At 67.5% G+C, this 56830-nt stretch carries 51 protein-coding genes, 1 pseudogene and 2 CRISPR repeat arrays (1 of these 54 cut by a window edge); of the genes and pseudogenes, 33 read left to right on the top strand and 19 right to left on the bottom strand.

Annotated features, from left to right (window positions below; all coding sequences use genetic code 11):
- The 3 genes in view from WG924_RS26440 to WG924_RS26430 are tightly spaced (at most 41 nt apart) and all read left to right on the top strand, a layout consistent with a single transcriptional unit that may run on beyond the window.
- On the top strand, window positions 1–336 hold the 3' portion of the coding sequence (locus WG924_RS26440; protein ID WP_345936034.1) for a nucleoside deaminase. Its footprint begins 99 nt before the window's first position; the window shows 336 of its 435 coding nt (coding positions 100–435); its start codon lies beyond the left edge, outside the window; it ends in the stop codon at window positions 334–336.
- 41 nt (window positions 337–377) lie between these two features.
- Window positions 378–1241, top strand: a complete 864-nt coding sequence (motA, locus tag WG924_RS26435) for a flagellar motor stator protein MotA (protein ID WP_188579876.1) — start codon at window positions 378–380, stop codon at window positions 1239–1241.
- Between the two features lie 4 nt (window positions 1242–1245).
- Entirely contained in the window at window positions 1246–2307 is a 1062-nt protein-coding gene (locus tag WG924_RS26430) for a flagellar motor protein MotB (protein WP_345936024.1), read from the top strand.
- 22 nt (window positions 2308–2329) lie between these two features.
- On the opposite strand, the gene purD is transcribed toward WG924_RS26430, so the two are convergent.
- Window positions 2330–3598 (bottom strand): phosphoribosylamine--glycine ligase, encoded by a 1269-nt coding sequence (purD, locus tag WG924_RS26425; RefSeq protein WP_345936023.1) that lies wholly within the window; start codon window positions 3596–3598, stop codon window positions 2330–2332.
- Between the two features lie 222 nt (window positions 3599–3820).
- Here purD and xseA point away from each other — a divergent pair, with 222 nt between their 5' ends.
- Window positions 3821–5431 (top strand): exodeoxyribonuclease VII large subunit, encoded by a 1611-nt coding sequence (xseA, locus tag WG924_RS26420; RefSeq protein ID WP_372045166.1) that lies wholly within the window; start codon window positions 3821–3823, stop codon window positions 5429–5431.
- Window positions 5432–5513: 82 nt separating this feature from the next.
- Complete coding sequence (locus WG924_RS26415) at window positions 5514–6557, top strand: M23 family metallopeptidase (RefSeq protein ID WP_345936021.1); 1044 nt, start codon at window positions 5514–5516, stop codon at window positions 6555–6557.
- A 3-nt stretch (window positions 6558–6560) separates the two neighbouring features.
- Here the strand turns inward: WG924_RS26415 and WG924_RS26410 are convergent, their stop codons facing one another.
- Window positions 6561–7643 carry a TerC family protein gene (locus WG924_RS26410; protein ID WP_372044849.1) on the bottom strand — a complete coding sequence of 361 codons (1083 nt, stop codon included), beginning with the start codon at window positions 7641–7643 and terminating at the stop codon, window positions 6561–6563.
- 283 nt (window positions 7644–7926) lie between these two features.
- Here WG924_RS26410 and WG924_RS26405 point away from each other — a divergent pair, with 283 nt between their 5' ends.
- Window positions 7927–8730, top strand: coding sequence for an alpha/beta fold hydrolase (locus tag WG924_RS26405; protein ID WP_345936020.1), 804 nt, complete (start codon window positions 7927–7929; stop codon window positions 8728–8730).
- 21 nt (window positions 8731–8751) lie between these two features.
- Here WG924_RS26405 and WG924_RS26400 read toward each other — a convergent pair whose 3' ends face one another.
- Window positions 8752–9744 carry a LysR family transcriptional regulator gene (locus WG924_RS26400; protein ID WP_372044848.1) on the bottom strand — a complete coding sequence of 331 codons (993 nt, stop codon included), beginning with the start codon at window positions 9742–9744 and terminating at the stop codon, window positions 8752–8754.
- A 213-nt stretch (window positions 9745–9957) separates the two neighbouring features.
- On the opposite strand from WG924_RS26400, the gene WG924_RS26395 reads away from it, so the two are divergent.
- The 9 genes and pseudogenes from WG924_RS26395 to WG924_RS26355 all read left to right on the top strand — a co-directional run bounded on the left by WG924_RS26395 (window position 9958) and on the right by WG924_RS26355 (window position 18808).
- Window positions 9958–10737 (top strand): ABC transporter substrate-binding protein, encoded by a 780-nt coding sequence (locus tag WG924_RS26395; RefSeq protein WP_345936019.1) that lies wholly within the window; start codon window positions 9958–9960, stop codon window positions 10735–10737.
- Between the two features lie 95 nt (window positions 10738–10832).
- Complete coding sequence (locus tag WG924_RS26390; RefSeq protein WP_345936018.1) at window positions 10833–11480, top strand: amino acid ABC transporter permease; 648 nt, start codon at window positions 10833–10835, stop codon at window positions 11478–11480.
- Window positions 11481–11494: 14 nt separating this feature from the next.
- A complete protein-coding gene (locus WG924_RS26385) occupies window positions 11495–12154 on the top strand; it encodes an amino acid ABC transporter permease (protein ID WP_345936017.1) in 660 nt (219 codons plus the stop codon).
- Between the two features lie 53 nt (window positions 12155–12207).
- Window positions 12208–12954, top strand: a complete 747-nt coding sequence (locus WG924_RS26380) for an amino acid ABC transporter ATP-binding protein (protein WP_345936031.1) — start codon at window positions 12208–12210, stop codon at window positions 12952–12954.
- A gap of 76 nt (window positions 12955–13030) precedes the next feature.
- Window positions 13031–14692 carry a N,N-dimethylformamidase beta subunit family domain-containing protein gene (locus WG924_RS26375; RefSeq protein WP_345936016.1) on the top strand — a complete coding sequence of 554 codons (1662 nt, stop codon included), beginning with the start codon at window positions 13031–13033 and terminating at the stop codon, window positions 14690–14692.
- Window positions 14693–14749: 57 nt separating this feature from the next.
- Entirely contained in the window at window positions 14750–16153 is a 1404-nt protein-coding gene (locus WG924_RS26370; RefSeq protein WP_372044847.1) for an aminotransferase family protein, read from the top strand.
- A 55-nt stretch (window positions 16154–16208) separates the two neighbouring features.
- Complete coding sequence (kce, locus tag WG924_RS26365; protein ID WP_345936015.1) at window positions 16209–17141, top strand: 3,5-dioxohexanoate:acetyl-CoA acetone transferase; 933 nt, start codon at window positions 16209–16211, stop codon at window positions 17139–17141.
- A gap of 356 nt (window positions 17142–17497) precedes the next feature.
- Window positions 17498–17990: a CRISPR direct-repeat array (repeat unit 32 nt; unit sequence GTCGCTCCCTTCGCGGGGGCGTGAATTGAAAC).
- Between the two features lie 286 nt (window positions 17991–18276).
- On the top strand, window positions 18277–18540 hold the full coding sequence (locus WG924_RS26360; protein WP_345936014.1) for a type II toxin-antitoxin system RelB/DinJ family antitoxin: 264 nt from the start codon (window positions 18277–18279) through the stop codon (window positions 18538–18540).
- Window positions 18527–18808, top strand: a pseudogene (locus WG924_RS26355) (type II toxin-antitoxin system YafQ family toxin). Before WG924_RS26360 ends, WG924_RS26355 begins: the two are co-directional and overlap by 14 nt.
- A 1284-nt stretch (window positions 18809–20092) precedes the next feature.
- Window positions 20093–20646: a CRISPR direct-repeat array (repeat unit 32 nt).
- A gap of 27 nt (window positions 20647–20673) precedes the next feature.
- On the opposite strand, the gene WG924_RS26350 reads toward WG924_RS26355, so the two are convergent.
- The 13 genes from WG924_RS26350 to WG924_RS26290 form a co-directional block, all read right to left on the bottom strand.
- Window positions 20674–21051, bottom strand: coding sequence for a hypothetical protein (locus WG924_RS26350; protein WP_345936013.1), 378 nt, complete (start codon window positions 21049–21051; stop codon window positions 20674–20676).
- 214 nt (window positions 21052–21265) lie between these two features.
- Entirely contained in the window at window positions 21266–22288 is a 1023-nt protein-coding gene (locus WG924_RS26345) for a lysophospholipid acyltransferase family protein (protein ID WP_345936012.1), read from the bottom strand.
- The gene (lpxK, locus tag WG924_RS26340; RefSeq protein ID WP_372044845.1) at window positions 22285–23355 is read right to left on the bottom strand and encodes a tetraacyldisaccharide 4'-kinase; all 1071 of its coding nucleotides are present in this window, start codon (window positions 23353–23355) and stop codon (window positions 22285–22287) included. Before lpxK ends, WG924_RS26345 begins: the two co-directional genes overlap by 4 nt.
- Entirely contained in the window at window positions 23352–24698 is a 1347-nt protein-coding gene (locus WG924_RS26335) for a 3-deoxy-D-manno-octulosonic acid transferase (protein ID WP_345936011.1), read from the bottom strand. Before WG924_RS26335 ends, lpxK begins: the two co-directional genes overlap by 4 nt.
- Window positions 24695–25441 (bottom strand): lysophospholipid acyltransferase family protein, encoded by a 747-nt coding sequence (locus WG924_RS26330; protein WP_345936010.1) that lies wholly within the window; start codon window positions 25439–25441, stop codon window positions 24695–24697. Before WG924_RS26330 ends, WG924_RS26335 begins: the two co-directional genes overlap by 4 nt.
- 4 nt (window positions 25442–25445) lie before the next feature.
- Entirely contained in the window at window positions 25446–27317 is a 1872-nt protein-coding gene (gene msbA / locus WG924_RS26325; protein ID WP_345936009.1) for a lipid A export permease/ATP-binding protein MsbA, read from the bottom strand.
- A gap of 69 nt (window positions 27318–27386) precedes the next feature.
- Window positions 27387–28253: a 3'(2'),5'-bisphosphate nucleotidase CysQ gene (locus WG924_RS26320; RefSeq protein WP_345936008.1), complete on the bottom strand. Its 867-nt coding sequence runs from the start codon at window positions 28251–28253 to the stop codon at window positions 27387–27389.
- A gap of 53 nt (window positions 28254–28306) precedes the next feature.
- Window positions 28307–29656: a TldD/PmbA family protein gene (locus tag WG924_RS26315; protein ID WP_345936007.1), complete on the bottom strand. Its 1350-nt coding sequence runs from the start codon at window positions 29654–29656 to the stop codon at window positions 28307–28309.
- Window positions 29657–29825: 169 nt separating this feature from the next.
- The gene (locus tag WG924_RS26310) at window positions 29826–30656 is read right to left on the bottom strand and encodes a metallophosphoesterase family protein (protein WP_345936006.1); all 831 of its coding nucleotides are present in this window, start codon (window positions 30654–30656) and stop codon (window positions 29826–29828) included.
- Window positions 30657–30747: 91 nt separating this feature from the next.
- Complete coding sequence (locus WG924_RS26305; protein WP_345936005.1) at window positions 30748–30927, bottom strand: hypothetical protein; 180 nt, start codon at window positions 30925–30927, stop codon at window positions 30748–30750.
- Between the two features lie 191 nt (window positions 30928–31118).
- Window positions 31119–32003 carry a TIR domain-containing protein gene (locus WG924_RS26300; protein ID WP_345936028.1) on the bottom strand — a complete coding sequence of 295 codons (885 nt, stop codon included), beginning with the start codon at window positions 32001–32003 and terminating at the stop codon, window positions 31119–31121.
- A complete protein-coding gene (locus WG924_RS26295; RefSeq protein WP_345936004.1) occupies window positions 32003–32290 on the bottom strand; it encodes a YuaX family protein in 288 nt (95 codons plus the stop codon). The genes WG924_RS26300 and WG924_RS26295 overlap by 1 nt, the downstream gene beginning before the upstream one ends.
- 249 nt (window positions 32291–32539) lie before the next feature.
- Window positions 32540–34054, bottom strand: a complete 1515-nt coding sequence (locus WG924_RS26290; protein WP_345936003.1) for a UbiD family decarboxylase — start codon at window positions 34052–34054, stop codon at window positions 32540–32542.
- A 119-nt stretch (window positions 34055–34173) separates the two neighbouring features.
- Here WG924_RS26290 and WG924_RS26285 point away from each other — a divergent pair, with 119 nt between their 5' ends.
- The gene (locus WG924_RS26285) at window positions 34174–34413 is read left to right on the top strand and encodes a hypothetical protein (protein WP_345936002.1); all 240 of its coding nucleotides are present in this window, start codon (window positions 34174–34176) and stop codon (window positions 34411–34413) included.
- On the opposite strand, the gene ubiA is transcribed toward WG924_RS26285, so the two are convergent.
- Window positions 34358–35335: a 4-hydroxybenzoate octaprenyltransferase gene (gene ubiA, locus WG924_RS26280; RefSeq protein ID WP_345936001.1), complete on the bottom strand. Its 978-nt coding sequence runs from the start codon at window positions 35333–35335 to the stop codon at window positions 34358–34360. The genes WG924_RS26285 and ubiA overlap by 56 nt on opposite strands.
- 176 nt (window positions 35336–35511) lie before the next feature.
- Between ubiA and WG924_RS26275 the strand changes: the two genes are divergently transcribed.
- Together WG924_RS26275 and gshA are read left to right on the top strand one after the other, a co-directional pair.
- A complete protein-coding gene (locus WG924_RS26275; protein ID WP_345936000.1) occupies window positions 35512–36303 on the top strand; it encodes a 16S rRNA (uracil(1498)-N(3))-methyltransferase in 792 nt (263 codons plus the stop codon).
- A 152-nt stretch (window positions 36304–36455) separates the two neighbouring features.
- Complete coding sequence (gshA, locus tag WG924_RS26270; protein WP_345935999.1) at window positions 36456–37697, top strand: glutamate--cysteine ligase; 1242 nt, start codon at window positions 36456–36458, stop codon at window positions 37695–37697.
- A 130-nt stretch (window positions 37698–37827) separates the two neighbouring features.
- Here gshA and WG924_RS26265 read toward each other — a convergent pair whose 3' ends face one another.
- Window positions 37828–37986 (bottom strand): hypothetical protein, encoded by a 159-nt coding sequence (locus WG924_RS26265; protein ID WP_345935998.1) that lies wholly within the window; start codon window positions 37984–37986, stop codon window positions 37828–37830.
- A 218-nt stretch (window positions 37987–38204) separates the two neighbouring features.
- Between WG924_RS26265 and WG924_RS26260 the strand changes: the two genes are divergently transcribed.
- The 5 genes from WG924_RS26260 (at window position 38205) to WG924_RS26240 (ending at window position 45018) form a co-directional block, all read left to right on the top strand.
- Window positions 38205–39617, top strand: a complete 1413-nt coding sequence (locus tag WG924_RS26260; RefSeq protein ID WP_345935997.1) for an aspartate aminotransferase family protein — start codon at window positions 38205–38207, stop codon at window positions 39615–39617.
- Window positions 39614–40609: a MurR/RpiR family transcriptional regulator gene (locus tag WG924_RS26255; RefSeq protein ID WP_345935996.1), complete on the top strand. Its 996-nt coding sequence runs from the start codon at window positions 39614–39616 to the stop codon at window positions 40607–40609. The genes WG924_RS26260 and WG924_RS26255 overlap by 4 nt, the downstream gene beginning before the upstream one ends.
- 92 nt (window positions 40610–40701) lie before the next feature.
- On the top strand, window positions 40702–41640 hold the full coding sequence (locus tag WG924_RS26250; RefSeq protein WP_345935995.1) for a beta-keto acid cleavage family enzyme: 939 nt from the start codon (window positions 40702–40704) through the stop codon (window positions 41638–41640).
- A gap of 107 nt (window positions 41641–41747) precedes the next feature.
- Window positions 41748–42710: a TAXI family TRAP transporter solute-binding subunit gene (locus tag WG924_RS26245; protein ID WP_345935994.1), complete on the top strand. Its 963-nt coding sequence runs from the start codon at window positions 41748–41750 to the stop codon at window positions 42708–42710.
- Window positions 42711–42813: 103 nt separating this feature from the next.
- Window positions 42814–45018 (top strand): TRAP transporter permease, encoded by a 2205-nt coding sequence (locus WG924_RS26240; protein ID WP_345935993.1) that lies wholly within the window; start codon window positions 42814–42816, stop codon window positions 45016–45018.
- A 98-nt stretch (window positions 45019–45116) separates the two neighbouring features.
- Here the strand turns inward: WG924_RS26240 and tldD are convergent, their stop codons facing one another.
- Entirely contained in the window at window positions 45117–46565 is a 1449-nt protein-coding gene (gene tldD / locus WG924_RS26235; RefSeq protein WP_345935992.1) for a metalloprotease TldD, read from the bottom strand.
- 574 nt (window positions 46566–47139) lie between these two features.
- Here tldD and coxB point away from each other — a divergent pair.
- The 10 genes from coxB to WG924_RS26185 all read left to right on the top strand — a co-directional run bounded on the left by coxB (window position 47140) and on the right by WG924_RS26185 (window position 56701).
- The gene (gene coxB, locus WG924_RS26230) at window positions 47140–47940 is read left to right on the top strand and encodes a cytochrome c oxidase subunit II (protein WP_345935991.1); all 801 of its coding nucleotides are present in this window, start codon (window positions 47140–47142) and stop codon (window positions 47938–47940) included.
- A 35-nt stretch (window positions 47941–47975) separates the two neighbouring features.
- Window positions 47976–49571, top strand: a complete 1596-nt coding sequence (gene ctaD / locus WG924_RS26225; protein ID WP_345935990.1) for a cytochrome c oxidase subunit I — start codon at window positions 47976–47978, stop codon at window positions 49569–49571.
- Window positions 49572–49813: 242 nt separating this feature from the next.
- On the top strand, window positions 49814–50749 hold the full coding sequence (gene cyoE, locus WG924_RS26220; protein WP_372044844.1) for a heme o synthase: 936 nt from the start codon (window positions 49814–49816) through the stop codon (window positions 50747–50749).
- Window positions 50746–50967 (top strand): cytochrome c oxidase system small membrane protein, encoded by a 222-nt coding sequence (locus WG924_RS26215; protein ID WP_188579193.1) that lies wholly within the window; start codon window positions 50746–50748, stop codon window positions 50965–50967. Before cyoE ends, WG924_RS26215 begins: the two co-directional genes overlap by 4 nt.
- Window positions 50968–50986: 19 nt before the next feature.
- Window positions 50987–51691: a cytochrome c oxidase assembly protein gene (locus WG924_RS26210; protein WP_345935989.1), complete on the top strand. Its 705-nt coding sequence runs from the start codon at window positions 50987–50989 to the stop codon at window positions 51689–51691.
- A gap of 202 nt (window positions 51692–51893) precedes the next feature.
- Window positions 51894–52703, top strand: coding sequence for a cytochrome c oxidase subunit 3 (locus WG924_RS26205; protein WP_345935988.1), 810 nt, complete (start codon window positions 51894–51896; stop codon window positions 52701–52703).
- A complete protein-coding gene (locus WG924_RS26200; RefSeq protein WP_345935987.1) occupies window positions 52703–53104 on the top strand; it encodes a DUF983 domain-containing protein in 402 nt (133 codons plus the stop codon). Before WG924_RS26205 ends, WG924_RS26200 begins: the two co-directional genes overlap by 1 nt.
- A 9-nt stretch (window positions 53105–53113) precedes the next feature.
- Window positions 53114–54064 (top strand): SURF1 family protein, encoded by a 951-nt coding sequence (locus WG924_RS26195; protein ID WP_345935986.1) that lies wholly within the window; start codon window positions 53114–53116, stop codon window positions 54062–54064.
- A gap of 54 nt (window positions 54065–54118) precedes the next feature.
- Window positions 54119–55114, top strand: a complete 996-nt coding sequence (locus WG924_RS26190; protein WP_345935985.1) for a COX15/CtaA family protein — start codon at window positions 54119–54121, stop codon at window positions 55112–55114.
- 48 nt (window positions 55115–55162) lie between these two features.
- Window positions 55163–56701, top strand: coding sequence for a carboxypeptidase M32 (locus WG924_RS26185; protein ID WP_345935984.1), 1539 nt, complete (start codon window positions 55163–55165; stop codon window positions 56699–56701).
- Window positions 56702–56830 lie beyond the last annotated feature (129 nt).

Below are 56830 nucleotides of genomic sequence, written 5' to 3'. Positions count from 1 at the left end.
GCGGCATCGAACCGCACCGAGGCCGATCACGACCCCACGGCCCATGCGGAAATTCTGGCAATCCGTGCAGTCGCCCGTATGCTCGCGAGCCCGCGGCTGACCGGGCTCGACCTGTGGGTGACGCTGGAACCCTGCGCCATGTGCGCGCAGGCGATCGCGTTCGCCCGCATCCGCCGCCTGTATTACGGCGCCGCCGACCCCAAGGGCGGTGGTGTCGAGCACGGCGCCCGCGTTTTCTCGCACCCCACCTGCCACCATCGCCCTGAGGTATTCGGCGGTATCGCCGAGACCGAGGCATCGCAGCTTCTTAAGATTTTCTTCAAAAGCCTGAGATAATCTCTCAGCCTCTGAGGCAGTGCAGCAGGAGCATCCGGCCCATGGGTCCGATCATCGGCATCATCCTGACCCTTGTTATGGTGTTCGGCGGATTCATCATCGCCGGCGGCCATATCGAGGTGATTCTAGAAGCGCTGCCGATCGAGGGCATGATCATCGGCGGTATCGCGCTGGGCGCCTTCGTCACCGCCAACAGCGGCACCGCGATCAAACACACGCTGGGCGGGCTGGGCAAGGCGTTCAAGGGCGCCAAGTGGAAGAAGGCCGACTATGTCGACCTGATCGGGCTGATGTATATGGCGCTGTACAAGCGGCAGCGCGAAGGCACCAAGTTCAATGATTTCGAGGATGCGAAGAACAGCGCGCTGTTCAAGAAGTATCCAAAGATCCTGAACGACCACCTGGCGATCACCATGATCTGCGACACGCTGCGCAACATGAGCATGCGCCATGAGGATCCGCATCAGGTGGAATCTTATCTTGAGAATCTGCTTGAGAAGGTCGAGGAAGAACATATGGAGCCGTCGCATGCGCTCCAGACCATTGCCGACGGCCTGCCGGCCTATGGGATCGTGGCCGCTGTGCTGGGCGTGGTGAAGACCATGTCGTCGATCGATCAGCCGCCGGCGATTCTGGGCGGGCTGATCGCGAGCGCGCTGGTCGGCACCTTCCTCGGCATCTTCCTTGGATACGGGATGGTCGGCCCCATCGCCAGCCGCATCAAGCAGATCAATGAAAATGACGCGCGGTTCTACAAGCTGATCCGCGACGTGTTCGTCTCCACCCTGTCGAAGAACGCGCTTCAGGTGGCGATCGAGGTCGGCCGCGCCAATATTCCGACGGTGATGCAGCCGAGTTTCGCTGAGACCGAAGCCGCGATCAACAAGGCCAAGGGGAGCGCCTGATCCGATGGCAGAAAACGGCCACACGACGATCATCAAGAAGGTCAAGAAGGGCAAGGGCGGCGGTCATCACGGCGGCGCCTGGAAGGTGGCCTATGCCGACTTCGTGACCGCGATGATGGCCTTCTTCCTGCTGCTGTGGCTGCTGAACGCCTTGGATGAAAAGAAGCTGCGCGGCATCGCCGATTATTTCACGCCCACCTGGACCGTGTTTCGCGATGCCGGCGCGTCGCACACTCTGACGATGCAGTCGGGCACGCCCGATATCAATGTCGGGTCCGGTGGCGTCAGCATGCCGTCGTTCGAACGCTCCGATCTGACGCCGCCGCCATCGCCGATGGATCTGAATCCGGAGATGGCCAAGCGGCCGGCGGCCAATCCATCGGATGAGGCGCCGCCCGAGGAATTGCAGGTCAACGACCCGGCCGAGGCCATGCGGCGCGTGCTGTCGGGTGAACAGCTTGAGGCGCCGAAGCCATTCCAGAGCTATGAACAGGCGGTGCAGGACGCCGCCGAGCGAATGGTCGAGGCGCGCGATCGTGCCCGCGAGCGCGATCTGGCGGCGCAAGGGGCAGCCGAGCGGCGGTCATTCGAACAGGCGGCGGACACGCTGCTTCGGGCGGTATCCGCCGACCCGTCGACCCGCGACCTTTCCGGCAACCTGACCATGCGGGTGACGGATGAGGGGCTTGAGATCAACATCGTCGATCGCGAGGACGCGCCTGTATTTCCGTCGGATGCGGTCGAGCCCTATCCGGGGCCACGGCGGATGTTCGCGCTGGTCGCCAGCACCATCCGCATCGCCCCCAATCAGGTGGCGGTGCGGGGCTATCTGGCGGGGGCGGATGGCGCGCGCGCCGATGCCTGGTCGCTGACCGCGGAACGCGCGGTGGCGGCGCAGAGGTTGCTGGTCGAGGCGGGCGTGCCGGTGGCCCGGATCAACGAGGTGTCGGGGCGCGGCACGTCCGACATGCTGGTGCCCCAGAACCGCGACGACCCGCGCAACACCCGGATCAGCATCGTGCTGCGCCGGACGAAGCCGCTCGCCCGGCTGGCCGGGGCCGGCTGAACCCGCCAGGGCGCGTGCGATCTCAGAGCGCGCGCCACCCAATGTCGCGACGGCAGAACCCGCCCGGCCAGTCGATCGCGTCCACCGCCGCATAGGCCCGGTCGCGGGCTTGCGCCACAGTGTCGCCAAGAGCGGTCACCGCCAGCACCCGGCCGCCATTCGACAGCACCCGGCCGTCGGCATCGGCCCGGGTGCCGGCGTGGAACACGATCACCTCAGGAGCCGCGTCGGCGGCATCGTCCAGTCCGCCGACCACCTCGCCCTTGGCATAGTCGCCGGGATAGCCGCTGGCGGCCAGCACCACGGTCAGGGCGGTGCGCGGGTCCAGTTCGATCATCGACGGGTCCAGGCGGCCATCGCGTGCGGCCAGCAGGATCTGGGCCAGGTCGCCCCACAGCCGGGGCATCAGCACCTGGGTTTCGGGGTCGCCGAAGCGGACATTGTATTCCACCAGCTTCGGGCCGTCGGCGGTCAGGATCAGGCCGGCATAGAGCACGCCCACGAAGGGCCGGCCCTCGGCCGCCATGGCATCGACCGTGGGCTGCACGATCTCGCGCATCGCCCGTTCGGTGATGTCGGGCGTCATGCAGGGGGCGGGGGAATAGGCGCCCATGCCGCCGGTATTGGGGCCGGTATCGCCCTCGCCGACCCGCTTGTGGTCCTGGGCGGTGCCCAGCAGGATGGCGGTGGTGCCGTCCGACAGCGCGAACAGGCTGGCTTCCTCGCCCTCCATGAACTCTTCGATCACCAGCGAGGCGCCGGCCTCGCCGAAGCGGCCGGCCATCATCTCGTCGACGGCCTCCAGCGCCTCGGCCTCGGTCATCGCCACCACCACGCCCTTGCCGGCGGCGAGCCCGTCGGCCTTGACCACGATCGGCGCGCCCTGGGCGCGGATATAGGCCCTGGCCGCCTCGGCATCGGTGAACCGGCCATAGGCGGCGGTGGGGATGCCATAGCGCTGGCAGATATCCTTGGTGAAGCCCTTTGAGCCTTCCAGCACGGCCGCCGCCGCCGTGGGCCCGAAAGCCGGCACGCCGGATGCCTCCAGCACATCGGCGAGCCCCGCGACCAGCGGTGCTTCCGGGCCGATCACCACCAGGCCGATGCCCTCGGCCTTGGCGAAGGCGGCGATGCCGTCCATATCCGCCGGGTCCAGGTCCAGGATCTCGGCATGCTCGGCGATACCGGCATTGCCGGGGGCCGCACACAGATAAGACACGGAGGCGCTGGCTTCCAGTGCACGCGCCAGCGCATGCTCCCGACCGCCCGATCCGATCAGCAGAACCTTCATTGCGCGCTCCTGTTGGCCTGTTTCCGCCGGAATGATGCCGATCGCCCGCGACCGGTCGCATCATGACCGGCCGCCGCCCCGGCTTGCCCCTCTGCGGGCCTCATGCTTCTATCATGGCCCATACCCGTCGCGGAACCCCGTGACGACACCCTCTGATCTCCAGGAGGCCCTATCGCCGTGACGTCCCGAGACCGGTCCAGAGGCAATCCCGACCTGCTCGATGTGGCGGAGGGTGGCGGCGGCCACAACCTGCCGATCTATACCGTCACCGAGATTTCGGGCGAACTCAAGCGCACGGTGGAGGGCCGGTTTTCGGCCGTGCGGGTGCGAGGCGAGATTTCCGGCTTCAAGCGTGCGGCATCGGGGCATTGCTATCTGGCGCTGAAGGATGAGGACGCGCTGATCGATGCCGTCGTCTGGCGCGGCGCCGCCGGCCGGCTGAGCTTTCGTCCCGAAGACGGGTTGGAGGTGATCGCCACCGGCCGGCTGACGACCTATCCCGGCCGGTCGAAGTATCAACTGGTCGTCGAGCAGATGGAGCCGGCCGGCACCGGCGCGCTGATGGCGCTGATCGAGGACCGCCGCCGCCGGCTGGCTGCCGAAGGACTGTTCGACGCGGCGCGCAAGCAGGCTTTACCGTTCCTGCCCGAGGTCATCGGCGTGGTGACATCGCCGACCGGTGCGGTGATCCGCGACATCCTGCACCGGCTGGCCGAACGGTTCCCGCGCCGGGTGATCATCTGGCCGGTGCTGGTTCAGGGGCCGGGTGCGGCCGATCAGGTCGCGGCGGCGATCCGCGGTTTCGACGCGCTGATGCCGGGCGGAGCGATCCCGCGCCCCGATCTGCTGATCGTGGCGCGGGGCGGCGGCAGCATCGAAGACCTGATGGCGTTCAACGAAGAGGCGGTGGTGCGGGCCGCCGCCGCCTGCACCATTCCACTGATCTCGGCGGTCGGCCACGAAACCGACACCACGCTGATCGATTTCGTGGCGGATCTGCGCGCGCCCACCCCCACCGCCGCCGCCGAGAAGGCGGTGCCGGTGCTGGGCGATCTGCTGCTGGAGGTGGGCGATCTGGGCGCGCGTCTGCCGGGCGCCGCCTTCCGGATCATCGAACGCGGCGCCGAGCGGACCCGTGGCCTTGCCCGCGGTCTGCCCCGCCCGCAAAGCCTGATCGACAGCGCCACCCAGCGGCTCGACGACCGCGCGGAACGGCTGCATGCCGGCATCGACCGGGTGCTTGAGCGCCGGGCGGCCCGGGTCGCGGAGCTATCCGCCCGGCTGAAGAGCCCGGGGGAGCGTTTCGCCGAGGCCGCCGGCCGGCTGGATCTGGTGCGCCAGCGATTGGACGCCGCCATGCATCGGATCGGCGATCGCGCCACCGCGCGGCTGGACCGCGCCGCCGCCGGCGTGACGCCGGCCGCCGCCATCCGTGCCCGCAATCTGGGCGCCGAGCGCCTGGGCGGGCTCTCCGATCGCCTGCATGCGGCCGAGGCCCGGCATCTGCGCAATCTGGCCGACCGGCTGGCGGGGCAGGGCGCGCTGCTGGAAAGCTATTCCTATCGCCGGGCGCTGGCCCGTGGCTTCGCCCTGGTCGAAACCGCCGATGACGGCGAGGCGGGCGCGGAGACGACTGGCCGACCGCTGACCCGGGCCGCCGCGATCACCGCCGGCCAGGCGCTGACCCTGGTCTTTGCCGATGGCCGGGTGGCCGCCCATGCTGACGGCGCGCCGCCGCCGGCGCCCACCGATGCCACGCCACGCCCGGCCAGGCCCGCCGCCCGCCCGCGCCGCGACCCGCCGGCCACCGGCGAACAACCCAAGCTGTTCTGATGCCCTCCGCGCGCCCGATGCCAGCCACGCGCCTGATGCCAGCCACGTCCCCGATGCCAGCCGTTTCCGGAAGGTTCCGACCATGATCGCGATCCCCCGCCCGTGCCGCACCGTCCGGCCGCTCCGCCATACGGCTGCGGCCATGACCCTGCTGTTGGTTCTGGGTCAGATGCCAATGGCGATCGCGCAGACGGCCATGGCGCAGGACCGCACGCCGGCACCCGGCCAGACCGGCACCGCGCAGCCACCGGCCACGGCGGCCCCGGTTCAGGACCAGCCGACCGCCGAGGCACCGGCCATCGGCGTGGAAGGGCCGCTGATGCAGGGCAGCCTGAACCTGGGCCGGGTGCCCAAGGGCTGGACGGTGACGGTGGATGACACGCCGGCGCAGGTGGATGCGGCCGGCCGGTTCGTGTTCGCCATCGGTCGCGACGCCGCCCGGGTGCAGATCGCTGCGCGCGCCTCTCATGGGGCGACATTGGAGCGGGTGGTGACGGTGGCGGCGCGCGACTGGGCGATCGAACGGGTCGATGGCCTGCCGCCGCCCAAGGTGACGCCGGATCCGGAGCTCGACGACCGGCTGCGCCATGAACGCAGCCTGATCGTCAATGCCCGCGCGGCATCGAGCGACGAGGCCACCGGCTTCGACGTGGTGACCCGTGGCTTTCGACTGCCGGTCGAGGGGCGGATCTCTGGCGTGTTCGGCAGCCAGCGGGTGCTGAACGGCACCCCGCGCAGCCCCCATCGCGGCCTGGATCTGGCCGCCGCCGAGGGCACGCCCGTGATGGCGCCTGCCGCCGGCAAGGTGGTGCTGGTGATGCCGGATCTGTGGTTCACCGGCGGCACGATCATCATCGATCACGGCCAGGGGGTCAGCTCGATCTTCGCCCATCTATCGGAAACCCTGGTGCCGCCAGGGCAGGTGGTGAAGGCCGGCGACCCGGTCGGCCGGGTGGGGATGACCGGGCGCGCCACCGGCCCGCATCTGCATTGGGGCGTGTTCTGGCACGATGTCGCGGTCGACCCGGCGCAGATGGTGCCGGCCCTGGCCGACCGCATCGATCCGATGCGGCCACGGCCGGAGCCGAAGCCGCGGCCGCAGCCCCAGGTGGCGCCGCGATCCTGACGCTCAGCCCTTCTCCGATCGCATCTCGGCCCGCAATTCATTGGCGAGGTCGGGCGAGGGTTGGGGAAGGGGCAGGCTTTCCGGGGCCGGCGGCGCGCCACGGCTGCGGATCATCGACACCACCACGCCGCCCAGGATCAGGCTGGCGGTGACGATCAGCGACAGTTCCGCCGGTGGTTTGCCCATGAATTCGGCCCAGAAGATCTTGCCGCCGATGAACACCAGAATCAGCGACAGCGCATATTTCAGGTCACCGAAGCGGTGGATCATCGCCGCCAGCGCGAAATACAGCGCCCGCAGGCCCAGAATCGCGAAGATGTTGCTGGTATAGACGATGAACGGATCGGTGGTGACCGCGAAGATCGCCGGCACGCTGTCGACCGCGAACACCACATCGGCGGTTTCGATCAGCACCAGCGCCACCAGCATCGGTGTGGCGTGGCGGACCAGCCGCCCGGTCTTGTCGGGCGCGCGGACCATGAAGGCATGGCCATGCAGATCGGGCGTGACCGGGATCGCCTTCTTCAGCAGCCGCATGAAAATGCCCTGGGTGAAGTCCGGCGGGTCGCCGTCGCCCATCAGCATCTTGATACCGCCCCAGATCAGGAAGGCGCCGAAGCCCAGCAGGATCCAGTGGAATTCGGTCACCAGCGCCGCACCGATGCCGATCATCAGCGCCCGCAGCACGATGGCGCCGAGGATGCCCCAGAACAGCACGCGGTGTTGCAGATGGCGGGGGATGGCGAGCGCTGCGAAGATCGTGGCGATGACGAACACGTTGTCCATCGCCAGGGTCTTTTCCAGCAGGAAGCCGGTGGCATATTCCATGGCGCTGGCGGGCCCCGACGACCACCAGACGAAGCCGCCGAAGGCCAGGCCCGCCGTGATATAGAAGGCCGACAGCGCCAGGCTGCGGCGGATACCGATGGTGCGATCCCGGCGGTTCAGCACCCCAAGATCCAGGGCCAGCAGCACGATCACGACGGTGGCGAAAATCGCCCATTGCCACAGCGGATGGCCGGCAAGGGCATAGGACGCCACCGGGCCAAGCCCGGTGAGCGGTTCGGACGACGTTTGGGAAAACACGCGATCACCCCTCGATCGCGGTTGCGCTGCGTCGAAGCGCGACATTGGGTGAGGGATCCGACATCACGACCGACGCCTCGGTCGCCAGAGGGGCCCGGCTCCTGTAGCAATCGAGCCGATGTGGTGCGAGGGCGGGCCTGCGTCAACCCGTCGCGGTCCGGGGGGGCGGACGATCAAGGGCAGTGCGGCTGTCAACCCCCGTTGTTGCGACTGCAACGCGTGCTCGACGCCTGCTGTGGCCTCATGCATCATGGGTCAGTCCAATTCGTCGGAGACCGCCCCCATGATGCAGCGCATCACCACCGATGACGGTGTCGACATAGCCGTGGAACAGTCGGGCAACCCGGACGGGGCGCCTCTGGTGCTGGTCCATGCTCTTGGCGTCGATCACACGATCTGGGATCTGGTGGCCGCGCCGATGCGCGCGACCCGGCGGATCATCGCGATCGATCTTGCGGGCCACGGTGTCAGCGAGGTGCGGCCATCCACCGCTGAGCAGCCCCAGACGCTGGAGCGTCTGGCGATGGATGTCGAACAGGTGGTCGCGGCGCTGGGCATCGAGCGCGCCGATTATGCCGGCGTCTCGATCGGCGGCATGGTCGGGCAGGTTCTGGGTGTGCGCAACCCGGCCTGGCTGCGCAGCCTCACTTTGGTCTGCACCGTCTCGTCGATGCCGGCTGAAGCGCATGCGCTGTGGGATGAGCGGATCGCCACCGTTCGTGATCAGGGCATGGATGCCCTGGTCGATGCCACGCTGGCGCGGTGGTTCACCACCGAATTCGCCCGTCTGGCGCCATCGGCGCTCGATCAGGTGGCGGCGATCATCCGCACGACGCCGACCGACGGCTTCATTGCCGCCTGCGAGGCGATCAAGGGCCTGAACATGACCCCGCATCTGGGCGGCATCACTGTGCCGACCCTGGTGATCTCGGGCGCGCAGGATGCAAGCTGCCCGCCTGAGGCCGGCCGCGCCATTGCCGCCGCCATTCCCGGTGCCCGCTTCGAATGCCTCGACCCGGCCGCCCACATGCCGCCGATCGAGGCCGCCGACCGGCTGTGGCCGCTGATCGACGGCCATTGCGCCTGAGCATCCGGCGGCCGGCGGCGCCTACCGCCCGTCCAGCCCATAGGTGCGGGCCGCCAGCGGCAGCTCGTCGACCTGGCCGCGGAGCAGGGCCAGCAGGCCGGCCTCGGCGCGATTGAGGCTGGCCTGCGGGTTCGACACCAGGAAGATGTCGATCGCCGGCGGATCCTGATAGGGCGGCAGGCGCCAGAGCAGGCCGTCGCGGACATCGCGGCGCACCACATGCAGCGGCAGCGGCCCGATGCCCAGCCCGGCGGTGATCATCCGCCGCACCTCTTCCAGGCTCGACGAGATGCCGATCACCGCGTCCTCCACCTGGGCCACCGCGCGCAGCAGGGCCACGGGCCTGAGCGCATCGGATGGGTGGTCGGTCTGGAACGAGACCGATGTCTCGCCCCGCAGATCATCCAGCGTCAGATCGGTGCGGCCATAGAGCCGGTGCTTGGGGCCGCAGAAGAAGCCGAAGAATTCGCGATAGAACACCCGATAATCCAGCCGCGGGTCGGGGTTGTGCACCAGGCACAGCCCGAACGAGGCCCGTTTCTGCGCCACCGCCGTCACCACGTCCAGGCTGGTCATCACGCTGATGGTGAAGGTGGCCCTGGGGTGGCGGGTGTGGAAATCCGACAGCGCCTGATCGAACAGCGGTGACACGATATGGCTGGCGACCGCGACCGCCACATTCCCCGTCACCTGTTCCTGCACGTCGCGCAGCCGGATCGGCAGCCGGGCGACCGTGCCGAAAATCTCGACGCAATCGTTATAGAGCAGGCGGCCGGCCTCGGTGACCTCGAAGACATTGGGCTTGCGGTCGATCAGCCGCCGGCCAAGCCGGGCCTCGATCCGCGCCAGCGCATTGCTCAGGGTCGGCTGTTTCAGGCCCAGCCGTTCGGCGGCGGCCGTGATGCCGCGTTCCTCGACGATCACCATGAAGGTGCGCAGCAGGTTCCAGTCCAGATCCCAGGCCAGCCGCTGGGCCTGATGCTTCTTCAACTGGTGTTCGCGCATCGTCGTCATCCGGCGCTCCGGCGGTGGTGGGTGGCGAAGGGCACAGCTTAGCATTCTTCAAATCTATCTTCTGTATTTTCCATATCTATTTGATCAATGGGAGTTCCGGCCGCACCCTTTGATGGACGCGGCGGCAAGGCCCTGGGGGAAACCGGGCCGGCAGGCGACAGGGCGCCGGGCCGCGGATATGGCATCAATGCATCGACCCCAGGGAGACCCGGCATGAACAGATTTCTGTCCTCCGTCCTTGCCGCCGGCATGGCGCTGGTGATGAGCGCCGGCGTGGCCGCGGCCGACGACCAACTGGCGCGGATCAAGCAGGACGGCGTGATGAAGATCGCGATGAGCGGCGCCTATCCGCCGTTCAACTTCGTGAATGACAAGAACGAGGTGGTGGGCTTCGACGCCTCGATCGGCCGCGAGATCGCGCGCCGGATCGGTGTCGAGGGCGAGATCGTCACCACCGCATGGGACGGCATTCTGGCCGGGCTGCTGGCGAAGAAATACGACACCATCGTCGGCAGCATGACCATCACGCCGGAACGCGAGAAGGTGGTCGATTTCGTCGGCCCCTATTATCACGCCGGCCGCGCGGTGTTCGTGGCCGAGGGCTCGGATATTCAGTCGCTGGCCGACATCAAGGGCAAAACCGTCGGCGTCACTCTGGGCGAGACCCACGAGAAATGGGCGCGCACCCAGGATGGCTGGAGCGTGCGCACCTATAAGGGCCTGCCCGAACTGCTGCTGGAACTTCAGGCCGACCGGGTGCAGGCGATCATCGCCGACAACATCCCCGTGCGGGTGGCGATCAAGGAGAACGGGGCGAAGCTGCGCCAGCTCGACACCCCGGATATCGAGGGCGGCAGCGTCGCCATCGGCATCGCGATCAACAAGAAGAATCCCGAGCTTGCCGCCGCGATGCAGGCGGCCCTCGACGAGATGATGGCCGACGGCACCTATAAGGCGATCGCCATGGAATGGGTCGGCGCCGACATCCGGTGACGGCTGGGCGGGACTGATCCGGCGGGCGGGGCGGGCGCGTCCCGTCCTGCCGATGCCATCATCGTCGCGGCCCACGACTGTCGAGGTCATCTCCGATGGATGTCGAGCTGATGATCCGGGTGTTTCCGTATTTCGCGGAGGCGGCCTGGACCACGGTACAGATTTCGGTCCTGGCGCTGGCGCTGGGGCTGGTCATGGCGGCGCTGGGCTCCGCCGCCCGGCTGTCGCGATGGGCGGGCCTCAGGTTTCTGGGCACGGCCTATGTCAGCCTGTTCCGGGGCACGCCCTGCCTGATCCAGTTGTTCGTGCTCTATTTCGGCGGGCCGCAGATCGGGATCAATCTTGACCCCTTCGTTGCCGGCGTGATCGGGCTTGGGGTCAATATCGGCGCCTATATGACCGAATCGATCCGCGGCGCCATTCTGGCTGTCGCCCGGGGGCAGGTGGAAGCCGCCCGCAGCCTGGGCATCGGCCGGCGCCAGACCATGACCCATGTGGTGCTGCCGCAGGCGGCGCGGCTGATGATCCGGCCGCTGGGGGTGAATGCGGTGGCGTTGATCAAGGGCTCGGCCCTGGTCTCGGCGATCTCGCTGGTCGAGCTCACCTATACCGCCCAGCGCTATATCGGCTCCACCTATAAGCCATTCGAAATGTTCGCGATCGCGGCCCTGTTCTACATGGTGGTGATCTATGGCGCCCTGCGCCTGATCGCCTGGCTCGACCGCCGCTATGCCATCGACTGACGGAGGAAGATGACATGGAGGGGCTCGATTTCAGTGTGGTGCCGCCCTATGCCGGGCTGCTGCTGCAAGGGGTGATCTGGACCACGGTGCTGACCGTCGCCGCCTCGGCGGTCAGCTTCGCCGGCGGCATCGCACTGGCGCTGGCGGTGATGTATGGCCCGTGGTTCCTGCGCTATCCGGTCAGGCTGTTCGCCTGGCTGTTCATGGGCACGCCGCTGCTGCTGCAACTGTTCCTGATCTATTTCGGGCTGGTGCAGATCGGCATCGACATTCCGGCGCTGGTGGCCGGGATCATCGGCCTGGGCCTGCATTTCGCGGTCTATAACGCCGACATCATCCGCGCCGGGCTGGCCGCGGTCGATCCGGGCCAGAACGAGGGCGCGCGCAGCCTGGGGCTCAGCCGCTTCCAGAGCTTCCGCCACATCATCGTGCCGCAGGCGGTGCACAGCGTGATGCCGCCGATCGGCAACAACCTGATCGCGCTGCTGAAGGAGTCGGCGCTGGTATCGGTGATCGGCGTCGCCGAACTGGTCCACACGGCGCAGTTGGCGATCAGCGAAACCTATCGGCCGTTCGAGTTCTATATCGTCGCGGCAGCACTTTATTACGTTCTGAACCTGGTCCTGGAAGCCGGTCTGCGCCGGCTGGAACGGCGCGTGGAGGCAACCCGATGACCCCGACAACCGCCACCCACACAACCGCAACGCCCGCCACCGGAACCCGGCCGATGGTCGAGGTCCGCAACGCCCATAAGCGCTATGGCGCGCTGGAGGTGCTGAAGGGCATCGACCTCACCGTCGATCGCGGCCGGATCATCGCGATCATCGGCCCCAGCGGGTCGGGCAAAAGCACGCTGCTGCGGGCGATCAACCATCTGGAAACCCTGAATGACGGCGAGATCTTCCTGGATGGCATTCAGGTCAACGCGCCGCTGACCGGGGCCGCGTTCGAGCGCCATATCAACGCGGTGCGCCAGCAGATGGGCATGGTGTTCCAGCACTTCAATCTGTTCCCGCACCTGACCGTCGCCCAGAACGTCACTCTGGCGCCGATGCTGCTGAAGGGCATGAAGACCGCGGAGGCCCGCGATCTGGCGCGCGGCCTGCTCGACAAGGTGGGGCTGGGCGACCGGATGGACACCTATCCGTCCCGGTTGTCGGGCGGTCAGAAGCAGCGGGTGGCGATTGCCCGCGCCCTGGCCATGGAGCCCAAGGTGATGCTGTTCGACGAGGCGACCTCGGCGCTCGACCCCGAACTGGTCGACGAGGTCAATCTGGTGATGAAGCAGCTCGCCGCCGAGCACATGACCATGCTGATCGTCACCCACGAAATGCGCTTCGCGGGCGAGGTCGCCGACCGGGTGCTGTTCATGGATGGCGGCGTGGTGGTCGAGGAAGGCCCGCCCGACGAGATGTTCCGCGCCCCCCGTCAGGACCGCACCCGCGGCTTCCTGCGCAAGTATCTGACCGGCTGAGCGCTGGCCGGCCGACCTCTGGCCGGCTCCCCACAATCACCGCCACCTCTTCCGACCGTCTGCAAGGAAGCGCCTGATGTCGCATCCCGATGATGCCGCACGCCCCGCCGCCGCCCCGGTGTCGTGGCCCGAATTCGGCCTCACCCCCGCCCAGCGGCGGATCGCGGTGCTGGGCCACACCTATGAATATCCGGGCATGGATGGCGCCCGGGGCGAGATCTGGTGCTATACCGACCGGCTGTCTTATGCGCCGGGCGATGTGGTGGCGTTCCATGTCAGCGCCACCGCCCCGCGCTATCGGATGGAAATCGCCCGCGACGGTGCCGCGTTGCAGGTGGTGCATGTGGAAGACGGCCTGCCTGCGCGCCATCACGACACCCCCGATCAATGCTCGGTCACCGGCTGCGGCTGGCCGGTGGCGCACCGGCTGGCCATTCCGGGCGATTGGCGGTCGGGTGCCTATCGCGTCACCCTGACGGCCGATGGCGCCGATGGCCGGCCGATCCTGTGCCATCATCTGTTCATCGTCACCGCCGGCGGCGGCGCCCATCTGCCGGGGCGGGTGTTGCAGGTGGCCGCCACCGGCAGTTGGACCGCCTATAACACCTGGGGCGGGTCCAATCACTATCAGGGCATCACCGGCCCGGCGCGCAACCAGTATGCGCCGCGCGTCAGCCTGGACCGGCCGTTCTGCCGGGGCTTCGTGGTGCTGCCCGATGATGCCCCGCGCGTGCCGGTCGATGTCGAGGTGCCGCCGGCGATGCCGCCGCGCTATCCGCATATGGAATGGGCCTATGCCACCGGCCATTCGAAGAAATACGCTTCGGCCGGCTGGGCCAGTTACGACCGGCATTTCTTCCAATGGGCGGAAGCGGCCGGCTATGCGGTCGACCTGGCCAGCCAGCACGATCTGGAATTCAACCCGGCGATCCTGTCGCGCTATGACTGTGTGGTGTTCTCAGGGCATGACGAATACTGGACGGCCGGCATGCGCGATGCCGTCGACGCCTATGTCGAGGCCGGCGGGCGGGTGGCGCGGTTCGCCGGCAACTTCATGTGGCAGACCCGGCTGGAGGATCAGGGCCGCACCCAGGTCTGCTACAAATACCGCGCCCGCGCCGAGGATCCGCTGCGGGGCACAGCCCTGGTCACCACCTCGTGGGAAGCCGCCGAGATCGGCCGGCCGGGGGCGTTGACCTTCGGGCTGAATGCCACCCGGGGCCTGTATGTCGGCTGGGGCGGCTGCGCGCCGCGCGGCGTGCGCGGCTTTCCGGTCTATCGCCCCGAGCATTGGGCCTTTGCCGGCACGGGGCTGTATTACGGCGACCTGCTGGGGGCGGCATCCCATGTCTTCGGCTATGAGGTCGACGGGCTGGATTACGTGATCCGCAACGGCCTGCCCGAGCCGTCCGGCGCCGAGGCGGTGCCCGATGGCGTGCAGATCCTGGCGCTGGGCCTGTCGTCGCTGATCGAGGAAAGCGCCGACATCGCCGCCGACGACCAGTTCCTCAGCGATGCCGATGCCCGATTCGCCGCCGAGATCCTGACCGGCGCATCTGATCGCCCGGCGGTCGACCGCATCAAGCGCGGCGCCGGCATGATCGTGCATTTCCGGCGTGGCGCCGGCGAGGTGTTCCATGCCGGCAGTTGCGAATGGGTGGCCGGCCTGCTGCGCCGTGACCCGATGGTCGAGCGGGTGACGGCCAATGTTCTGGACCACCATCTCAGCCGCGGCTGAAGTAATGCAAATATAAAGTCACGTCATAATTTCAGCACGTTTCGTGGAGCCCCTGCGATGCCGACCCCCGCGCCGACGACCATCCCACCCGCCACCGCCCCCGCCACCGCCGGCGACAACCGCCCGCCCTCGCATCTGTTCTATCAGGCGCGCCAGCGCCGGCCGATGGCCACCCGCGCCGAGGGCATCTATATCTGGGACGAGCATGGCCGCCGGGTGATCGACGGCTCCAGCGGCGCCATGGTGGTCAATATCGGCCATGGCAACCGCCGGGTGCTGGATGCCATGAAGCGCCAGATGGACCAGGCCACCTTCATCTACCGGTTGCATTTCGAAAACGCGCCCGCCGAGGATCTGGCGGCGGCGCTGGCCGCGCGCTGCCCCGCCGGGCTCGACCGGGTGTTCTTCGTCTCGGGCGGGTCCGAGGCGGTGGAATCCTGCCTGAAGCTGGCGCGTCAGCACGCGGTGGCAACCGGGCAGGGCAGCCGCTACAAGGTCATCTCGCGCTTCCCCTCCTATCACGGCAGCACCATGGGTGCGCTGGCGGTCACCGGCCATGCCGCCTTCACCACGCCCTTCGCGCCGATGATGCATGAAAGCCCCAAGATCGCCGCGCCCACCGCCTATCTCGACCGCGACGGGCTCGACATGGCGGCGCGCGGCCGGCGCTATGCCGATATGCTTGATGAGGAAATCCGCCGGCAGGGCCCGGAAACCGTGCTCGCCTTCATCATGGAGCCGATCGGCGGTGCCTCGACCGGCGCGCTGGTCGCCCCCGACAGCTATTACCCGCGCATCCGCGAGATCTGCGACCGCCATGGCGTGCTGCTGATCCATGACGAGGTGATGTGCGGCGCCGGCCGCACCGGCCGCTATCTGGGCGGCGATCATTGGGGCATCACCCCCGATCTGATCGCCTTGTCCAAGGGGCTGGGCGCCGGTTATGCGCCGCTGGGCGCCATGATCGCGTCTGAAAAACTGGTGCGGCCGGTGCTCGATGCCGGCGGTTTCCAGCACGGCTTCACCTATGCCGGCAACCCGCTGGCCGCCGCCGCCGGGCTGGCGGTGCTGGATGAAATCGACACCCACGACCTGATCGGCAATGCCGCGCGCATGGGCGGTCTGCTCAAAGCCCGGCTCGAAGCCCTGAAGCGGCGCTTCCCCTTCATCGGCGATGTCCGGGGCCGGGGCCTGCTGCTGGCCATGGAGTTCGTTTCCGACCCTGAGACGATGGCGACGCTGCCGCGCGCGCTGAACGCCCATGCCCGCATGGTCGATCTGGCCTTCGATCGCGGCTTGATCCTGTATTCGCGCCGCACCCGGGGCGGCATCGACGGCGACCACGTGCTGGTCTGCCCGCCGATGATCGTCACCGAAGCCCAGATCGACGAGATCATGGCGATCTTCACCGACACGCTCGAAGCCCTCGCCCGCGACTTGTCGCTGCCCTGGTCGGCCTGACTCCCCGGTCATCTGAGCCACCCCGTCGCGATCCCCCAAGCAGGAGCCCCCCGCCATGGCAGCCCCCAAGGTCATCATCACCTGCGCCGTCACCGGCTCGATCCACACCCCGACCATGAGCCCGCATCTGCCCTGGCGCCCGGAAGACATCGCCGCCCAGGCGATCGAGGCGGCGGAGGCAGGCGCCGCCATCCTGCACCTGCATGCCCGCGACCCGGCCGACGGCCGCCCCAGCCCCGACCCGGCGGTGTTCCGCCAGATCCTGGCACCGATCGCCGCCGCCACCGATGCCGTGCTGAACATCTCCACCGGCGGCAGTTCGCTGATGACCCTCGATCAGCGGCTGGCGGCGCCGCTTCAGGCCCGGCCGGAAATGTGCTCGCTCAACATGGGCTCGATGAATTTCGGCCTGTTCCCGCTCGCCGATCGCTACCAAAACTGGCAATTCGAATGGGAGCCACAACTTCTAGAGGCAACGCGCGGCTCGATCTTCCGCAACACCTTCCACGATATGGAACAGATCCTGGAACGCCTGGGCCGCGACCACGGCGCCCGCTTCGAATTCGAATGCTATGATGTCGGCCATCTCTACGCGCTCGCCCATTTCCGCGACCGGGGCCTCGTCACCGGCACCCCCTTCATCCAGTTCGTGCTGGGCGTGCTCGGCGGCATCGGCGCCGACCCCTCGCACCTCATGCACATGAAACACACCGCCGACCGCCTGTTCGGCCAGGACTATCAGTTCTCCGTCCTCGGCGCCGGCCGCCACCAGATGCGCCTGATCACCATCGGCGCCGCCATCGGCGGCCATGTCCGCGTCGGCCTGGAAGACAACCTCTATGCCGGCCCCGGCCAACTCGCCCGCTCCAACGCCGAACAGGTCCGCCGCATCCGAACCATCCTCGACGCCCTGTCGCTGGAGATCGCAACCCCCGCCGACGCCCGCCAGATCCTGGCCCTGAAAGGCCCCGCCAACACCGCGATCTGATGCCGGCCGGGGCGCTGGGATGGGCGCGGTTTTCAGAGGGAAGACACGGTTTTCAGAGGGAAGGCACGGTTTTCAGAGGGAAGGCACGGTTTTCAGAGGGAAGGCACGGGGGCCGCGGGCCCCCGCACCCCCATCTCGTGGCCCCACGCCGCAACCATGGGCGCGGATGCCCCGGCCTTGCGCGAACCCCAAGCACACATGAAAACCCCGGGAGGTTCGCGGAACGGAAAACCGTTCTGAATCAGCGGGTTAATTTTTTAAACGACATGTCATGCACGCGGAGGTGTGACTCCCGGAGGGGGTTCGCGGAAACCGCCTTTTTTCAGGTGTGATATCAGGGTATTAGTGGGGGGCGAGTCGCTCCCTTCGCGGGGGCGTGAATTGAAACCGAAAACCTGTGCGAAATCGTAAACACGCGCAAAGTCGCTCCCTTCGCGGGGGCGTGAATTGAAACATGCGGTGGGTCGCCGTCCGCCCAGATCTCAGCCGTCGCTCCCTTCGCGGGGGCGTGAATTGAAACATGATGCGCTCGTCGGGATCGACGCTCTACGTGGTCGCTCCCTTCGCGGGGGCGTGAATTGAAACGCTGATAGCGATCGTAGCTATCAGGTTTGGTTTGGTCGCTCCCTTCGCGGGGGCGTGAATTGAAACGCCACGTCCTGGCGCTGGCCGAGGCGCCGGACGGGTCGCTCCCTTCGCGGGGGCGTGAATTGAAACTGGCGCACTTGGCGCAGCAGGGGCGCGTGAGGTAGTCGCTCCCTTCGCGGGGGCGTGAATTGAAACAGCCACGTGCCAGTCACGGGCCAATGGGCCGATGGTCGCTCCCTTCGCGGGGGCGTGAATTGAAACTCAATGCAGACGAGTTGAACCGTCGCGAGCCGGGTCGCTCCCTTCGCCGGCCGTGACTTGAAACGCCGCAGAAGCGATCACCGTTGACGTGTAGGGCCGGCCGCTCCCCCACCGAAACATGCCCCGCATCTCTACCAACCACGCCCGCGCCGCACCTGAAATGGGCCGCTTCCGCCGTGAGGATACGACCAGGAAGCGGCCCATTCACCGTCGCCGCCGGACAGGCCACCTTGATTCCCGATTTGTCGTGAATTACATTGTCATGCACAGATGGAGAGGGATCGACATGGCCGCCAATCAACTTGTTCAAACCAGAGTGAACGGCGAAATCAAGGCTGAAGCTGCGGCTGTGCTGGCCGCGATGGGCTTGACGGTTTCCGATGCGGTGCGGATGCTGCTTGTCCGTATCGCTCACGACAAGGCCCTGCCATTCGAGCCATGGGCACCGAATGACACGACCATTCAGGCCATGAAGGACGCCCGGGCCGGCAAGGGCGCCCGCTTCACAAGCATTGATGACCTCATTGCCGATCTGCATGCGGCAGATTGAGCGGACAGGTCAATTCAGCTGAGACTATAAGCGCGAGGCCAAAGGGCAGCACGCGAAGGGGTTTGATGCTGTTCTCATCCCGGTGATCACAGCCTTGGCCAATGATGCCCCTCTGGAGCCACGCCATCGCGATCACGCACTGGCCGGAGACTGGGCGGATCATCGAGACTGTCACATCAAGCCTGATCTGGTGCTGATCTACCGCAAGACGGACACCGAGACACTGCAACTGGTCCGTCTGGGTTCCCACGCGGAATTATGCCTTTAGTTGCAACGCGACCATGACGGCGCCAACGGGCCGGGCGGTGCCGATCGACAGGCCGACCGCATAGGCCAGATCGACGGCGCGGTGGTGGAGCCGGGGGCAGGGGCCGGGCCTTGGCTATGGCGGCGTCGCGGCTGTGGGCCGCATCATCCAGTGGCCACGTGCCGGCAATCTGGTTGTCGAGGATCGCTCAGCCGCCCCACATGGCCGCTGATCGGCCCGGTGCGCCACAGCCCGCGCGAACCCCAAGCACACATGAAAACCCCGGGAGGTTCGCGGAACGGAAAACCGTTCCGAATCAGCGGGTTAATTTTTTGAACGACATGTCATGCACGCGGAGGTGTGACTCCCGGAGGGGGTTCGCGGAAACCGCCTTTTTTAAGGTGTGATATCAGGGTATTAGTGGGGGGTGAGTCGCTCCCTTCGCGGGGGCGTGAATTGAAACGGACACGCCGACCAGAACGAGGTTGCGGCCGGCGGTCGCTCCCTTCGCGGGGGCGTGAATTGAAACAACGTAGGATCTTGGGCGCGTGTGGTCAAGCTGAAGTCGCTCCCTTCGCGGGGGCGTGAATTGAAACGTGTTGGAGCTGCGCGACTGCCCGCACGCTGCCCGTCGCTCCCTTCGCGGGGGCGTGAGGTGGGCCCGCCGGCAGTTGATTGGCGGTGGGCTTGCCGTGCGCTTTCTCGTGGGGCTCATTGGGAAGGCCAGCCGACGCCGGCGCCCGGGGTGGGGCGTGCTTCTTTTGTACGGATGAGTGCGGAGGGTGCGGCACTCGTATTGGTTGTTGGTTTATTGATGCACTGCCCAAACCACAGCCGGGACGACAGCCGAAGAGACGCTATTTGGCATTATGAACAGCTAATAGTTGTAGCGGATGGCTGTCGCCGAGCGGCAGGCGGGGCCGTCTGAGGTGTGCGGCCGCGATGTCGTCCACCGGGTGACATAGCTCCGCGCAATCGGCGCCGATCGGTTTCGCGCGCCATGTGCACGCCGGCCAGATGATGCCCTCCGGGGGCCCGTTCACAACAACCACCACTGGTGGCGGCAACGCCCCGCGCCCCGATCTCGCGGCCCCATGCGGCAGCATATCGGCCGAGCGCGCCACAGCCCGCGCGAACCCCAAGCACACACAAAAACCCCGGGAGGTTCGCGGAACCAGAAACCGTTCTGAATCAGCAGCTTAATTTTTCACAGGACACGTCATACACGCTATAGTCTGATTTCGGCAATAGGTTCGCGGAAACCGCCTTTTTCCGGCTGCAATATCAAGGTATTAGTGGGGGGTGAGTCGCTCCCCTCGCGGGGGCGTGAATTGAAACCGTCAAGGTCACGATAGTATATCCAGACCTCAGGTCGCTCCCCTCGCGGGGGCGTGAATTGAAACCGCACCCAGGTCGATGTCGACCGTGAAGGCGGTCGTCGCTCCCCTCGCGGGGGCGTGAATTGAAACTCGACCATCGGGTAGCCGGCGAGCTCATAGGTGGTCGCTCCCCTCGCGGGGGCGTGAATTGAAACAAGTTTGCTGATTGTCGACTGATCGGTACCGACGTCGCTCCCCTCGCGGGGGCGTGAATTGAAACCCGGGTGGCGTGCATGGCGCGGCATCGCGCAGGGTCGCTCCCCTCGCGGGGGCGTGAATTGAAACTGGTGGCGATCGAGCGCAGCCAGTGTGCCCTTGGTCGCTCCCCTCGCGGGGGCGTGAATTGAAACACGCCGCGATCGTTCGCGAGGTGCAGGCCGGCCGTCGCTCCCCTCGCGGGGGCGTGAATTGAAACCATGCCCGCCATTTTCGCGGGCGCGGGGGCGGCGTCGCTCCCCTCGCGGGGGCGTGACCTGCGTCGGCCCTACGCCCCATCCTGCACCCGCCTTACCGACACCCAGCCAGCCGGCTCGTGGTGAGATAGCGCGTCAGATGACGTGCACCCTCGGCTGCCTGGGTGAGATGGCGGCTGCGGTCGGCGGGCAGTGTGGTCGGGTCGTTGGCGATGGCGATTGACAGGCCAACCGCATAGGCCTGGAAGGCGGCGCCGGTGGCGGAACCGGGCGGGATGGTCAGGGCCTCGGCGATGGTGGCGTTGCGGCGGATGTCCATGGCCAGGGTGAGGCTGCGGTCCGCGTCGTCCTGCTGCCACGTGCCGGTGATCTGGTCGTCGAGGATGGCCCATTCCGCCGCCAGGGCTGCGACCGGGCAGGGGCGTTGTGTGGCAGGCGGGCCGTGGGGCGCATCGGGCCGGGGCTTGGTCACGCGCGGTTCCTCGACGGGATGGGGCGCTATCGAGACCCGCCATTATCGCGATCCGCGATCCCCAAACCACGCAGTATAGTCACGTCGCTTCCCGGTCACCCAACCACCATCCCCCCACACCCGGGGGTCCACGGGGGCCTGCGGCCCCCGTGCCTCTTCCCGCCTCTTCCCACGTCTTGCCCCCACCGTGCCCGCAGCACGCCCCCCGCCCGGATCAGTCCGGCCAGCGTTTATGCACCCAGAACCACAGGTCGGGGCGGGCGCGGATCCAGTTTTCCAGGCGGGTGTTGACCAGCCGGGCCAGGCGGTCGGCGGCCTGGTCGGGGGTTTCGTGGGGCAGCGGGGCGGGGTCGATGGGGGGGTCGATGATCACGCGGAAGCGGGGGCCGTGCAGGCGTTCGACGCGGGCGGTGATCATGGGCGCGTTGAAGCGGACGGCGAATTCGGCGTGGGCGGTGGTCGACATGGCGTCGCGGCCGAAGAAGGGCAGGGCGGTGCCGGTGTTGAGTTTCTGGTCGATCAGCATGGCCAGATGGCCGCCGGCCTTGAGGCGTTTGATGATTTCGCGGGCGGTGCGTGCGCCTTTGGGCAGGAAATCGGTGGCGCCGCCCGCGCGGCGGCGCGAGGCCTGGATGAGTTGTTCGACGGCGGTGTCGTTGGCGGCGCGATAGACCTGGGTGAGCTCGATGCCCTGCTGGGTGGCGGCGAGCGAGGCCAGTTCCCAATTGCCGAAATGGCCTGAGACGAAGATGCCGGGGCGGTCGTCGTCGCGGGCGGTGAACACGTGCTCGCCGCCGATCACCTCAACCCGGCTGGGGTCGGCGCCGGTGCAGTCGAAGCGGTCGAGATGCACCACTTCAAAGGCGGTGCGCCCCAGATTGTCCCACATGCCGCGCAGGATGGCCTCGACCGCCGGCGGGTCGAGATCGGGGAAGGCGCGGGCGATGTTGCGGCGGGCGATGCGGCTGACCTTGATCCGCGGACCGATGGTGCGGGCGAGCCAGGCGCCGGTGGCCGAGGCGCGTTCCAGGCCGATGAGGCGGGCGAAGCCAAAGGCCGCGCGCGCGCCCAGGCTTTCCAGCCAGCGGCGCGGGGTCATCGGCGGGATTTCATAGGCCGGCGGGGTGGTGGTGGCGGGGGTGCCGGGCGCGGGCCTGTCGGTGTGAGGCCTGTCGGTGTGAGGACTGCCAGTGTGAGGACTGCCGGTGCCGGCGGTTCTGTGGTCGGGAGCGGTCATCTGCGGCGTCCGTTGCCATCCTCGCGCCCGGCATGGCCATCGAGCACCGAGGGCCGGCCGGGGACCGGGTCGGGGCGGGGGCTGCGGGGGTCGATGCGGTCGAGCAGGCGGTCGAGCGGGTCGGCATCCAGCCATTCCAGGCTGATGGTCAGGTGGTCGACCAGATCGCGGGCTTCGGGGGGCAGGCGCACCAGATCCTTTTCGGTGGTGACCAGCACCGCATCCATGCGGTGCGCCACTTCCACCAGCCGGGCGATTTCATCGGGGGCATAGGGGTGGTGGTCGGGGAAGGACCAACTGCCGGCGATGCGGCAGCCGATGGCGCGCAGGGTGTCGAAGAATTTCTCAGGGCGGCCGATGCCGGCGAAGGCCACGACCTTGCGGTTGCGCAGCCGGCGGGTTTCCGGGCCGGGCACGGTGACGGCGCGCAGCACCGGCCGGTCGAAGGGCAGGCGGGCGGCGACATCGACGCTGTCTTCGCCCACCACCACCACGCCATCGGCGCGCGCCAGCCCCTGGGCCAGCGGTTCGCGCAAGGGGCCGGCCGGCATCACCCGGCCATTGCCGAAGCCATAGCCGCCATCGACCACGATCAGCGACAGATCCTTGTCGATCGACGGGTTCTGGAAGCCATCGTCCAGAATGACGATATCGGCGCCGGCGGCGGCGGCGGCACGGGCGCCGGCCACCCTGTCACGCGCCACCCAGGTCGGCAGGCGGCGGGCGATCAGCAGGGCTTCGTCGCCGACCTGATCGGCGCGATGGGCGATGGGGTCGACCAGGGTTGGGCCACGGACGCTGCCGCCATAGCCGCGCAGCACCACATGCGGGCGGCGGCCACGGGCGCGCAGCCGGTCGGCGATGGCCAGGGCGGTGGGGGTTTTGCCGGCGCCGCCGGCGGTGAGGTTGCCCACGCACAGCACCGGCACCCCGGCATTGGCCGGGCGCACCACCAGCCGGCGGATGCTGCCCGCCAGACGGAAGATCAGGGTCAGCGGCGCCAGCGCCGCGATCAACAGGCGGTCGAGCGTGGTTGGGTCGCGTCCCCAGAATTCCGGTGCCTTCACGAGACCTCTCCTGATGCCGCGGGGGCGGCTGTGGCCGGATCGACCAGCGGCAGAACCGCTGCCACGATCCGGGCAAGCCCGGCAGAGCCTTCGGCGGCGACGCTGCCCGCTGCCGCGGCAAGGTCGCTGCGTGCCGCCGGATCGGCCAGCAGGCGGGCGACAGCATCGGCCAGCCCGGCCGCATCGGCCACCACCAGCATGGCGCCGGCGGCCCGGAAGCGGGCGGCGAGGCTGGTGAAATTGCCCAGATGCGGGCCGGTCAGGATGGCAGCATCCAGCCGCGCCGGTTCCAGCAGGTTATGCCCGCCCACCGGCACAAGCGAGCCTCCTATAAACGTGATGGCGATTGCGCGGAAAAAAACCCCCAACTCGCCCAATGTATCGGCGAGATACAGGGTGGTTGCGGCATCGGGCAGGGCGCCGGTGGCGCGGCGGGTGACGGTGAAGCCGGCGGCCTCGGCCTCGGCGGCGATGGCGGCGCCCCGTTCGGGATGGCGGGGCACGATCACGGTCAGCAGATCGGGGTATGTGGCGCGCAGGCGAAGGGCTGCGGCCAGAACCAGCGCCTCCTCGCCCGGATGGGTGCTGGCGGCCAGCCAGACCGGCCGGCCGGCGATGGCGGTAGTCAGGGCGTTGAGCGCGGCCGGGTCGGCGGGCAGCGGGTCGGCCGCATCCTTCAGATTGCCGGGGGCTGCGACCGGGCGGCCCAGCACGGCCTGAAACCGGGCGGCGCTGTCGTCATCCTGGGCCAGCAGCGGCCGAAAGCCGCCGATCAACCGCCGGGCCAGCCCCGGCATCGCCGCCCAGCGCCGGGCCGAGGTGGCAGACATCCGGGCATTGACCAGGGCGCGGGGGATGTGGCGGCGATCCAGCCCGTCGAGCAGGTTGGGCCAGATCTCGCTTTCCACGAACAGGGCGGCATCGGGGCGCCAGTGGTTCAGAAACCGGTCGACCGCCTGGGGGGTGTCGACGGGCGCGAACTGGTGCAGCGCGCCGGGCGCCAGCCGGTCGGCCATCAGCCGCGCCGATGTGACCGTGCCGGTGGTGACCAGGAAGCTGGTGGCGGGGCCGGACGTGGCGGGAATGGCGGCGCGCAGGCGGTCGATCAGCGGCAGCAGCGACAGGCTTTCGCCGACGCTGGCGCCATGCAGCCAGATCAGCCGGCCGTCGGGCCGGGGCAGGCCGGCATGGCCCAGCCGTTCCGGCCAGCGGCTGTCATGCTCGCGGCCCTGGCGGCGGCGGCGGTCCAGATGCCGGGCGACCAGGGGCGCGCCGATCCGGGCGATGCCGCGATAGAGGCCAAGGGCGATGCCGGCCCCGGTCATGGCGCGATATCCGGTCATGGTGCCGCATCCGGGGAGGCGGCGGCGGCAGCCGGCGCGGATGGCGGCGGTGGCAGGGGCAGCGGCTCATGCCCGGTCACGCGGTCGGCCTCGGCGGTGATCCGGTTCAATTCATCCTCGATCGCCTGACGGGCGCGGTCGAGTGCTGCGGCATCGGCATCGCGGGCGACATGGATGGGCTCGCCCCAGATGAACACGCCGCGGCTGAACGGCATCGGCACCATGAACCGGTCCCAGGTGCCCAGCAGGCGCCTGCGGCGCACGCCCACCGCCGCCGGGATCACCGGCACGCCCGACAATTTGGCGATGCTGGCGATGCCGCCGCTGGCGCGCTGGCGGGGGCCGCGCGGCCCGTCGGGGGTGACGCCGGCATACTGGCCGGCGCGGATCGCCTTGACCATCTGGCGCAGCGCCGCGGCACCGCCCTTCGACGATGATCCGGCGATCGATCCCAGGCCGAAATGGGCGATGGTGTCGGCGATCAGCCGGCCGTCGCGATGCTGGCTGATCAGCATGTTCATCGGCACGCCCGCCCGCCAGACATAGGGCATCATCAGCAACCGGCCATGCCAGAAGGCCAGGATGAAGGGTTGGCCCGCATCCCAACGGGCGTTGGCGGGGCCGGCACCGATCACGTCGAAGCGGCCGGTGGCATGGGCCAGCCGGATATAGGCGGCGGCCAGCCGGCAGGCGAGGCGCTGGGCGGTCTCGCTTTTCAGCCAGCGTTTGATCAGCCCGGCCATCGGTTCAGCGGCCCGGCATGGGGGATGAGGCGGGAGGGGGTGAGGCGGGGGCGCTGCCGTCGGCCGCTGGTTCGGCGGCTTCGGCATGATCGGCGAATTGCAGCGCGTGCAGCCGGGCATAGGCGCCGCCGGCGGCGATCAATTCGCTGTGGCTGCCCTGTTCGATCACCCGGCCGCGATCCATCACGCAGATCAGATCGGCATCGATGATCGTCGACAGCCGGTGGGCGACGACCAGCACGGTGCGGCCGGCCATCAGCCGGGCCAGCGCGTCCTGCACCGCGCGTTCGCTTTCGGTATCCAGCGCCGAGGTCGCCTCGTCGAGCAGCAGGATCGGGGCGTTCTTCAGCATGGCGCGGGCGATGGAAATCCGCTGCCGCTGGCCGCCCGACAGGCTTGATCCATGCTCGCCGACCAGGGTGTCATAGCCCTGCGGCAGCCGGGTGATGAAATCATGGGCGGCGGCATCGCGGGCGGCGGCCTCCACCTCGGCATCGCTGGCATCGGTGCGGCCATAGCGGATATTGGCCGCGACCGTGTCGTTGAACAGCGTCACCTCCTGCGAGACGAGCGCGATGGCGGCACGCAGCGACGACAGGGTGACGGCGCGGATATCGGCGCCGTCGATGGTCAACCGGCCGCCATCCAGGTCGTAGAAGCGCGGGATCAGGTTGATGACGGTGGATTTGCCGGCACCGGAGGCGCCCACCAGCGCCACCCGTTGGCCGGCGGGCACGTCGAGGGTCAGGCCGTCGAGTGCCGGCGCGCCCTCGCCATAGGTGAAGCGGGCATCCTCGAACCGGATGGCGCCGCGCACCGGGCCACCGGTCAACGCGGTCAGCGGCCGGGCGTCGGGGGCGTCGGTGATGCGCACCGGCATGTCGATCAGCTCGAACACCCGGTGGGCGGCGGCCAGCCCCTCTTGCAGGTTGGCGTTCAGATTGGCGAGCGTCTTGGCCGGGCGATAGGCCATCAGCAGGGCGGTGACGAACGAGAAGAAGGCGCCGGGCGTGGTTTCGCCCGCCACCACCTGCGCGCCGCCATAGAAGATCACCAGCCCGACGGCGACACCGCCCAGGGTTTCCATGATCGGCGAGGCGGCGGCACGGATGCGCTCGGCCTTGCCGGTCAGGCGATAGATCTCCTCGACCGTGCGGCCCATGCGGCGGCCTTCATAGGCCTCCATGCCATAGGCCTTGACGTGGCGGGCGCCGAGGAAGGTTTCCTCAAGAATGCCGGTCAGCCGCCCCACCTGATCCTGCGCGCGATCCGACACCTTGCGCATCCGCCGGCCCAGCCTGGAGATTGGCAGAATGGCGATCGGGAACACCACGAAGGCGATGATCGCCAGCAGCCAGTCCTGCCAGAACATCAGCCCGACCAGGAAGATCACGGTCAGGCTTTCCTTGGCCAGACTGGTCATGGCGGCGGCGGCGGATTTGCGCACCAGTTGCACGTCGTGGGTGAAGCGCGCGATCAGCCGCCCGGCGCCGGTCTGGTGGAAGAAGGCGAGGTCGGCGCTCATCAGCCGGCTGTACATCCGGTGCTGAAGATCGGCGACCACGCGGGTGCCCAGGCGCTCCATCAGCACCCGCTCGACATAGGTGGCGAAGCCGTTGATCGCGGCCAGCGCCAGCACGGCGGCCGGCACCAGCAGCAGCATGGTTTCGTCGCGCTTCAGGAACACGTCGTCCAGCACCGGCTGCATCAGCCAGGCATTGGCGGCGGTGGCGGCGGCGGTAACCACCATCGCCACCACCGCCAGTGCGATCCGCCGCCAATAGGGCTTCAGATGCTCCCGCGACAGGCGCGCGACCAGCGCCTTGCTGGTGGGGGCACCGGCGGGCAGGGGCGATGACTTCCGGCGACGCGACATGGGGTGCGGTGGGTTCCGTTGAAGGCGGTGATGCGGCGGATGCAGGTTCAAGGCCAGACGGCCCGATCCTCAATCCAGCGGTTCTACGCCAGCCATGGCGACGGTGCCAGCCGGATCGCTGCCAAGCCGTATCATCAGCGCCGCATGCAAAGCGGGGTTGGCGGCGATCAGCGACGGGTGCTCGGTGCTGTCGGGCCGGGCATAGACCAGATCGCGGCCCAGGGCATCGGTCATCCGGCCGCCGGCTTCGGCGATCATCAGATCGGCGGCGGCGATGTCCCAGTCGTTCTTGGGGCGCAGCGACACCGCCGCGTCGAACCGCCCGGCCGCGACCAGCGCCAGCTTATAGGCGATCGAGCCCAGCGCGATCACGGCGCTGCCGTCCAGCCCCGGACCCCAGCGCTTTTCCTGCAACTCCCGGCGCGACACCAGCAGCCGCGCCGCCATCGGGTCGGCCACCGACGCCACCCGGCAGGCGGCACCGTTCATCCGGAAGCCGGTGCCGGCGGCGGCTTCGAAGAACTCGCCCGTCGCCGGGTTGAACACCTGCGCCAGCACCGGCCGGCCGGCTTCGACCAGCGCCACCGAGATGGTGAATTCCGGCCGGCCGTCGAGAAACGCGCGGGTGCCGTCGATCGGGTCGACCACCCACACCCGCGGCCGGGCGCGTTCCGACAGATGGGCGACGCTTTCCTCCGACAGCCAGCCATAGCCGGGGCGGGCGTGCAGCAGATGGTCGCGCAGCACGGTGTCGACCGCGATATCGACCTCGCTGACCGGGTTGTCGCCGCCCTTGTCCCAGTTGACCGGCGATTTGCAGAACGCCTCCATGGCGATGCGGCCGCCGGTGCGCAGGGCGCGCTCCAGCAGCATGCGGTCGTCCAGCAGATCGGGGCTCAGGCTGCCTTCCGGCAGGGCGTGCAGGCTGTCGGTCATGAAGCGGGCTGTCTCCCTCCGGCGGTTGGTCTGGGGGCGTGCATCGGCGAAGATCACGCGCCGGCGACGGTCAACCCCTCCACCGCCAGCGACGGCGCATCGGTGCCGCTGCGGAATTCCAGGTCCGATGCCGGGCGGATCGACATCAGCATATCCTGAAACCGGCCGGCGACGGTGATCTCGTTGACCGGATAGGCGATCTCGCCATTCTCGATCCAGAAGCCGGCGACGCCCTGGCTGAAATCGCCGGTGACGACGTTCACCCCCGATCCCATCAGCTCGTCGACCAGCAGCCCGGTGCCGATCTCGCGGATCAGCTCGGCACGGCTGATCTCGCCCGGCGCCAGATACAGGTTGCTCGATGCCGGGCTTGGCGCCGAACCGGCGCCGCGCGCGGCATGGCCGGTGGTCTTCAGGCCAAGCTGGCGGGCGGAGCGGCAATCCAGCAGCCAGCTTTTCAGCACGCCGCCCTCGATCACGGTCAGCGTGCCGCCGGCGATACCCTCGCCATCGAAGGGGTGAGAGGCGGGGGCGCGATGGCGGAACGGATCGTCGATGATGGTGAAGGCGTCGCTCGCGATCTTTTCGCCCATGCGGTCCTTCAGGAAGCTGGTGCCGCGCGCGACCGCGGCGCCGTTGACCGCCGAGGCGATGGCGCTGACCATCACCCGCGACACCCGGCGGTCGAAGATCACCGGCACCCGCGCGGTTCTGGGCCGGCGCGGCGACAGCCGTTCCACAGACCGCTCGCCGGCCGTGCGGCCGACGGTGGCGATGTCGTCGAGATCTTCCACGAAGCGCTTCGAGGTGTAGTCATGGCCGCGCACCATGTTCAGCCCCTCGCCGGCGATGGTGCTGGCGCCGACGGTGAAGCGGCTGGTGCGATAGGCGCCGCGGAAGCCGTTCGAGGCGGCGAGGGCGATCATCATATGGGATTGCGAGGCGCTGGCGCCCTCGGAATTGGTCACCCCCGGCACGGCGCGGGCGGCCTCCTCGCAGGTCTCGGCCCAGCCCAGAAGCTCTTCGGCGGTGAACTCGGTGGGGTCATGGATGTCCAGGGCCGGGATGTCGCTGGCGATCTGGTCGGGGTCGGCCAGTCCGGCGAACCGGTCCTCAGGCACGGCATTGGCCATGGCGACGGCGCGTTCGGCCAGGGCATCCAGGCTTTCGGGCCTGAGATCGGCGGTGGAGACGATCGCCTGCCGGCGCCCGACCAGCACGCGCAGACCCAGGTCGCCGCCATCCGACCGGGTCAGTTCCTCGATCTTGCCCAGCCGGCGCTGCACCGACAGGGCCTTGCCGTCGATCCTGAGCGCATCGGCGCTGTCGGCACCGGCGCGTTTGGCGCGGGCGATCAGGTCGTCGAGCAGGTCGAGCGCGTTTCCAAGTTCGGTATCGGCCATCTGGTCCTCGCGGGTGGTGCGGCACGGGTCGGCGCCGCCGGGGCTCGCGGCCGGGGCCGGAACCGCCCCGATACCGCCCGCCCTGACGCCGCACGTCCTGGATATGGGGCGACGTGCCGCCGAACACCAGCGCCGGGGCCTGATGATCGACCAGATGTCGGATGATCTGTCAGCGGTGCGGCGGATAGACCTCGTGGGCGACGTCGTCGATCACGAAGGTATCGAGCCCTTCGGGCGTGAGCAACCGGCTCTCGACCGAACCGTCATCGCCCAGGATGTGCAGGGTGGCGCCCAGCCGCTTTTCACCGGGCAGGTCGGCGGGGGCCAGCTTGTCGACGATGAAGCCCGAAGATGCCCCGAAGGCATAGACGGTGTCGTCGCGGCGGATGATCCGGGCGGTGTGCAGATGGCCGCTGGCCACCAGCCGGATGGTGCCGGCGCGGATCGCCGCCAGATAGGGCGCGCGGGCGGCACCGGGCACGGTCCAATAGCCGCGATCCTCTTCGTCCGGGTCGTTCAGGAACAGCGGCTTGTGCAGGAACAGCGCCACCGGCCGCGCCTCGGCGGCGGCGGTTGCCAGCACGGTATCGACCCAGGCGGCCTGTTCGGCTTCGCGCGCATGACCCGATCCCATCAGCATGGCGTCGACGCCCAGCAGCAGCCAGCGGCCGGCCTCGCGCAGCCAGCGATCGGGGCCGAAATGGGCGTCCCAGCGCGCCAGCCGCTCATCATTCACCGCCTGATGGTGGCCGGGATCCTCGCTGCCAACATCATGATTGCCGGGCACCGCCAGCCAGTCCAGCGCCAGCCCGTCCATCAGCGCGCGGCAATGGGCCATGTCCTCGGCCATATCGGCGCCATCGACGGTGACGTCGCCGGTATGCACCACCAGATCGGGTCGCAGCACCCGGGCCATCGCCGCGACCGGCGCCCAGTTGGATGCGAAATGCGCCTTCGCCGGGCTGATATGGGTGTCGGTGATCTGAAGAACACGAAGCATGGGGGCCATCGTTACCGGTTGCGGAAGCGATCAGCCTATCATGCGGCGATTGCAGCTTGGCGACGGGAGGGGGCGGGATGCCGTGGCCGGGTCAGCGATGGGCGGCGCGCTTGCCGGCCTCGTCCTTCAGAACCTGACCGGTCATGCTTTCAAGCCGGCTCGCGAGGTGGCTGTAGGTCTCGCTCCTGGGAACAGCGGCGAGGAAGCTCCGCATGTCATCCACCAGGGAGGGCTCGGCGGTCGTGTTACGGACTTCATAGATGTTCTTCATCGTTTTCCGCTTTGGGTTGCCTCGACGGAAGGTCGACCTTCGGCCTTAATTTAGAGCGGGTGACACCTTTGTTCAACGGCTTCCTGCGGCCCCGGCCGGAGCCCGTCTGCGGCCGCACCGGGGCTTTACCTATTTCATCGGTTGTCGAATCTCTAATAATCGACATCTAGCTGCCAAGGCACGGGTGCGTATCAGGTTCCCATGATCTTGTTCCAGTCGATGTCAAAGCCTACCGCCTGGAGTTCCCGGGCCAGCACCTGTTTCCAGCCGCCTTCATTGTCCATTGTTCCCCAGACGACACCCGCGAAGTCGCTGGGGATCTCCACCGTGCCCCGTTTGAGCGTACACACTTTTTCTCTGCCCAAGCGGCCAATGAAGTAGCCCAACTCCAACAGTACGTTTTGTCGGGCTCGAGGCTCAAGGGTGCCACCTTTTGCACGTCCTTCGTCATCGGGCGTTAGCAGGACGACGGCAAAGCCGACATCATCATTAGCCTCCACTTTTTCGATGATGGTCCGTCCTTGATTGGCCTGTTCGTGTAGGATGATAGGCTCCAGGCCGATACGTTCCAAGAAGCGGGCTACTGCCTCACGCGCACCATCATCATGACCATGGACGATAAAGACCTTGGGTGAAATGGTGCGCCCCATCGTACCTCCGGATTTTTCTCTGCGTTTGATGTAGGACTTATAGTCCCTAACAAAAGGAGTAATCATTTGCTTGGTTGCGGCATGAATTCCAGATATTATTATGCTGCTGGAATCGAAAAAACGGTAGCCAAATTGGATCATGTATTCTGGATTGCCAGCTAATTTGTCTATTAAAAGTAAAGTAATTCCTAGGGTTTTATCGATTTCTTCCGGCCATATGAGACGATCTCCATCGCCAGTTTCTTCGCTTTTTTTAATGAAATCATCTAAATTAAGACCTTCAGTCAATTCAGTATTATATGATTTTAGATCTGGGTGGCTCAGTAAATTGGCGAGTTTCTTCAGCGGTCGCTCATATGTTCTTAGCTGCGCGGACTGAAGGTCAAATACCGCATTATCAATTTCAGAAAATAGATCTACGGAAATCATTCGGACTTATCATCCTCGATTCTTGCTTTGGCGGCCCGTTGTAGAATATCTTCCCGAGATGCTGTCTTTATGTGCTCAATCAAAGGCGCAATGAAGGGATTGGATGCGTAGCGCCGAGCGCGATCCTCCACTAATTGATCAGCAGATTGGATCGCTGCCTCGATGCTCGCTGCGTCACGAGGATTGAATTCAACAGCCCCCAAATCACCGTTTAGCTCATTCGCAGCGCGGCGGGCTTCGGAGAGTTTCCTTTGTAGTTTATCTAGCCCAACAATTTTGGTCATAAGAGTTTCTCTTGGCCCACTGCCGTAGAAGCCCGGATCACGACTGCCCAACCGGTGTCTGGGCGTATATCGGTCCTGTGAGGCTCAAGAACCACGAGCGAAGCGTATTCGGCATACAGGAGAAGCGTGTTCGGCATACAAGATGATTGGGAGTCCTGCCCGACTACGGGTAAGCCACACATCACTATGTGGGCGTGAAGTTGTAGCGTCAACTATGGGTGATGTGGCCCAGGGACATGATGGATGTCCTTACTTCGGCTTCCAGATCGCCTTGCCCGACCCCGGCAGCCCCAGCCGTGACCACATCTGGTCGACGCGGTCGACGACCTCCTGATCCATGCGCAATTCGGTGCCCCATTCGCGCTTGGTCTCAGGGGGCCATTTGTTGGTGGCGTCCAGGCCGATCTTCGATCCCAGGCCTGACTCGGGACTGGCGAAATCGAGATAGTCGATCGGCGTGCCCTCGATCAGGGTGATGTCGCGGGCCGGGTCCATGCGGGTCGACAGCGCCCACATCACATCCTTCCAGTCGCGGGCGTTGATGTCGTCATCGACCACGATCACCCATTTGGTGTACATGAACTGGCGCAGATACGACCACACCCCCATCATCACCCGCTTGGCATGGCCGGGATAGGCCTTGCGCATCGACACCACGGCGATGCGATAGGAACAGCCCTCGGGCGGCAGCCAGAAATCGGTGATCTCGGGGAATTGCTGGCGGATCAGCGGGATGAACACCTCGTTCAGGGCCTCGCCCAGCACCGATGGCTCGTCCGGCGGCCGGCCGGTGAAGGTCGATAGATAGATCGGCTTGCGGCGCATGGTGACGGCGGTCACCCGGAACACCGGGAACGGCTCGACATTGTTGTAATAGCCGGTGTGGTCGCCATACGGCCCCTCGTCGCCATACTCGTCCAGGCTGACCTCGCCCTCGATCACGATCTCGGCCGTGGCCGGCACCTTCAGCGGCTGGCTGACCGCATCGACCAGTTCCACCTTGCGGCCGCGCAGCAGCCCGGCGAACTGATATTCCGACAGCGTGTCGGGCACCGGCGTCACGGCGGCCAGGATGGTGCCCGGATCGGCGCCGATCACCGCGCAGGCGGGCAGCGGCTCGCGCTTGCTCTGCCCCCAGCGGCGATGATGCTGGGCGCCGCCGCGATGGCGCAGCCAGCGCATCAGCGTGCGGTCGCGGCCCAGCACCTGCATGCGATAAATGCCAAGATTATAGCCGTCGGTCTTGTCGCCACCCGGCCCCTTTGTCACCACCAGCGGCCAGGTGATCAGCGGCGCCGGCTCTCCCGGCCAGCAGGTCTGCACCGGCAGGCGGGTCAGGTCGATATCGTCGCCGCGCCACACCACCTCCTGCACCGGCGCGCGCGACACGGTTCTGGGCCGCATCGCCATCACCGTCTTCATCAGCGGCAGCATATCCAGCGCCTCGCGCCAGCCGCCCGGCGGCTCGGGCTGGCGCAGAAAGGCCAGGGTCTCGCCCACGCCGCGCAACTGGTGCGGCTCGCGGTCCATGCCCCAGGCCACCCGTTCCACCGTGCCGAACAGATTGACCAGCACCGGCATTTCCGCCACCCGTCCGTCGGGCATCAGCGGCTGTTCGAACAGCACCGCCGGGCCGCCCTCTGCCAGCAGCCGGGTCTGGATCTCGGTCATCTCCAGCACGGTCGATACCGGCTCGCGCACCCGGACCAGACGGCCGGTGCTCTCAAGACGGGCGATGAAGTCGCGCAGGCTGTCATAGGGCATGGGCTGCGGGCTCGCTCGGGGTTGGATGGTGCGGGATGGGATGGCACTGTGCCGCATGGACGCCAACGGGCATCATGATCGTGGACAGGCTTCGGAAGAGAGACATGGCGGAGACGGGCATGACGGCAAGGATCAAGGCGGCGTGGTCGCGACTGGACCTGATCGACCGGCAGTTGGTCAAGGTGGCGGCGGCGGTGCTGGTCATCCTGATCCTGCGCGAGCATCTGCCGCCGACCATCGACATGGCGCCGGCCGGCTGGCTGCTGGCGCTGGCCCTGCTGCTGGCGCGGCCGGTGGCCAATCTCATCCGCCGAGGCCGGGGAGCATCCCCCCGCCAAGGGCATGACGGGCCAGAATGATCGTGGCCAGCAGCACCAGCCCCAGATCGCGGTTGGATTTGAACAGCCTGAGGCACATGGCCGGGTCGTCGATGTCGAGACGGCGGACCTGCCACAGCAGGTGAGAGCCGGTGAAGGCCATCGCCAGCACCCAGCCGACGCCGAAGCCGGCGACAAGCCCGGCCGCGACCGTGAACAGCCAGAAGATGGTATAAAACACCGCCACCGCCGGCTTCGTGCGGCGGCCCAGGGCGAGGGCGGTGGATTTCACCCCCACCATCAGGTCGTCCTCGCGGTCCTGATGGGCATAGATGGTGTCATAGCCCAGCGTCCAGAAGATGCCGCCGGCATAGAGCAGCAGGCCGGGCAGCATGGCGGGCAGGGTGTCGGCGCCGCTGGCCGCCGCCCAGCCGACCAGCGCCGCCCAGTTGAAGGTGAGCCCCAGCCAGGCCTGCGGCCAATAGGTGATCCGCTTCATGAACGGATAGGGCACGATCAGCAGCATCGAGGCGAGGCCGATCACGACTGCCGGCACCGGCAGCATCAGCAGCACGACCAGCCCGATCAGCCCCTGCGGCACCAGGAACAACAGCGCCTGACGCGGCGTCACCTGGCCGCTGGGGATCGGTCGGCCGCGGGTCCGCTCCACCCGGGCATCATAATGCCGGTCGGCCAGATCGTTGATCGTGCAGCCGAAACCGCGCATGGCGATGGCGCCCACCAGGAACAGCGCCATCAGCCCGATATCCGGCAGGCCGCCGGCCGGCGCCGCCAGCGCGATCGCCCACAGGCCCGGCAGCAGCAGCAGCCACCAGCCGATCGGCCGGTCCCAGCGGGCCAGCAGGGCGTAAGGCTTTACGGAACCGGGAAGCACGCGCAGCAGCCCGCGATCGGCATGAATGTCGGTGTGGCCGGCCTCTGCCCTGGCTGTCGGTTCGGCCATGGCGCGCACTCCCTGAATGATCGGATCTGCCGTCGACCGGTGTAGCCCGGCGGATGCGATCTGCCAAGCGCTGCGTTGAAGCAGCCATGCGCGGCCGGGGCTTCAATCGGGGCCGCAAGGGCGGTATAGCTGGTGCACTCATCAGGCGGCTGCGGCCGCTTTCAGCGGGAGGTTTCATGGCCGACGCGCCCCGACTGTATATCGACGCCGACCGCTTCGCCGCCCCCACGGCCGGGGCGCGGATCGTGCTGGACGACGATCAGGCGCATTACCTGCGCGCGGTGATGCGGCGCGAGGACGGTGCGGCGCTGGCGGTGTTCAACGGCCGGGATGGCGAATGGGCGGCACGGCTGGTGGCGATCGGCAAGCGCGGTGCCGCGGTCGATCTGGACCACCAGACCCGGGCGCCGGCACCGGAGCGGCGGCTGGAACTGATCATGGCGCCGGTCAAGCGCGGCCCGGTGGAACTGGCGGTGGAAAAGGCGACCGAGCTTGGTGTGACCGCGATCCGCTTCGCCATCACCCGGCGGACGGTGGTCGACCGGTTGCGCCTGGACCGGCTGACGGCGATCGCGCGGGAAGCGGCCGAGCAATGCGAACGCCTGAGCCTGCCGCTGATCGTCGAGGCGGCGCCGCTGGATGCCGTGCTGGATCGCGTGCAGAATGAGGCATCGGCGGCAGCCGACGGGCCGATGCCGGTGCTGTTCGGCGACGAGACCGGTGGGGGTGTGGCCCTCGCCATGGCTGCGGCCGGGCTTGCCGGCGCGCCGGTCGGCCTGCTTGTCGGCCCCGAGGGCGGCTTCGACCCGGCCGAGCTTGATCGGCTGCGGGCGCGGCCCCATGTGACCGCGATCGGTCTGGGGCCACGTGTGCTCAGGGCCGAGACCGCCGCGATCGCGGGGCTGGCCGTGCTTCAGGCGCTGGCACCCGAAGGCGGCGGCCCGCGATGCAGGCAGGCCGTATCCTGATCGCGCGGTCCTGGCCGAACGATACCGACGTTTTGCAGACCCGAACCACCCGTTGCCCCGCCGGCCGGTCATCACGATCAGGGTGGCGGGCGCTCTCGCCCCCCGGCGACCCGCTGAGGTCGCCGGCCCGCTATCCGGAGGCCGCCCGTCCCATGCACACACTCATTCTGCCGCTTCTCGACGACATCATCGCCGCCCGCGCCGACAAGGTGACGGCCTGGTTTGATGCCCGGTTCGACGAGACCCCGGCGCTGCCTTACAGCTCGGTCGATCTGCGCCATTCCGGCGTGAAGCTGGCGCCGGTCGACACCAATCTGTTCTCGGCCGGGTTCAACAACATCTCGCGCGCGGCGCGCGGCCGCGCCGCCGACCGGTTCCGCAATCATCTGGCGCGCATCGCGCCCGAGGGTGGCCGCCTGCTGCTGGTGCCCGAGAACCACACCCGCAACCTGCATTACCTGGAAAATGTCCGGGTGCTGGCCGAGATCATCGAGGCCGCCGGCTGGGAGGTGCGTCTCGGCAGCCTGATGTATGATCTCGACGAGGCGATGGTGCTGGAAACCGCCACCGGCGCCGATATCCGGGTGGAGCCGCTGCGCCGCGAGGGTGGACGGATCGGCACCCTCGACGGCTTCGTGCCCGATGTCGTGCTGATGAACAACGACATGACCGCGGGCGCGCCCTCGATCCTGGTCGGGCTGGATCAGCCGGTGATCCCGCCTTTGGAACTGGGCTGGTATCGCCGCCGCAAGAGCGGTCATTTCTCGGCCTATGGTCAGGTCGCCGACGCCTTCGCCGAGGAATTCGACATCGACCCGTGGCTGATCCAGGCGCTGTGGCACCAGTGCGGCCAGATCAATTTCCGCGAGAAGGCCGGGCTTGGCTGTGTGGCGCGCGGCGTCGACAAGGTGGTGCACCTGACCCGCGAGAAATATCGCCAATACGGTATCGAGAGCGACCCGTATGTCTTCGTCAAGGCCGACAGCGGCACCTATGGCATGGGTGTGATGACCGCCAAGTCGGGCGAGGACATTCTTGAGATGAACAAGAAGACCCGCCACAAGATGAACGTCATCAAGGAAGGTGCGCTGAACACCGAGGTGATCGTTCAGGAAGGCGTGCCGACGGTCGACCTGATCGACGGCGAAAGCGCCGAGCCGGTGATCTATCTGGTCGACGGCCGCGCGGTCGGCGGCTTCTATCGGGTCAACAAGGGCCGTGGCGAGTATGACAGCCTGAACGCCATGGGCGCCTATTTCACCCAGATGTGCGACGAGGTGGAACCCCGCATCGAGCCCGCCAGCGGCGCCAATGACGCGCCCTGCCCGTTCCGCGTCTTCGGCGTGGTCGGTGGCCTGGCGGCGCTGGCGGCGGCGCGTGAGCAGGTGATCTGACGGACCGAGGCGGGGGTTCGCTGCCCCCGCCGATGCCTGCTCTGCCAGACCGGCCCGCTCCGTCAGGCCGGCCCGCTCTGTCGGATCCGATCCAGCGGTTCGGGAAAGGTGCCAAGGCTGAGGCGCGTGTTCAGGCGCTGCGCCGCCGGCTGCCGGCCGGCAGCGCCGGCAGAATCTGCGCCACGGTGGCCGCGATCACCGCCTCGCCGTCGCGGCCCCGACGGTGGAAGGCGAAGCCGATCATGCCGGGCGTGTCGGATCCCGGTGGCTTGCCGCCAGGCATGCTCACGGGGTCATATATCATGCGCGGATCATCGCGTAAAACGCTAGAATGCCGTATGCTGCATCCATCATAACGCTCGACACCGGCTGCCGTGCGCATCCTCTAAAATGAAACACATACCCACAATATGTTTCATTGAAACAGATGTTGCGCCCCCATTTTCAACGGCCTAGCATCATTGCGGCACCTGTCTCCCGCCAGTCTCCTGCTTCGGATGATGACCCATGTCGGACCGTCACGCGCCCGTCTCCACGCCCGCATCGACGGGCCCGCTGCGCCGCAACCGCGCGACCTCTCATGTCCTGCACCGCCATACCGGCGATGTCCTGCCGGTGGCGGTGGGCGGTGAGGGGTGCTGGCTGATCGATGCCGAGGGGCGGCGGTATCTGGATGCCTCCGGCGGTGCCGCGGTGTCGTGTCTGGGGCATGGCAACCGGCGGGTGCGCGATGCGATCATGGCCCAGCTCGACAAGGTTGCCTTCGCCCATACCGGCTTCTTCACCAACGAGCCGATGGAGCGGCTGGCCGAGATGCTGGTCGAGGGCGCGCCAGAGGGCATCGGCCGGGCCTGTTTCGTGTCGGGCGGGTCCGAGGCGATCGAGAGCGCGCTGAAGATCGCCCGGCAATATGCGGTCGAGCGCGGCGATCTGGCCCGCACACGGGTGATCGCGCGGCGCCAGAGCTATCATGGCAACACCCTCGGCGCCCTGTCGGCGACCGGCAATACCGGCCGGCGGCGGCCCTTCCTGCCCTGGGTGATCGATGATGTGGTGCATGTCTCGCCCTGCTATGCCTGGCGGCATCGCGCGGCGGACGAAACCGACATCGCCTATGGCCAGCGGCTGGCGGCGGAATTCGAGCATCAGTTGCGGGTGCTGGGCCCTGAGACGGTGCTGGCCTTCGTGGCCGAGCCGGTGGTGGGGGCGACCCTTGGCGCGGTGCCGGCGGTCGAGGGGTATTTCAAGGCGATCCGTCAGATCTGTGATCGCCACGGCGTGCTGCTGATCCTGGACGAGGTGATGTGCGGCATGGGGCGCACCGGGTATCTGTATGCCTGTGAGGCCGATGGCGTGGCGCCCGACATGATCGCCATGGCCAAGGGGCTGGGTGCCGGCTATCAGCCGATCGGCGCGGTGCTGGTGTCGGATGCGATCGCCGATGTGGTGCTGCATGGCCGGCTGGGGCTGATGACCGGTCACACCTATATGGGCCACCCGGTTGCCTGCGCCGCATCGCTGGCGGTGCAGGAGGTGATCCGCGACGACGGGTTGGTGGCACGGGTGCGCGGCCTGGACGCGACCTTCGAGCGCCTGTTGCGCGACGGTCTGGGCGCGCGGCCCGAGGTCGGCGACATCCGGGGCCGCGGTTTCTTCCGGGGCGTCGAGTTGGTGGCCGACCGGACGACGAAGCGGCCGTTTCCCGCCACGGCCGGGCTGGCGAAGCGGATCAAGGCGGCGGCCTTCGATCTGGGCCTGATCTGCTATCCGGGCAGCGGCACCGCCGACGGCATCGATGGCGACCATATCCTGCTGGCGCCGCCCTTCATCGCCACCGAGGACGAACTGGCCCTGGCGGTCGAGCGGCTGGGCCAGGCGATCGACCGGGCGATGGCCGATGCCGGCCTGCGCGCCGCATGACGGCGGCAGACCCCGGACAGGGCAACAGCGACCCCGACGTGGTGCTGGCGCAGATCGCAGGCGCATTGGAGGGGTTGAGCCCGCAACTGCGCCGGGCGGCCCGCCATCTGCTCGACCATCCCGACCGGGTGGCCATGGTGTCGATGCGCCGGCTGGCCGACGAGGCCGGGGTGGTGCCGGCCAGCTTCGTGCGGCTGGCCGAGCGGCTGGGCTTTGCCGGTTTCACCGAACTGGCGGCGGTGTTCAGGGCGCGGCTGGTGGCGGCCGGCGCCGGCGGCTATGCCGATCGCGCGCGGCGCCTGCACCGGATTGCCGCGCCCACAGAGCCGGCGGCGCTGATCGCCGATTATCTGGCCGCCGACCGCGCCAATCTGGATCGCACCCTGGGCGATGACAGGGTGCCGGCGCTGGCGGCCGCCGCAACCGCTTTGGCCGGTGCCCGCCGGGTGGTGGTGGTGGGGCAGCGCAAATGCCATGTGCTGGGCTTTTATCTGGCCTATGCGCTGGATCTGGTGCGGCCGGGGGTGGTGCTGGCCGGCGACGCGGCCGGCCTGCTGCCCGATGCGCTGCGTGGGCTGGGTGCCGGCGACGTGCTGGTGGCGGTGACCATCGCCCGCTATGCCCGCAGCACCCGCGACGCCGCGGTGTTCGCCGCCGGGGCCGGCGCCACGGTGATTGCCATCACCGACAGTCCCGATGCGCCGGTGGCGGCCTATGCCGGCCATGTGCTGACCATGGCCCATGACGGGCCGGGCGTGTTCCGCTCGTTGACCGGCGGGCTGGCGCTGTCTCAGGCCCTGGTCGGGCTGGTTGCGGTGGCAGGCGGTGCCGCCGCGGATGATCGCGTGGCGGCGGCCGAAGCGCATCTGGATGGATTCCGCACATTTGCCGATGGCGGCGCGCAATGGCCGGCAGGCCGGCGGCGTATGCGGCGCAATGATCGTTCAACCGCAGGGTCTGCTGGAAATCAAGGGCAGACAAGCCCTGAATGATGATGGATGATCGGTCGACAGCACTGCCCCGGCTGTCGCCGGTGGCCGATCATCGCCCCCACCCCCCCCGAATTGAAGAGGCAAGCTCAGGGATGACCGACGCACCCGCCGTGCCCCCGGCTGCGGAGCCGTCCAGCCCATCGACGCCGGCAGAGCCGACGGCCGAACCGGTGTTGCTGGCCGTGGCGCCCAATGGTGCCCGGCGCGGCCACGGCGATCATCCGCGTCTGCCGGTGGGACCGGCCGAACTGGCGGATGCGGCGGTTCGGGCCGCCGATGCAGGTGCCGCGATGATCCATCTGCATGTGCGTGACGACAATGGCCGCCACAGCCTTGATCCCGACCGGTATCGTGCGGCGGTTGCGGCGGTCGAGGATGCGGTGGGCGACCGGCTGCTGATCCAGGTGACCAGCGAGGCGGCAGGCATTTATCGGGCGCCGGAGCAGATTGCGGCGATGCGGGCGCTGAAGCCGGGCTTCTGTTCGCTGGGCTTGCGGGAATTCCTGCCGCCGATCGACAAAGGAGCCGCCGACCCGGTGGCCGAAGCCGCCTTGCAGGGATTGCTTGAGGATCTGGCCGCGGCCGGCTGTGGCTGGCAATGGATTCTGTACGACGCGGCCGATGTCTATCGTCTGGCCCGGCTGCGGGATCGGGGCGTGCTGCCGGCCGCGGCCGGGCCGGCGGCGCTCGACGGTGGTGCCGCACCGGTGTTGTATGTTCTGGGACGCTATGCCCCCGGCGGTGGCCGGGTGGGCGAACTGGTCGGCTATCTGGCCGCTCAGTCGGATACCGGCTTCGATGACCCGTGGATGGTGTGCGCCTTCGGTGCCGCCGAACTCGCGGCAACCGGCGCCGCGGTGGCACTGGGCGGCCATGCCCGGCTGGGGTTCGAGAACAATATGAATCTGAAGGATGGCCGGACGGCGCCCGACAATGCGGCGCTGATCGCCCAGGCTGCGGCGGTGGCCGATGCCCTGGGCCGGCCGCTGGCCGATGCCGCGGCGGCACGCCGTGTCTTCGGCCTGGCCTGAACCGGGGCCGGCCTGAGTCCGGCCATGGCCGGATCGCAGCCTGCCCATCGTCATCGGGTCGGGCTGCGTGTCTCAGGGGATAACAGTGACTTATGAAAGGGAGAGCGATGTTCGTTCGTAAATCAGCCCTCGCGGCCAGTGTTCTTGCCGGTGGCATGGCATTGGGCGGCGGCCAGGCCCTGGCTGCCACCGATATTCTGATCGGCGGCGGCGCCGTCACCGGCGTCTATTATCAGGTGGCGTTGCAGGCCTGCGCGATCATCAACAAGCAGGCGGCCGACAAGCTGAACTGCGTCGGCCGTCCGGCGCTGGGTTCGGTGTTCAACGTCAATGCCGTCAGCCGTGGCCTGCTCGATTTCGGCGTGGCCCAGTCCGACGCCAATTACAACGCCTGGAACGGCGCCGCCGACTGGGACGGCAAGAAGGTCGAGAACCTGCGCAGCGTGTTCTCGGTGCATCCCGAAACCGTGCTGCTGGTGACCCGCAAGGACACCGGCATCAAATCGGTCGAGGATCTGAAGGGCAAGTCGGTCAATATCGGCAACCCCGGCTCGGGCCAGCGCGGCAACGCCATGGACGTGCTTGAGATGTACGGCCTCGATCCGGAAAAGGATCTGAACGCTCAGGGGCTGCAGCAGGGTGAAGCCTCGCGCGCGCTGGTCGACCAGAAGATCGATGCCTTCTTCTACACCGTCGGCAACCCGTCGGCGGCGATCGAAGATCCGGCCAACTCGACCCAGATCGATCTGGTCGACGTCAACTCGGATGCGATCAAGAAGTTCGTCGAGGAGCGGCCCTATTACGTGATGACCACCATCCCCGCCGGCACCTATCGTGGTGTCGACGAGCCGACCGAGACCTATGCGGTCAAGGCGACGATGGTGACCAGCTCGGATGTGTCGGAAGAGACGGTCTATGATTTCGTGAAGACCTTCTTCGACAATTTCGATGCCTTCAAGGCATCGAATGCCGCCTTCAAGGATCTTGATCCCAAGGAGATGCTCGACGGTCTGACCGCGCCGATGCATCCGGGCGCCGAGAAGTACTTCAAGGAAAAGGGCTGGATGTAATCGCCAGCCCGACAGGCGTGCGACCCGGTGGGGGACCGGGCCGCACGCCTGCCATGTGTTCTGAACCACGGACTTGATGACCAAGGGCGAGAGGGGGGGGCCGATGGCCACATCCGGAGCGGGAGGGCGCAAGGCGCCCGCAGGTGGATCGGGGCCGGTACAGGATCCGGACCTGGATGTCGGCGACACCGCCGCGGCCGAGGCGCTGGTCGCCCAGGTCGAGGCCGGTGCACGCCATCCCGACAGCCGGATGATGCGCTGGCTGATCGTGGCGGTCTGCCTGGGCTGGTCGGCATTTCAGCTGTACATCGCCTATGTGCCCTTCGACCAGTTCCTGGCCCGGGTGTTTCACCTGACCTTCGCCCTGGTGCTGACCTTCCTGTGCTATCCCGCCTATCGCGATCCGAGCGGCCGATTGGCGAAGCTTCTGGACCCGCTGTCGGGTGGTCGCCATTCGGCCGCCCATAAGGTGCCGGTCTACGATCTGGTGCTGCTGGCGGCCTCGATGGTCGCCGTGCTGTATCTGTGGTGGGACTACCAGAACATCGTGATGCGCGCCGGCCTGCCGCTGGAACGCGATGTCTGGTTCGGCATCGCCGCGATCGTGCTGCTGCTGGAAGCGGCGCGGCGCACACTGGGGCCGGCGCTGGCGATCCTTGCCATCGTCTTCCTGATCTATTGCGTCGTCGGCCCCTGGATGCCCGGCATCATCCGCCATCAGGGCGTGCCGCTCGATTTCCTGATGACCGACATGTATCTCAGCGACACCGGCATCTTCGGGGTGCCGATCGGGGTGTCGGTCAGCTTCGTGTTCCTGTTCGTGCTGTTCGGTGCCCTGCTCGACCGGGCCGGGGCCGGCAAGTACTTCATCGACGTGGCGTTCTCGCTGCTGGGCCATCTGCGCGGCGGCCCCGCCAAGGCCGCCGTGGTGGCATCGGGCCTGACCGGGCTGGTCTCGGGCTCGTCGATCGCCAACACCGTCACCACCGGCACCTTCACCATCCCGCTGATGAAGAAGGTCGGCCTGCCCGCCCATAAAGCCGGCGCGATCGAGGTCGCGGCCTCGACCAACGGTCAGCTCATGCCGCCGGTGATGGGGGCGGCCGCCTTCATCATGGCCGAGATTCTGGGCATCCCCTATCTGGACGTGGTGCGCGCCGCCCTGATCCCGGCAGTGATCTCATATCTGGCGCTGGTCTATGTGGTGCATCTGGAAGCCTGCAAGCTGGACCTGAAGCCGGTGCCGAAATCGGAACTGCCGCGCTTCCGCCAGACCTTCATCGCCGGCATCCACTTCCTGGTGCCGGTGGTGGTGCTGGTCTATTATCTGGTGGTCTTGCAGCGTTCCGCGACCTTGTCGGTGCTGCTGGCGATCGAGGCGATGGCGGTGATCATGCTGATCCAGCGGCCGATCATGGCCTGGCTGACCCGCGACAGGAACCAGCCGGTGGGGCCGCAACTGCGCGCGGGCTTCGCGCAAGGGCTGGACGATATCTTCCAGGGTCTGGTGATGGGCGCGCGCAACATGGTGTCGGTGGGCGTGGCCACGGCCGCGGCCGGCATCATCGTCGGCGCCGTCACCATCACCGGTCTGGTCGGCCGGTTCGTGACGCTGATCGACGTGATCAGCTTCGGCAATATCTATCTGATGCTGGTGCTGACGGCGATCACCTCGATCATCCTGGGCATGGGGCTGCCGACCACCGCCAACTACATCATCATGGCCACCCTGACCGCGCCGGTGATCGTGCAGTTGGGCGGCGATGCCGGGCTGGTGTTCCCGCTGATCGCGGCGCATCTGTTCGTGTTCTATTTCGGCATCCTGGCCGACGACACGCCCCCGGTGGGCCTGGCTGCCTATGCGGCGGCGGCGATCGCCAAGGCCGATCCGATCAAGACCGGCATTCAGGGCTTCACCTATGACATGCGGACCGCGATCCTGCCGTTCATCTTCCTGTTCAACACCGATCTGCTGATGGTGTCGGGGGTGGATGATGCGGGCCGGGCGATCTGGATCGACGACCCGATCCATCTGATCTGGATCTCGATCTGCGCGCTGGCGGCGATGTTCGCCTTTGCCGCCGGGGTGCAGGGCTGGTTCGGCCGGGCCTGCCTGTGGTGGGAGCGTCTGGCGCTGTTCGCCATCGCCTTCCTGATGTTCCGGCCGGGCTTCATCGCGCCCTATATTCCGGTGCTCGACCGGCTGGCGGTGCAGGCGATCGCGCTGGGGCTGTTCGTGCTGTTCTATCTCTATCAGCGGCGCACGGCCGGCCCGACCCGGCCGGCCAAGCTCATACCGGGGCGCTGAAGGGGCAGGCCCGCGAGCCAGGCTGGTTCCACAATCAGAAAACCCCCGCCGGTGGCGTCACCGGCGGGGGTTTTCTGTGGAGCGGGTGGTGGTATGGCTCAGGCGGCGGCGATTTCCGTGCCGCCGACGGTCAGGCCGTCGATGCGCAGGGTGGGCTGACCCACGCCCACCGGCACCCACTGGCCGTCCTTGCCGCAGGAGCCGATACCGGCATCCATCGCCATGTCGTTGCCGATCATCGACACCCGCTTCAGCACGTCGGGGCCGTTGCCGATCAGGGTGGCGCCCTTCACCGGCCGGGTGATCTTGCCATCCTCGATCAGATAGGCGACCGAGGCCGAGAAGGTGAACTTGCCCGAGGTGATGTCGACCTGACCGCCGCCGAATTCCTTGGCATAGAGCCCGCGCTTCACCGAGCCCAGGATTTCGGCCGGATCCTTGTCGCCGCCCAGCATATAGGTGTTGGTCATCCGCGGCAGCGGCTGATGGGCATAGCTTTCGCGGCGGCCATTGCCGGTGGCTGTGGTGCCCATCAGGCGGGCATTCATCCGGTCCTGCATATAGCCCTTCAGAATGCCGTCCTCGATCAGCACGGTGCGTGACGAGGGCGTGCCCTCATCGTCGATGGTGATCGATCCGCGCCGGCCCTCGATGGTGCCGTCATCGACCACGGTTACGCCGGGGGCGGCCACCCGCTCGCCGATCAGGCCCGAGAAGGCCGACAGCTTGCGGCGGTTGAAATCGCCCTCCAGCCCGTGGCCGATGGCTTCGTGCAGCAGGATGCCGGGCCAGCCCGGGCCCAGCACCACGGTCATCTCGCCGGCGGGGGCGGGGGAAGCCTCCAGGTTCAGCAATGCCTGGCCGAGCGCCTCTTCCACCAGCGCCTGCCAGCGATCCGGCGCCACCCAGGTGGTATAGCCGGCCCGGCCGCCGGCGCCGGCATAGCCGCTTTCCTGGCGGTCGCCTTCACCGACCAGCAGCGACACGCCGATGCGGACCAGCGGTCGCACGTCGCGCGCCGAACTGCCATCGGGCCTCAGGATCTCGACCACCTGCCAGTTCGCCGACAATGTGGCGCTGACCTGACGGACCCGGTTGTCGCGCGCGCGCGCCCAGGCATCGATTTCCGCCAGCAGCGCCACCTTGTCGGCGAAGGGCATCACGTCCAGCGGGTTGCCGGGCTGGTAGAGGGCCGGACCCGGCTTTGCCGGCGCCACGTCGAGCGTGCCGCCATGACCGCGCAGCACCGCACCGACAGTTTCGGCGGCACGATCGAGCGCCGCGTCGTCGATCTGGCTGGCATGGGCATAGGCGACGGTATCGCCGGCGACGGCGCGCATGCCGAAACCCTGGACGGTGTCGAAACTGGCCGAGCGCAGATGGCCGTCGTCGAAGCCCAGCACCTCGGACTGACGGTATTCAAGGAACAGTTCACCATCATCGGCCCCGCGCAGCGCATCGGCGACCCGGCGTTCGAGCCGGCTGCGATCCAGCGCACCCGAGGCGAAGAAGGGATCGGCGGGGGCGGCGGTTGCGTGATCGGGCATGGTGGCGCCTTCATGTCTGAGGAGCGGGGCAGGGGGCGGAGCCGGGGCCGGCCGGCCGGTGGTGGACCGGCTGCGGCTGGTGCCGCGGATCGCGAACCCAGTGTGACACGGTGCCCCTGCGGCATTCCATCGCAATGGAAGCTGCACAGGGACTGATCATGGTATATATAGCGGGCGACGGGCAGTTATAAGGACCGCCGGATCGCGGCCGGCAGCCATTCTGCCGGTCGGGCCGGTTGCGGGTCCGACGGCCCGGAACGGTAGTCCGCGATCCGCGTTCAAGGCGCATGCGACGAGTTGTCGCATTCTTGGATCATGCGGGTCGCTCCAGCCTAAAGGCAGCAAGACCGCGGGGTTCCGGCCGTGGTCGGGCCGCGGCAGACGCGTCTGCGCACGGCTTGTGAGCCGCAGGGTCGTGGTGTAGGTTTGGCCGCGTCGTGCGGCAAAATGTCCCGCACGGGCGACGTGAGGACGTGGTCGAACGCCGTCCGGCAGAGAAGACGGGCGGAGCCATTCCGCAGGGGGAAGGCCGAGAATGAGGTCGAAGTTTCATATTCTTTCGCTGTTCGCGGCGGTGGCTGCCCTGATCGGGACCGCCAGCGCGGCGTTCGCCGACGGACGGGCAGAGCCATGGCAGCTAAACTTTCAGGCGCCGGCAACGCCTGTGATGGAACAGGTTGTCAATCTGCACGACATCCTGCTCTATATCTCCTTTGCCGTGTCGATCTTCGTGCTGGCGCTGCTGATCCTCGTGGTCCTGCGCTTTAACCGGAAGTCGAATCCCACCCCATCCAAGCGCTCGCATCACACGATGCTGGAAGTCGCCTGGACGGTGGCGCCGATCCTGATCCTGGTGGTCATCGCCATTCCCTCGTTCCGCCTGATCTATTTCGAGGACAAGGTGGAAGAGGCGGATCTCACCATCAAGGCGGTGGGTCATCAGTGGTACTGGTCCTACGAGTACCCGGACAACGGCAATTTCGGCTTTGTGAGCAATCTGCTCGAAGGCGATGCGCTGCCGGAAGGTGGTCACCGTCTGCTGGAAGTCGACAACCGCGTGGTCGTGCCGGTGGGCCAGACCGTGCGTCTGCTGATCACCAGCGAGGACGTGCTGCACAGCTTCGCGATGCCGTCCTTCGGTGTGAAGATGGATGCCGTGCCGGGCCGCCTCAACGAAACCTGGTTCCGCGTGGAAAAGCCGGGCGTGTATTACGGTCAGTGCTCTGAAATCTGCGGCATCCGCCACGGTTTCATGCCGATCGTGATCGAAGCCCGCGCCGAGGGCGAGTTCAATAACTGGGTGACCGAAGCTCAGGGCAAGTTCGCCCGTGTCGACCAGGACGGCGACGTCCGGGTCGCGCTGGCGAGCCGGTAACGCTCCGCGTCATCTGACAACAAGAGGGATTGGTCATGGCACACGCGGGCGCACACGACGCTCACGGCGCGCACCATCCGACGGGCTGGAAGCGGTGGGTCTTCTCGACCAACCACAAGGACATCGGCGTGATGTACCTTGTGTTCGCGGTGATCGCGGGCCTGATCGGCGGTTTCTTCTCGATGCTGATCCGCGCGGAGCTGCAAACTCCGGGCGATCAGATCTTCGGCGGCGACTATCAGTTCTATAACGTGGTCATCACCGCGCATGGCCTGATCATGATCTTCTTCGTGGTCATGCCGGCGCTGATCGGCGGCTTCGGCAATTTCTTCGTGCCGCTGATGATCGGGGCGCCGGACATGGCGTTCCCGCGGATGAACAACATCTCGTTCTGGCTGCTGCCGCCGTCCTTCGCGCTGCTGATCGGCTCGGCCTTCGTCGATGGCGGGGCCGGAACCGGCTGGACGATCTATCCGCCCTTGTCGGGCAGCGTCTCCCATGGCGGGGCCGCGGTCGATATGGCGATCTTCTCGCTGCATCTGTCGGGTGCGGCGTCGATCCTGGGCGCGATCAACTTCATCGTCACCATCCTGAACATGCGCGCGCCGGGCATGACCCTGCACAAGATGCCGCTGTTCGCGTGGTCGATGCTGGTCACCGCCTTCCTGCTGGTGCTGTCGCTGCCGGTTCTGGCCGGCGCCATCACCATGCTGCTGACCGACCGCAATTTCGGCACCGCCTTCTTCGACCCGGCCAAGGGTGGCGACCCGATCCTGTTCCAGCATCTGTTCTGGTTCTTCGGTCACCCTGAAGTCTACATCATGATCCTGCCGGGCTTCGGCATCATCAGCCACGTGATCTCCACCTTCGCCCGCAAGCCGATCTTCGGCTATCTGGGCATGGCCTATGCCATGGTCGCGATCGGCGTGGTCGGCTTCGTGGTGTGGGCGCATCATATGTTCACCGTCGGTCTTGACGTGGACACCCGCGCCTATTTCACGGCGGCCACGATGGTCATCGCGGTTCCCACCGGCATCAAGATCTTCTCGTGGATCGCCACCGCCTGGGGTGGTTCCATCGAGTTCAAGACCCCGATGCTGTTCGCCATGGGCTTCATCTTCCTGTTCACGGTTGGCGGCGTCACCGGCGTGGTGCTGTCGAATGCCGGCGTCGACACCGTGCTGCACGACACCTATTACGTGGTGGCGCATTTCCACTACGTGCTGTCGCTGGGCGCGCTGTTCGCGATCTTCGCGGGTTTCTACTACTGGATCGGCAAGATGTCGGGCCGCCAGTATCCTGAGACCCTGGGCAAGATCCACTTCTGGCTGACCTTCATCGGCGTGAACCTCACCTTCTTCCCGATGCACTTCCTGGGCCTGGCCGGCATGCCGCGCCGTATCCCGGACTATCCGGATGTGTATGCGGGCTGGAACCATGTGGCCTCGATGGGGGCTTACATCTCGGGCTTCGCAGCGCTGTTCTTCGTCTTCGTGGTGTTCCGCACCCTGACGGCGGGTCAGAAATGCGCCGACAGCCCGTGGGGCGAGGGTGCCACCACCCTTGAATGGACGGTGACCTCGCCGCCGCCCTTCCACACCTTCGAGGATGGCCTGCCGCGGGTGAAGTAAGCCCGCCCGTGCCAGACCCGGCTTGTCCGGTCCGCAGATGGCAGCCGATGCCGCCTGCGGACCGGAGCCGTCCCGCCAGCCGTCCCACCTGGGCGCCCGTCGGGCCAGCGCCGGGGCCGTGACCATCCCGCTCGCGGCTCCTGCTCTGTTCCGAGGCCCTTCGCATCGTCCCGACCGTCGGGACGTCGGCGACGCAAGCTTATCCCCCCGCGTCGCGTCCTGATCATCCGAGGCCAAAGCTCGTGACCGATACCGTCTACAGCTCCAGCGCGTCTTCCGCCGGGCATGCCGCCCCGCAAACGGTGGATCCGGGTGTCGACGACTTCATCGCCCTGTTGAAGCCGCGGGTGATGTCGCTGGTGGTGTTCACAGGCGCCGTGGGCATCTTCCTGGCGCCGGGGCAGTTGCATCCGGTGCTGGCCTTCGTGGCGCTGCTGTGCATCGCGGTCGGGGCAGGTGCCTCCGGTGCGATCAACATGTGGTACGACCGCGATATCGACGCGGTGATGACCCGCACCGCCGACCGCCCGATCCCGGCGGGCCGGATGGAGCCTGAAACCGCGCTCGCCTTCGGCGTCACCCTGGCGGTGGCCTCGGTCTTGGTGATGGGGCTGGCGGTGAACCCGGTCGCGGGGGCGCTTCTGGCGCTGACCATCGGCTTCTATATCTTCATCTACACCATGTGGCTGAAGCGCTCGACGCCGCAGAATATCGTCATCGGCGGCGCTGCCGGTGCCTTCCCGCCCATGGTGGGCTGGGCCGCCGTCTCGGGCGATGTGTCGCTGGGCGGGTTGGTGCTGTTCGCGCTGATCTTCATGTGGACCCCGCCGCATTTCTGGGCGCTGGCGCTGTATCGCGATGGCGACTATGCCCGCGCCGGCGTGCCGATGCTGCCGGTGGTGGCCGGCCGCCGCGAGACCAAGAAGCAGATCCTGATCTATACCGTGGCCCTGCTGCCGCTGTCGGTGACGCCCTGGCTGATCGGCATGGCCAGCGTCTGGTATGCGGTCGCGGCCGGCGGGCTCAGCCTGATGTTCCTGGGGCACGCGCTGCGGGTGGCGCGAAGCGAGGGTGACGCGGCGCCCAAGGCGATGTTCCGGTTCTCGATCCTGTATCTGTTCGCCCAGTTCGCCCTGATGGTCGCCGACAAGGCGCTGGGCCTTGGGGTGTGGTCATGAGCAAGGCCGCCAAGCCGCCCGTGGCCGGGGTGACGCCACCGATGACGTCGGATGAATATGATCCGCAGCGTGCGATCGTGACCGGTCACACCGACCCGGGATCGCCCGAGGCGCAGGCGCGGATGAAGCGGATGCGCCAGCGCAACTGGGCCTTGTTCATCCTGCTATGGGCGATGGTGGCGCTGTTCTTCGCCATCACCATCGCGAAAATGAGTTGAGCGGGAGCCGGGACAGACGATGACCGACCGCGATCCGGAGATGGGAAAAAAAGCCACCGTCAGCGATGGCGACCGCCGGCTGCGCCGCGCGAAGCGGCGCACCCTGGCTGGTGTGTTCGTCATGCTGGGCGGCATGAGCGTTCTGACCGCCTATTCCTCGACCATCTACAATCTGTTCTGTCAGGTCACCGGCTATGGCGGCACCACCCAGATTTCGGGTGGCGGCGAGGTGCCGGTGCTCGACCGCGAAATGACCGTGCGGTTCAACGCCGACACCGCCCGCGGCATGCCCTGGGGTTTCTATCCCGAGCAGCGCGAGGTGGTGGTGAAGGTGGGGGAACGCCGGCTGGCCTTCTACAAGGCGGTGAACAACAGCGACCGGCCGGTTCTGGGGCAGGCGGCATACAATGTCACGCCGCAGAAGATGGGCCTGTATTTCGACAAGATCGACTGCTTCTGCTTCACCGAGCAGTTGCTGATGCCGGGGCAGTCGGTCGATATGCCGGTCAGCTTCTATATCGACCCCAAGATGGCCGATGACCGGAATGTCGAAGAGGTACGGACGGTGACGTTGTCCTATACTTTCTTCGATCTGGGCGAGGACGGGCTGCAGAGCTATCTGGAGCGCACCGGCCAGACCCTCGACAAGCTTGCGGCGGCGGCGGGGACTGTGTCCGCCGACACCGCGCGAAACTGGGGGACCGGCCGGCCCGCCGGCGGCTGATCCTCACCGGTTTCCAGGGATGGAACGCACGCGCCCCGCGCCGGTTCTGCCGGCGCGGGCATGGAACTGCCCCTGACCGGGATGGACCCGGACTGCGGGTCAATGGTTATGGTTCGCCCGCGCCGGGCAGAGACGGACGGACCGCGTCCGCGCATACCGGCCGACAAGGGGTCATGCGGCAGCGGCCTTGAGGAGAGTGAAGATGAGCGAAGCACACGCTGCGCACACCAAAGTGCACGATTACCATCTGGTCGATCCGAGCCCGTGGCCCTTCCTCGGCGCCATGTCCGGACTGACCCTCGCCTCGGGCGGCGTCATGTACATGCACGGCAATTCGATCGGCGGCATCGTGCTGACGATCGGCTTCCTGGCGGTGCTGGGCGTCATGGCCGGCTGGTGGCGGGACGTGGTCAAGGAGTCGGTGCATGAGAAGGCCCATACCGGCGTGGTCCAGATCGGGCTGCGCATGGGCATGGTGCTGTTCATCGCCTCCGAGGTGATGTTCTTCGTCGCCTTCTTCTGGGCCTATTTCAATGCCTCGCTGTTCCCGACCGAGGCGGTCGGCGGCGTGTGGCCGCCGGTGGGCATCGAGACCTTCGACCCCTGGCACCTGCCGCTGATGAACACCACCATCCTGCTGCTGTCGGGCACCACGCTGACCTGGGCGCATCATGCGCTGCGCGACGGCGACAACCGCACGACCGTGCAGATGCTGGCGGTCACCGTCGGTCTCGGCCTGTTCTTCTCGTGCGTGCAGGCCTATGAATACAGCCATGCCGCCTTCGCCTTCACCGATGGCGTCTATGCCTCGACCTTCTACATGGCGACCGGCTTCCACGGCTTCCACGTCATCGTCGGCACCATCTTCCTGGCGGTCTGCCTGCGCCGCGCGATGCTGAACCAGTTCAGCGCCACCAAGCATATCGGCTTCGAGGCGGCGGCCTGGTACTGGCATTTCGTCGACGTGGTCTGGCTGTTCCTGTTCGTCTCGATCTATGTCTGGGGCCATTGATGTCTGACCGGCCCGAGGGTCCGGCATGGCCGGCGGTGTCGCCGCTGGCCGCCGGCCTTGGGTGCCGCTGTCCACGCTGCGGCGAGGGGCGCCTGTTCAAGGGGCTTCTCGCCGTTCGCGCGTCCTGCGACCGCTGCGGGCTGGACCTGCAATCGGTGGCGAGTGACGACGGCCCCGCCGCTTTCGTGATCCTGATCGTGGGCTTCATCCTGATGGCGCTGGTGCTGTGGGTGGAGCTGACCTGGGCGCCGCCGATGTGGTTGCACCTGCTGCTGTGGCTGCCGCTGGCGGTGGTGCTGTCGGTGGGGCTGCTCCGGCCGATGAAAGCCTGGATGATCGCTCAGCAATACCGCCATCGCGTGGCCGGGCTCGGCCGCGAGGACGACGATACCGAGGACTGACCCGCCCCCATGTCGACCAAACGACCCACCATCGCCCGGCGCAATGCCGCCGCCAAGCGCCAGGCCGCGTCGAAGCGCCACACGCGTGAGCAGCGCGCCGCCCAGGGGCAGGCTACTCTGCCTCCGAAGGGCACCGCGCCGCACAAAGCCGGCGGCGCGGCCAGGGGCGGGGCATCCGCGAAGGCCGGGGCGTCCGCGAAGGCCGGAGCGTCCGCGAATGGCGGTGGTGCCGGGCGCGGCGGCATCCGCCGCAAGGACGGGCCGCTGCTGCTGGTGCTGGTGATCATCGCGGTCGCCATCATGGCCGGGCTCGGCGTGTGGCAGGTGCAGCGCCTGGCCTGGAAGACCGATCTGATCGAGACCCGTCAGGCGCAGCTTGCCGCCGACCCGGTGCCGCTGCCGGTGTTTGCCGACGATGCGACGCCTGAGGTCTTGCAGGCCTGGGCCTTCCGGCGGGTGGAGATGACCGGCCGGTTCCTGCATGACAAGGAACTGTATCAGGCGGCGAAATCGCTGAACGGCAATAGCGGCTATCATATTCTGACGCCGTTCGAGCGCACCGACCTTCCCGGCGGCACCGAACAGACCGTGCTGGTCAGCCGTGGCTGGGTGCCGCTGGACAACAAGGCGCCGGAAACCCGTGCCGCCGGCCAGATCGAGGGCATCACCCGGGTCACCGGCATCGCCCGGGTGCCGGCGACCGCCTGGATTGTGCCCGACAACCGGCCCAGCGAGAATTTCTGGTTCACGATCGACCTGAGGCTGATGGGCGATTTCGTCGACCACAAGCTGGCGCCGGTCTATGTCGAGGCCGACGACACCCCGGTGCCGGGCGATCTGCCGCGTGGCGGCCAGACCCGGTCCGAGATGCCCAATGATCATCTGCAATACGCGATCACCTGGTTTGCCCTCGCCCTGTCGCTGATCGTGATCTATGTCGTCTATCGCAGGCGGCGCTGACATCTGCCGCGCGCCTGCCTGCCGACGCTCCGCTCACCAGTCCACGGCCCCGTGATGAAGACCTCGAACCGCCGCTTCCGTGCCCTGACCGGCATCGCCATCTTCGCGACCTTCTGCCTGATCGTGCTGGGGGCCGTGATCCGCGCCACCAATTCAGGGCTGTCCTGCCCCGACTGGCCGGTGTGCTATGGCTTCTGGGTGCCGACGCCGGCCAAGCTCGCGACCATCCCCAATGTCGACTACACCTATCTTCAGGTGATGTATGAATGGGTGCATCGCTTCATCGCCGGCATCATCGTGGGGCCGCTGGTGCTGGTGCTGGCGATCTGGGCGCTGACGATGCGGCGAGAGAACCTGCGCCCCGGCCTGTTCGGCATCGCGGCCCTGGCGCTGCTGCTGGTGCAGGGCCTGCTGGGCGGGCTGACGGTGCTGGACCGTAATTCGCCCTGGAGCGTGGCGGTCCATCTGGGCAATGCCCAACTGGTGCTGGCGATGCTGATCGGAATGTATGTCAGCGCCGGCCGGCCGGCACAGAGCGCGCTGGTCTGGACCGAGCCGGTGCCGCGCGCGGCGCGGCTGCTGGTGCTGCTGGTGGCGGCGCTGGCGCTCTCCACCATCGCCTCCGGCGCGATGATGGCCAAGAACGGCGCCTCGCTGGCCTGTTCCACCTGGCCGCTCTGCGATGGTGACGTGATCCCGCCGCTGGACGATCCGATGGTGGCCCTGCACTTCACCCATCGGGTGCTGGCCGGCACCACGGCGCTGTCGATCCTGGCGCTGTTTCTGTGGGCGCGGTCGATGCGCGCCCGCGCGCCCGGCTTCTCTCGCGATATGCACCGCACCGTCGGGCTGGTGGCGCTTCAGGTCGGCATGGGGGCCGCGGTGATCATGCTGCATGTGCCGGTCTGGACGGCAGCCACCCATCAGGCGATGGGGGTTCTGGTGCTGGCCTCGCTGGTGGTGACCGCGCTGCATGCGGCCTTCGGGCCTGAGACCGGCGTGCCGCGCCCGCATCCCAAGGCACTGGCCCGCCATCAGGCTTCGGCCTGACCCTTCCCGGTCGCCGACCATCCACCACCAACCCCAGGGACGCCGCTCATGTCCGCCATGGCCGAACTCGAACGCCGCTTCCGTCGCCTGTCGCATATCGAGGGCGCCGAGGGCGTGCTCGGCTGGGATTGGGCGGTGAACATGCCCAAGGGCGGCGCCACTGCCCGATCCGCGCAGATGGCGACCCTGGCCGAGATCGGCCATGGTCTGTTGACCGCCCCCGACCTGCCGGCCTTGTTCGACGATGCGGCGGCCGAGCTTGACGGCACCACGCCCGATACCGCCGAGGTGGCCGGCTATATCGGCTGGCAGCGGGCCAATCTGGCCGAGATGCGCGGCCGGCATGCCCATGCCACGGCACTGCCCGCCGATCTGGTGGTGCGGCAGGCCGAGGCGTCGTCGGCCTGCGAGATGATCTGGCGCGAGGCCAGGGCCGCGAATGATTTCGCCCGGTTCGCGCCGGCGCTGGACCATGTGCTGTCGCTGGCGCGCGAGGTGGCGGCGGCCAAGGGGGCCGCCCTTGGCCTGCCACCCTATGCGGCCTTGCTCGATGCCTATGATCCGGGCCGCAACCCCGACGATATCGACCGGATCTTTACCCGGCTCGAGGCCGAATTGCCGGTGATCCGCGAGGCGGCGCTGGCGGCACAGGCGGCCCGGCCCCAGCCGGTGCGGCCGCATGGGCCGTTTCCGGTGACGGCGCAGCGCGCACTGGGCATCCGGCTGATGACCATGGCCGGCTTCCCCTTCGATCATGGCCGGCTGGATGTCAGCCATCATCCGTTCTCGGGCGGGGTGCCCGACGATCTGCGCATCACCACCCGTTACGACGAGGCGGATTTCGCCGAAAGCGCCATGGCGGTGCTGCACGAGACCGGCCATGCGCTTTATGAACACGGCCTGCCCAAAGCCTGGCGCGATCAGCCGGTGGGGCTGGCGCGCGGCATGACCCTGCATGAAAGCCAGTCGCTGCTGATCGAGATGCAGGCCAGCCGCAGCCGGGCGTTCATGACCGCTTTCGCCGAATGCGCGCGTCTGGCCTTTGGTGCCGATGCCGACGATCCGGCCTATGGCGCGGACAATCTGCATGCGCTGATGGTGCGGGTGAAGCCGGGGCTGATCCGGGTGACCGCCGACGAGGTGACCTATCCCGGCCATGTCATCCTGCGCTATCGGCTGGAACGGGCGATGATCGCCGGCGATCTGGCGGTGGTCGATCTGCCCGGCGCCTGGGCCGAGGGCATGGCCCGGCTGGTGGGCGTGGTGCCCGATACCGACCGTGACGGCTGCCTGCAGGATATCCACTGGCCGACCGGCTCCTTCGGCTATTTCCCGACCTATTCGCTGGGGGCGATGGCGGCGGCGCAGCTTTTCCAGGCGGCGCGCCGGGCGCTGCCGGATCTGGATGACGACCTGTCACGGGGCGATTTCGCCGGTCTGCTGGGCTGGCTGCGTGCCAATGTCCACAGCCAGGGCTGCCGCTGGTCGGCTGACGAACTGATCCTGCGCGCCACCGGCGCGCCACTCGGCGCCGATGATTTCCTGGCCCATCTGCGCCAGCGTTATCTGGGGGGTGCCGCCGCCTGATCGGGTGCCCAGGGCTCCGAATCCAGGTTAACGGAGAGGTAACCCGAGGATGGAAGCGAGGTATTTGACATCCCAGCCTGCGAGCTTGCGCCTGAGTTTCAGGCTCTTTTTGTCTGCGACCGCGCGGAC

The sequence above is a fragment of the Tistrella arctica genome (assembly GCF_039630945.1).
Classification (GTDB): domain Bacteria; phylum Pseudomonadota; class Alphaproteobacteria; order Tistrellales; family Tistrellaceae; genus Tistrella; species Tistrella bauzanensis.
Note: the sequence above shows the minus strand (reverse complement) of the source record. Positions and strands in the feature narration are given on the sequence as shown.

What these genes read in the sequence shown, in the direction of transcription:
- motA (WP_188579876.1), top strand. Translation starts at nt 378, where the DNA reads ATGGGTCCGATCATCGGCATCATCCTGACCCTTGTTATGGTGTTCGGC.
- WG924_RS26430 (WP_345936024.1), top strand. Translation starts at nt 1,246, where the DNA reads ATGGCAGAAAACGGCCACACGACGATCATCAAGAAGGTCAAGAAGGGC.
- purD (WP_345936023.1), bottom strand. Translation starts at nt 3,598, where the DNA reads ATGAAGGTTCTGCTGATCGGATCGGGCGGTCGGGAGCATGCGCTGGCG.
- WG924_RS26415 (WP_345936021.1), top strand. Translation starts at nt 5,514, where the DNA reads ATGATCGCGATCCCCCGCCCGTGCCGCACCGTCCGGCCGCTCCGCCAT.
- WG924_RS26405 (WP_345936020.1), top strand. Translation starts at nt 7,927, where the DNA reads ATGATGCAGCGCATCACCACCGATGACGGTGTCGACATAGCCGTGGAA.
- WG924_RS26400 (WP_372044848.1), bottom strand. Translation starts at nt 9,744, where the DNA reads ATGACGACGATGCGCGAACACCAGTTGAAGAAGCATCAGGCCCAGCGG.
- WG924_RS26395 (WP_345936019.1), top strand. Translation starts at nt 9,958, where the DNA reads ATGAACAGATTTCTGTCCTCCGTCCTTGCCGCCGGCATGGCGCTGGTG.
- WG924_RS26390 (WP_345936018.1), top strand. Translation starts at nt 10,833, where the DNA reads ATGGATGTCGAGCTGATGATCCGGGTGTTTCCGTATTTCGCGGAGGCG.
- WG924_RS26385 (WP_345936017.1), top strand. Translation starts at nt 11,495, where the DNA reads ATGGAGGGGCTCGATTTCAGTGTGGTGCCGCCCTATGCCGGGCTGCTG.
- WG924_RS26380 (WP_345936031.1), top strand. Translation starts at nt 12,208, where the DNA reads ATGGTCGAGGTCCGCAACGCCCATAAGCGCTATGGCGCGCTGGAGGTG.
- WG924_RS26375 (WP_345936016.1), top strand. Translation starts at nt 13,031, where the DNA reads ATGTCGCATCCCGATGATGCCGCACGCCCCGCCGCCGCCCCGGTGTCG.
- WG924_RS26370 (WP_372044847.1), top strand. Translation starts at nt 14,750, where the DNA reads ATGCCGACCCCCGCGCCGACGACCATCCCACCCGCCACCGCCCCCGCC.
- kce (WP_345936015.1), top strand. Translation starts at nt 16,209, where the DNA reads ATGGCAGCCCCCAAGGTCATCATCACCTGCGCCGTCACCGGCTCGATC.
- WG924_RS26360 (WP_345936014.1), top strand. Translation starts at nt 18,277, where the DNA reads ATGGCCGCCAATCAACTTGTTCAAACCAGAGTGAACGGCGAAATCAAG.
- WG924_RS26345 (WP_345936012.1), bottom strand. Translation starts at nt 22,288, where the DNA reads ATGACCGCTCCCGACCACAGAACCGCCGGCACCGGCAGTCCTCACACT.
- WG924_RS26335 (WP_345936011.1), bottom strand. Translation starts at nt 24,698, where the DNA reads ATGACCGGATATCGCGCCATGACCGGGGCCGGCATCGCCCTTGGCCTC.
- WG924_RS26330 (WP_345936010.1), bottom strand. Translation starts at nt 25,441, where the DNA reads ATGGCCGGGCTGATCAAACGCTGGCTGAAAAGCGAGACCGCCCAGCGC.
- msbA (WP_345936009.1), bottom strand. Translation starts at nt 27,317, where the DNA reads ATGTCGCGTCGCCGGAAGTCATCGCCCCTGCCCGCCGGTGCCCCCACC.
- WG924_RS26320 (WP_345936008.1), bottom strand. Translation starts at nt 28,253, where the DNA reads ATGACCGACAGCCTGCACGCCCTGCCGGAAGGCAGCCTGAGCCCCGAT.
- WG924_RS26315 (WP_345936007.1), bottom strand. Translation starts at nt 29,656, where the DNA reads ATGGCCGATACCGAACTTGGAAACGCGCTCGACCTGCTCGACGACCTG.
- WG924_RS26310 (WP_345936006.1), bottom strand. Translation starts at nt 30,656, where the DNA reads ATGCTTCGTGTTCTTCAGATCACCGACACCCATATCAGCCCGGCGAAG.
- WG924_RS26305 (WP_345936005.1), bottom strand. Translation starts at nt 30,927, where the DNA reads ATGAAGAACATCTATGAAGTCCGTAACACGACCGCCGAGCCCTCCCTG.
- WG924_RS26295 (WP_345936004.1), bottom strand. Translation starts at nt 32,290, where the DNA reads ATGACCAAAATTGTTGGGCTAGATAAACTACAAAGGAAACTCTCCGAA.
- WG924_RS26290 (WP_345936003.1), bottom strand. Translation starts at nt 34,054, where the DNA reads ATGCCCTATGACAGCCTGCGCGACTTCATCGCCCGTCTTGAGAGCACC.
- WG924_RS26285 (WP_345936002.1), top strand. Translation starts at nt 34,174, where the DNA reads ATGACGGCAAGGATCAAGGCGGCGTGGTCGCGACTGGACCTGATCGAC.
- ubiA (WP_345936001.1), bottom strand. Translation starts at nt 35,335, where the DNA reads ATGGCCGAACCGACAGCCAGGGCAGAGGCCGGCCACACCGACATTCAT.
- WG924_RS26275 (WP_345936000.1), top strand. Translation starts at nt 35,512, where the DNA reads ATGGCCGACGCGCCCCGACTGTATATCGACGCCGACCGCTTCGCCGCC.
- gshA (WP_345935999.1), top strand. Translation starts at nt 36,456, where the DNA reads ATGCACACACTCATTCTGCCGCTTCTCGACGACATCATCGCCGCCCGC.
- WG924_RS26260 (WP_345935997.1), top strand. Translation starts at nt 38,205, where the DNA reads ATGTCGGACCGTCACGCGCCCGTCTCCACGCCCGCATCGACGGGCCCG.
- WG924_RS26255 (WP_345935996.1), top strand. Translation starts at nt 39,614, where the DNA reads ATGACGGCGGCAGACCCCGGACAGGGCAACAGCGACCCCGACGTGGTG.
- WG924_RS26250 (WP_345935995.1), top strand. Translation starts at nt 40,702, where the DNA reads ATGACCGACGCACCCGCCGTGCCCCCGGCTGCGGAGCCGTCCAGCCCA.
- WG924_RS26245 (WP_345935994.1), top strand. Translation starts at nt 41,748, where the DNA reads ATGTTCGTTCGTAAATCAGCCCTCGCGGCCAGTGTTCTTGCCGGTGGC.
- WG924_RS26240 (WP_345935993.1), top strand. Translation starts at nt 42,814, where the DNA reads ATGGCCACATCCGGAGCGGGAGGGCGCAAGGCGCCCGCAGGTGGATCG.
- tldD (WP_345935992.1), bottom strand. Translation starts at nt 46,565, where the DNA reads ATGCCCGATCACGCAACCGCCGCCCCCGCCGATCCCTTCTTCGCCTCG.
- ctaD (WP_345935990.1), top strand. Translation starts at nt 47,976, where the DNA reads ATGGCACACGCGGGCGCACACGACGCTCACGGCGCGCACCATCCGACG.
- WG924_RS26215 (WP_188579193.1), top strand. Translation starts at nt 50,746, where the DNA reads ATGAGCAAGGCCGCCAAGCCGCCCGTGGCCGGGGTGACGCCACCGATG.
- WG924_RS26210 (WP_345935989.1), top strand. Translation starts at nt 50,987, where the DNA reads ATGACCGACCGCGATCCGGAGATGGGAAAAAAAGCCACCGTCAGCGAT.
- WG924_RS26205 (WP_345935988.1), top strand. Translation starts at nt 51,894, where the DNA reads ATGAGCGAAGCACACGCTGCGCACACCAAAGTGCACGATTACCATCTG.
- WG924_RS26200 (WP_345935987.1), top strand. Translation starts at nt 52,703, where the DNA reads ATGTCTGACCGGCCCGAGGGTCCGGCATGGCCGGCGGTGTCGCCGCTG.
- WG924_RS26195 (WP_345935986.1), top strand. Translation starts at nt 53,114, where the DNA reads ATGTCGACCAAACGACCCACCATCGCCCGGCGCAATGCCGCCGCCAAG.
- WG924_RS26190 (WP_345935985.1), top strand. Translation starts at nt 54,119, where the DNA reads ATGAAGACCTCGAACCGCCGCTTCCGTGCCCTGACCGGCATCGCCATC.
- WG924_RS26185 (WP_345935984.1), top strand. Translation starts at nt 55,163, where the DNA reads ATGTCCGCCATGGCCGAACTCGAACGCCGCTTCCGTCGCCTGTCGCAT.